Here is a 55,614-nt window from a genome sequence, read left to right on the forward strand (position 1 = left end):
GGCCGGAGGGTTCGGCTCCGCCGGGGGCCGCCCCCTTGCCCGCCCGTTCCGCCCCCGGGGGGCGGCCCCGCCGCCCAAGGGGGCGGGGGCGTAGGCGGCTTCGCCGCGCGAGGGGGCGGGGCATTCAGGGGCGCGGGGAACTGCGCGGCCGGCCACGAACGACCCGCACATTCCACCCACCCAGGCCGGGCTGTCACCCGGGGTCCGGGGCGGAGCCCCGGTTTCGGGAAGGGGCGGGGTGGGGTGAAGCGCCGCGCAGCGGACCACCCTCGGCCCGCCCCCGGGCTAGGGCGCGTGGCGGTCCTTGGAGCCCAGGCCCTCGTCGTCCGAGTCGGTCCACAGCGTGCTGTCGTACGGGGCGTCCGGGATGGTGATCAGGTCCGGGCGCGGCGGGGGCGGTGCCGTGCCGGCCAGCAGGGCCAGGCTCTCCCGCAGGTGTGCCGCGTCGGTCCGGACGCGGCGTATCTCCAGCCCGTCCGCGGCCCCGCCGGCCTCCGCCGCGATCCGCAGGACCGCGCGGTCGAGCCGGTCCAGACATTGTGAGATGTCCGTCAACTCATCGTGCAGGGACATGAATTGCCCTCACTTCCGCGATGCCGTCCACAGCGCCTCTGCGCCTGCGAGTGTCGCGCGTCACATCCCTGTTGTGAAGAGTGCCTACATCGCCGCACGGAGCACGCCACCCCCGCGCGCCCCCTCCGCTTACCCGTTGGGCCGCACGGGTGGGCTTACCCGGATGCCCGACGTGTCGGCGCGACCTCCCGCGCGAGGTCCCTTTCAGTGGGCCAGCAGTACTCACAAGTGTGATCAGCTCAATAAGCCCCCAAATGTGAATTTAACGGCCCATTCCGGTAGGGAAGGGGCCGGGTCAGCCTGGAGGTCCAGCCATGTCCGACGTCCCTTCGCGCGCCCGTCGCGGTGTCGCGCTCGTCGCCACCGGTGTGCTCGCGCTCCCGGTGCTGACGGGATGCGGCGGAGCTGAGGACGAGGAGGCCGCGGGCGTGACGCCCGTCTCGGCGGACCTCGCCGCCACGGACCGCGAGCAGGTCGCCGACGGCGGCACCCTGAACTGGGCCGTCGACTCGGTGCCCGCCACGTTCAACGCCTTCCAGGCGGACGCCGACGCCACCACCGCGCGCGTCGCGGGCGCCGTACTGCCCGCGCTGTTCGTCACCGACGAGCAGGGGCAGCCGCAGCGCAACCCGGACTTCCTGGAGGACGCCTCGATCGTCGAGCGCGAGCCCAAGCAGGTCGTCCTCTACAAGATCAACCAGCAGGCGGTGTGGAGCGACGGCCGGGAGATCGGCGCCGCCGACTTCGTCGCCCAGTGGCGGGCGCTGCGCGGCAAGGATTCCGCGTACTGGACCGCCCGTAACGCAGGCTATGAGCGCATCGAGAAGATCGAGAAGGGCGCCAACGACCTTGAGGTGAAGGTCACTTACGCCAAGCCGTACGCCGACTGGCGCTCGCTGTTCACCCCCCTGTACCCCAAGGAGGTGATGGGCACCCCAAACGCCTTCAACGACGGCGCCCGTACCAAGCTGAAGCAGACCGCAGGACCGTTTCGCCCGATGAAGCTGGACCGCGAGGACCGCTCGATCGTGCTGGAGCGCAACCCGCGCTGGTGGGGCAAGCCCGCCAAGCTGGACAAGCTGGTGCTGCGCGCCGTGCCCCGGGACGGCCGGGCCGCCGCCCTGGCCGAGGGCCGGGTCGACCTCGCCGAGGTGGACCGGGGAGCGGTCGAGCGCATCGCCCGCGCCGCCAAGGACAGCGGCAAGGCGCCGCTCACCCACGGCCCCGGCTCCCGGGTCACCGCCGCCCAGGCGATGCGGTCCTGGGCGCGTGCGCACGGCGCGTTCGACGAGGAGCAGGCCGAGGCCGAGCAGGAGGCCCGTACGAAGGCCCGCGAGCAGGTCCGCAAGTACGCCTCCGAGCAGCGGGCACTGCGCGCCTTCACGGTCCGCAAGTCCCTGGAGCCCGCGTACACCCAGCTCGCCCTGAACGGCGCCTCCGGGCCGCTCTCGGACGAGCGGGTACGCAGAGCCGTCGCCCGCGCGCTGAACCGGCAGGAGCTGGCCGACGCCGTACTCAAGCCGCTGGGTCTGCCCGCCGCCCCGCTCGGCAGCCACCTCGCGCTCGCCGGGCAGCAGGCGTACGCCGACGGCAGCGAGGCGCTCGGCGGCCAGGACGCCAAGGCCGCGCAGACCCTGCTGGCCGAGGCGGGCTGGAAGGCCGGCGGGGTCGGCCGCCCGGACGGCAGCATCGCGGGCAGCCGCTCCGAGGCCGAGCGCAAGAAGCGCGAACAGGCCAGGAAGAAGGAGCAGGAGAGGAAGGCGAAGGAGGACGGGGCCTCGGACGACGGGATGTACATCGTCGGCGACGACAAGCCCGGCGACGCCGACGGCAACGACGCCAAGCCCACCGGCAACGGCACCAACGCCTTCCGCACCGAGAGCGACATCTACATCCTGGCCCCGGCGGTCGGCCCCCGGATCAGCACCCTCGCCGAGGACCGGCGGGCGAAGGTCTACCGGGCGCCCGCGGACGGTGGCGCGGACGCCAAGACCGAGGCCCAGCAGCAGAAGAGGGGCGGCATGGCCGGCGCCTACGCCCCGCGCGGCACCGCGGCCCCCGCCGCGCCCGCCGGCCGCGCCGTCGCGGGCAGCCCGGCCGACGCGGCGAGGGCGGCGCAGGCCAGGGCCACGGCGGAAGCCCGGGCCAAGGCCAGGGCGAAGGCCGCCGAGCTGGCCCGGCTGGTCGGCAAGGACGGCAAGCCGCTGACCCTGCGCTTCGTGCTGCCCGCCGACCCGGCGTCGGCCCCGCTGCGCACGGTCGGCACGCGGATCTCCAGGATGCTGGAGGCCATCGGCGTACGCACCGAGATCACCAAGGTCGAGGACGCCGACTACTTCAAGGACCACATCGCCTCCGGCGACTACGACCTGGCGCTCTACTCCTGGCCCGGCACCGCCTACCCGGCCACCGACGGCCGGCCGATCTTCGCCAAACCGGAGCCCGCCGCCGACGGCTCGCTGCTGGTCGAGCAGAACTACACCCGGGTCGGCACCGACCACATCGACCAGCTCTTCGACCAGGCCGCCGCCGAGCTCGACGAGGAGGCCGCCCGCGAGCTGGTGAAGAAGGCCGACGCCCGGATCTGGGCCGCCGCCGGATCGATTCCGCTCTACCAGCGTCCCGAGCTGGTCGCGGTGAAGCCGACGGTGGTGAACGCGGGCGCCTTCGGGTTCGCCGCACCCCGCTACCAGGACATCGGATTCAAGAAGTCCGTTTCCGCCAAGGATGGTGGCAAGTAACGCCACATAAGGGCTGAGCCGCAGGTCAGAGCCATCTCGGGATCTGAGAAACAGCTCAGAATCAGCTCAATTTCCTTGCCCGCCGGACCTCCGGCGGGCAAGGTCGTGGCTGACTCCTTGACCCGGAGCCCGGCACCGCCCCCACCCCCACGTTCCACCCCGCCGCAGGCCTTGCGAGAACCGGCCGCGGCCCTCCGGCGATCGGCCCGGGAAGCCCGTCCCGCGTCCGCCCCGTACCATGGGGTAAGCCGTGGCGCGTCCGCCCGGTGGGCGTACGAGGAACGAGACGCCGCATCCCACGATCGAGAGAAGCGTTAAGCCACCCATGCCCACGCGCCACGACATCCGTAACGTCGCCATCGTCGCTCACGTCGACCACGGCAAGACCACCCTGGTCGACGCCATGCTCAAGCAGGCCGGCGCCTTCGCCGCGCACGCCGCTGAGTCGCTCGACGACCGCATGATGGACAGCAACGACCTGGAGCGTGAGAAGGGCATCACGATCCTGGCCAAGAACACCGCGGTGAAGTACCACCCGAAGGATGGCGGCGACGTCATCACGATCAACATCATCGACACCCCCGGCCACGCCGACTTCGGTGGTGAGGTCGAGCGCGGCCTGTCGATGGTCGACGCCGTCGTCCTGCTGGTCGACGCGTCCGAGGGCCCGCTCCCGCAGACCCGCTTCGTGCTCCGCAAGGCGCTCGCCGCGAAGATGCCGGTCATCCTCTGCATCAACAAGACCGACCGCCCCGACTCCCGGATCGCCGAGGTCGTCGACGAGACGTACGACCTGTTCCTGGACCTGGACGCGGACGAGGACCAGATCGAGTTCCCGATCGTCTACGCCTGCGCGCGTGACGGCGTGGCCTCGCTGACTAAGCCGGAGGACGGCACCGTCCCGGCCGACAGCGAGAACCTGGAGCCGTTCTTCTCCACCATCCTGGAGCACGTCCCGGCCCCCGAGTACGACGAGTCCGCCCCCCTTCAGGCGCACGTCACCAACCTCGACGCCGACAACTTCCTCGGCCGTATCGCGCTCTGCCGCGTCGAGCAGGGCGAGCTGCGCAAGGGCCAGACCGTGGCCTGGATCAAGCGCGACGGTTCGATCTCCAACGTCCGCATCACCGAGCTGATGATGACCGAGGCCCTCACCCGCAAGCCCGCCGAGAAGGCGGGCCCGGGCGACATCTGCGCCATCGCCGGTATCCCGGACATCATGATCGGCGAGACCCTGGCCGACACCGAGAACCCGGTCGCGCTCCCGCTGATCACGGTCGACGAGCCCGCGATCTCGATGACCATCGGTGCCAACACCTCGCCGCTGGTCGGCAAGGGCGGCAAGGGCCACAAGGTCACCGCGCGCCAGATCAAGGACCGCCTCGACCGCGAGCTGGTCGGTAACGTCTCGCTGCGCGTGCTGGACACCGAGCGCCCCGACGCCTGGGAGGTGCAGGGCCGCGGTGAGCTGGCGCTGGCCATCCTGGTCGAGCAGATGCGCCGTGAGGGCTTCGAGCTGACCGTCGGCAAGCCCGAGGTGGTCACCAAGGAGATCGACGGCAAGAAGCACGAGCCGATCGAGCGCATGACGATCGACTCGCCCGAGGAGCACCTGGGCGCGATCACGCAGCTCATGGCGACCCGCAAGGGCCGCATGGAGACCATGACGAACCACGGCTCCGGCTGGGTCCGCATGGAGTGGATCGTCCCGTCCCGCGGCCTCATCGGCTTCCGTACGGAGTTCCTGACGCAGACCCGCGGCACCGGCATCGCGCACTCGATCTTCGAGGGCCACGAGCCGTGGTTCGGCGACCTGCGCACCCGTCACAACGGTTCGCTCGTCGCGGACCGCGCGGGCTCGGTCACGCCGTTCGCGATGGTCAACCTCCAGGAGCGCGGTGTCATCTTCACCGAGGCCGGCACCGAGGTGTACGAGGGCATGATCATCGGTGAGAACTCGCGCGCCGACGACATGGACGTGAACATCACCAAGGAGAAGAAGCTCACCAACATGCGTGCGGCTTCCGCGGACACCACGGAGAACGTGGTCCCGGCCCGCAAGCTCTCCCTGGAGCAGTCCCTGGAGTTCTGCCGCGAGGACGAGTGCATCGAGGTGACCCCGGAGACCGTGCGCATCCGCAAGGTCGTCCTGGACGCCAAGGAGCGCGGCCGTTCCGCGTCGCGCGCCAAGCGCTAGTCACCGGCCGCACAACGGCTCCGCAGGGCACGCCTGTTGACCGAAGGCCCGGCACCCCGCATGATCGCGGGGTGCCGGGCCTTCGGCGTACGCCGTGACGATGTCCGGCCAAGATCGAACTGCCTCTCCGACGACTCGCGGTCAAGTTGTTTTCGTGACCCGAGTGTCCGGATATCGATCAACACTCTCCGGAAGTTGCGTTAACAGTCCGTTTCGGGTGTGTCTGTCTGGGCTCATTTTGTCCGGATTTCGGTCATCGAGAGGCAAGTGATGTTGTCAAAACGAGACCCTTTAAGTGTGGTTTACGGTCCGGGCGTACTTAATAGTTGGCTCCATTGAGCTCGGGTCAATGGGTCACGCGCTGTGGGGAGCGCCGACTCACGAGCACACTGGGGCACCAGAAATTTCTCGCCGTCAGGGGTGTCGGCGAGTGCACCTGTGCCCCCTCTTGCAGTTAACAAGTGGACTCATGAGGAGGAACCCATGCGCGGTGCCAAGAGCGCCAAGTGGGTCGCCATAGCAAGTGTCGTCGCCCTCGCGACGACGGCATGTGGCGGCGGCAAGGACAGCGGCAACGACAACGCCAACCGGACGGTCGACCCCAAGGGCATCGTCAGCTACGCCAATGGTGAGCCGCAGAACCCTCTGCAGCCGGCGAACACCATGGAGGCGTACGGCAGCGTCGTCATCAACTCCCTCTTCACGGGTCTTGTCAGCTACGACAAGCAGGGCAACATCGTCTACGAGAACGCCGAGTCGGTCACGCCCGACGCGTCGAACAAGGTGTGGACGGTCAAGCTCAGGAAGGGCTGGAAGTTCCACAACGACGAGGCCGTCACCGCCAAGTCGTACGTGGACGCCTGGAACTGGGCCGCCAACCCGGCCAACGGCCAGCAGAACAGCGCCTGGTACCGGGACATCGTCGGCTACGAGGCCGTCCACCCGGAGAAGGGCAAGGGCACCGGCACGACGATGTCCGGCCTGAAGGTCGTCGACGACAGCACCTTCACCATCACGCTGACCAACGGCATCCCGTACTACGCGTACAAGCTCGTCTACGCGCCGTTCTACCCGATGCCCTCGGCCGCGCTGAAGGACCCGAAGACGTACGGCGAGAAGCCGGTCGGCAACGGTCCCTACAAGTTCACCTCGTGGCAGCGCAAGAAGTCGATCAAGGTCGCTTCGTGGGACGGCTACCAGGGCGCCAGCAAGCCGAAGAACGGCGGCATCGACTTCAAGGCGTACTCCACGCCGACCGCCGCGTACAACGACCTGCGCTCGGACAACGTCGACACCATGCCGACGATCCCGGACCAGGAGCTCGCCAACTACAAGCAGGACTTCGGCAAGCGCGCGATCACGTCCGAGTACTCCGCGATCAACACGATCAACCCGGCGTACTACACGGACCAGTGGAAGAACGTCAACATCAAGGTCATCCAGGGCCTTTCGATGGCGATCGACCGCGCGACCATCGCGAAGACGACCTTCTACGGCAACCGTCAGCCGGCCACCGGCTGGGTCGCCAAGGGCGTCAAGGGCTACCAGGAGAACGCGTGCGGCGAGTACTGCACGTTCAACCCTGAGAAGGCCAAGAAGCTGATCGCCGAGGGCGGCGGCGTCCCGGGCAAGAAGATCAGCATCCAGTACAACGCCGACCAGCCCCACAAGGGCTGGGTCACGGCCGTCTGCAACGACATCGTCAAGAACACCGGCGTGGCGTGCGTGGGCGACCCGGTGACGGACTTCCAGGCCGACACCGAGATCCGTGACCAGAAGAAGGTCAAGTCGCTCTACCGCTCCGGCTGGGTGCTCGACTACCCGTTCAACGGCAACTTCCTCGCCGACCTGTACGGCACGGGCGTCGACGGCAACAAGGGCGGCTTCTCGGACAAGAAGTTCGACGAGCTGACCAAGAAGGCCGACCAGGCCAAGACGATCGACGAGTCGGCGAAGCTGTACCAGGAGGCTGAGAAGCAGCTCCAGAACACCTTCCCGAGCATCCCGCTCTTCTACAACCAGACGAACTCCGCGCACTCGAACAACGTGAAGGGTATGGAGTTCGACCAGGCCGGCGACCCGATCCTCACCGCGGTCGAAGTTTTCAAGAAGAAGTAGTCGCCGGAGTTCCGTTCCCGAAGCGACGCCCGGCGATCCCGGGCGTCGCTTCGGGCGGCTCCGTAATGGACGGAGGCACCAATGGGGCGCTACGTCGCTAGGCGACTGCTCCAGATGATCCCGGTCTTCCTCGGGACAACCCTGCTTATCTTCCTCATGGTCAACGTGCTCCCCGGTGACCCGGTGGCAGCACTGTGGGGAGACAAGCCGCCGGACCCGGCGCAGGTCGCGCAGATCCGGCACGACCGAGGCCTGGACCTCCCGCTGTGGCAGCAGTACCTGCACTACATCGCGGGTCTGTTCCAGGGGGACTTCGGCAAGACCATCGCGGGCGGCAGGCCCGTGCTCGACGACATCATGCTGGCCTTCCCGGTCACCATCCGGCTCGCCGCGATGGCGTGGGCCTTCGAGCTGGTCGTCGGCATCACCCTCGGTGTGATCGCCGGCATCCGTCGAGGAAAGATCATCGACACCGGCGTGACGCTGTTCACGCTCGTGGTGATCTCCGTCCCGATCTTCGTCGTCGGCCTGGGCTTCCAGCTGTACTTCGGCAACGAGCTGCAGTGGATCACGCCGACCGTGCAGGACTCCACCAGTTTCGTCCAGCTGATGGTCCCGGCCCTCGTGCTGGGTCTGGTCGGTCTGGCGTACGTGGCCCGGCTGACCCGCACCTCGATCGCCGAGAACAAGTCGGCGGACTACATGCGTACGGCCGTCGCCAAGGGTCTGCCCAAGCAGCGGATCATCACCCGGCACCTGCTGCGCAACTCGCTGATCCCCGTGGTCACTTACCTGGGCACCGACATCGGCACCCTGATGGGCGGCGCGGTCATCACCGAGGGAATCTTCAACGTGACGGGCATCGGCGACCTCCTCTACGAGGCCATCGCCCGCCGCGAGGGCACGGTCATCGTGGGTGTCGTCACCGTCCTGGTGCTCGTGTACCTCCTCGCCAGCCTGCTCGTCGACCTGCTTTACGCGGTCCTGGACCCGAGGATCCGGTATGCCTGACATCACCAAGACCGCTCACGAGGACGCGGCCAACGTGTTCGAGGGCACCCCGGTGTCCACGGACGCCGGACCCGCCCCCGAGAAGCCGCGCAGCCTCGGCGCCGACGCCTGGCGCGACCTGCGGCGCAACCCGCTGTTCGTGGTCTCGTCGCTGCTGATCCTGCTGCTGATCGTGGTGTCGGTCGTACCGTCGCTGTTCACCAGCGCGAACCCGAACATCGGCGACCAGGCCAACCACTTCCTGGGCAAGCCCGAACTCGGGCACCTCTTCCAGGCCGACTGGTGGGGCTTCGACCGGACGGGCCGCAGCATCTACGCCCGGACGATCTACGGCACCCGCAACTCCATCCTGGTCGGTGTGGGCGTCACCATCCTGGTCACCATCTTCGGCGGCCTGTTCGGCATGCTGGCCGGCTACTTCGGCGGCTTCTGGGACAGCGTCATCTCCCGGCTGACCGACGTCTTCTTCGGCATCCCGTTCCTGCTCGGCGCGATGGTCGTGCTGAACGCCTTCACCGAGCGCACCGTCTGGGTCGTCATGGGCGCCCTGGCCTTCCTCGGCTGGACGCAGATCGCCCGCGTGATGCGCGGCGCGGTCATCACGACCAAGCACGCCGACTACGTGATGGCGGCCAAGGCTCTGGGCGCCGGCACCAAGCGCATCCTGTTCCGGCACATCCTGCCGAACGCGGTCGCACCGGTGATCGTCGTCGCGACCATCGTCCTGGGCTCGTACATCGTCGCCGAGTCGACGCTGTCCTTCCTGGGTCTGGGTCTGGGCGGCGACTCCATCTCGTGGGGCGGCGACATCTCCGACGCCACCCAGGACATCCGCAACAACCCGCACACCCTGATCTTCCCGGCCGGACTGCTGAGCATCACCGTGCTGGCGTTCATCATGATGGGTGACGCGGTACGCGAAGCCCTCGACCCGAAGCTGCGCTGAGGGAGGCGTACGTGACCATCATGGACAAACCTGCGAACGTGCCCGTCCTCGGCAAGGACGGGGAGAACAACGGCCCCCTGCTCGACGTGCGCGACCTGCACGTGGAGTTCCACACCCGTGACGGTGTCGCCAAGGCCGTCAACGGCGTCAACTACAGCGTGAACGCGGGCGAGACCCTCGCCGTGCTCGGTGAGTCGGGCTCCGGCAAGTCGGTCACCGCCCAGGCGATCATGGGCATCCTCGACATGCCGCCGGGCAAGATCCCGCAGGGCGAGATCTTCTTCCAGGGCCAGGACATGCTCAAGATGTCCAACGAGGAGCGCCGGAAGATCCGCGGCCGCAAGATCGCGATGATCTTCCAGGACGCGCTGTCCTCGCTCAACCCCGTGCTCTCGGTGGGCTACCAGCTCGGCGAGATGTACCGGGTGCACGAGGGGCTCAGCCGCAAGGAAGCCAAGGCCAAGGCCATCGAGCTGATGGACCGGGTCAAGATCCCGGCCGCCAAGGAGCGGGTCAACGACTACCCGCACCAGTTCTCCGGCGGTATGCGCCAGCGCATCATGATCGCGATGGCGCTCGCCCTGGAACCCGAGCTGATCATCGCGGACGAGCCGACCACGGCTCTCGACGTGACCGTCCAGGCACAGGTCATGGACCTGCTCGCGGAGCTCCAGCGCGAGTACAACATGGGTCTGATCCTGATCACCCACGACCTCGGCGTGGTTGCCGACGTCGCGGACAAGATCGCGGTGATGTACGCGGGCCGGATCGTCGAGACCGCCCCGGTCCACGAGATCTACAAGCGCCCCGCGCACCCGTACACCAAGGGCCTCCTCGAATCGATTCCGCGCCTGGACCAGAAGGGCCAGGAGCTGTACGCGATCAAGGGTCTGCCGCCCAACCTGCTGAAGATCCCGACGGGTTGCGCCTTCAACCCGCGCTGCCCGCAGGCGCAGGACATCTGCCGCACCGACGTTCCCGCCCTGGTCCAGGTGACCGAGCGGGACGGCGCCGACCTGGCCGGTCGCGGCAGCGCGTGCCACTTCTGGAAGGAGACGATCCATGGCTGAGCCGACCAGGAGCAGCGAGCCGGTGGACGCCACCCCGAACGTCTCCGAGGTCGAGGTCGTCGAGACCTCGTCCGAGACCCAGGCCGTCGCGGCGCTCGACAAGACCGTCGAGCGCGGCGAGCCGATCCTCCAGGTGCGCAACCTGGTGAAGCACTTCCCGCTCACCCAGGGCGTCCTGATCAAGAAGCAGGTCGGCGCGGTCAAGGCCGTCGACGGCATCTCCTTCGACCTGTACCAGGGCGAGACGCTGGGCATCGTCGGCGAGTCCGGCTGTGGCAAGTCCACGGTCGCCAAGCTGCTGATGACGCTGGAGACGGCGACCGCGGGCGAGGTCTTCTACAAGGGCCAGGACATCACCAAGCTGTCCGGCAAGGCCCTGAAGGCGGTCCGGCGCAACATCCAGATGGTGTTCCAGGACCCGTACACCTCGCTCAACCCCCGTATGACGGTGGGCGACATCATCGGGGAGCCGTTCGAGATCCACCCGGAGGTGGCGCCCAAGGGCGACCGCCGCCGCAAGGTCCAGGAACTGCTGGACGTGGTGGGCCTCAACCCGGAGTACATCAACCGGTACCCGCACCAGTTCTCCGGCGGTCAGCGCCAGCGCATCGGCATCGCCCGCGGCCTCGCGCTCAACCCGGAGATCATCATCTGCGACGAGCCCGTCTCGGCCCTGGACGTCTCCGTCCAGGCGCAGGTCATCAACCTGATGGAGAAGCTCCAGGACGAGTTCAACCTGTCCTACCTCTTCATCGCGCACGACCTGTCCATCGTCCGGCACATCTCCGACCGCGTCGGCGTGATGTACCTGGGCAAGATGGCGGAGATCGGCTCCGACGCGGCGATCTACGAGCACCCGACGCACCCGTACACCCAGGCGCTGCTGTCGGCCGTCCCGGTGCCGGACCCGACCGCCCGCGAGCACCGCGAGCGGATCATCCTCACCGGCGACGTGCCCTCGCCGGCCAACCCGCCGTCGGGCTGCCGCTTCCGCACCCGCTGCTGGAAGGCCGAGGCCAAGTGCGCGGAGGAAGAGCCGCTGCTGGCGATCCCGACCCGGTTCACCGGTTCGGACTCTCCGGCGGCACACGAATCGGCGTGCCACTTCGCCGAGGAGAAGGACGTGGTGGGCGCGGCCTGACCCTCCGCACCCGTGAAGCCCCGCTTTTTCCGGTACCGCCCCTGACCCGACTTCCGGGCCGGGGGCGGTGCCGTTTCCCCTTTCCGCAGCCAGCGACGAGCAGCAGTGACGAAGGAGCAGCAGTGACGACGCACGGGACGGCCGGGACCCTGACCTTCACCGAACTGACCGGCCACGGGCTCCGGCTGCGGGCCTGGACGCCCGAGGACGCCGGGGCGGTGATGCGGGGGATGAACGACCCGGAGTTCCTCCGCTGGGAGTGGACGGCGCGCGGGCCGCTGGACGAGGCGGGCGCGCTGGAGTTCGTACGGGCCAGGGCCCGCGGGTGGGAGCGGGGCGACCTGGCGCAGTTCTGCGTCACGGACGAGGGGAGCGGCGAGGTGCTCGGCTCGGTCGGGCTGCACAAGATCGAGTTCGCCCGCGGCTGTGCCGGCATCGGCTACTGGCTGCTTCCCGAGGCGCGGGGGAGGGGAGTGGTCACGCGCGCGGTGGAGGTGTGCACGCGGTGGGCCTTCACCGGCCTGGGCCTGCACCGGATCGAGCTGGGCCACGCGGTGAGCAACGAGCCCTCCTGCCGGGTGGCCGAACGCTCGGCCTACGCCTTCGAGGGCATCGCCCGCGGCGGCCTGCCCGCCCTGGCCCCGGGCACCTTCCACGACATGCACGTCCACGCCCGACTGGCCACGGACGAGGCGCCCTTCTAGGCGCGGCGGCCGCAGGCACCGGATCGGGGCGCCGCCACGCGGGTGGTGGTCCCGCGGGAATGGACGCGGTGGAGATGCGGGGTCGGAACGTATGGGGTGATATGGGTCCCTAAGTCATCTTTGGGACTCTAGGAGGCACTCCATGCGCGGAGCCAGGCACGCCAAGTGGGCCGCGACCGCGGCAGCCGTCGCTCTCGCCGCGACCGCCTGTGGTGGCGGAGGCAGCGGAAGCGGTGAGACAGGCGTGCTCAGTGCGTCCTGGGGCGACCCCCAGAACCCGCTGGAGCCCGCCAACACCAACGAGGTGCAGGGCGGCAAGGTCCTGGAGATGCTCTTCCGGGGCCTCAAGCGCTACAACCCGAAGACCGGTGCGGCAGAGGACATGCTCGCCGAGAAGATCGAGACCACCGACTCGCAGAACTTCACCGTCACCGTCAAGGGCGGCTGGAAGTTCAGCAACGGCGAGGCCGTCACCGCCAAGTCCTTCGTGGATGCCTGGAACTACGGCGCACACCTGAAGAACAAGCAGAAGAACGCCCCCTTCTTCGGCTACATCGAGGGCTACGACAAGGTCCACCCCGAGAACGGCGAGGCCACCGCGGCCACCCTCTCCGGGCTCAAGGTCGTCAACGACAGGACCTTCACGGTCAAGCTCACCCAGAAGTTCTCCACCTGGCCCGAGACGCTCGGCTACGCCGCGTTCGCCCCGCTGCCGAAGGTCTTCTTCGACGACCACGCCTCGTTCCTCAAGACGCCGGTCGGCAACGGCCCGTACACCGTCAAGACGTACGACAAGGGCTCGGTGATGAGCCTGCGCAAGTGGGCCGACTACCCCGGCGACGACAAGGCGCAGAACGAGGGCGTGGACCTGAAGGTCTACACCGACTACGGCACGGCGTACACCGACCTGACGGCCGGAAACCTCGACCTGCTGGACGACGTCCCCGCCGCCCAGCTCAAGAACGTCAAGAACGACCTGGGCGACCGGTACCTCAACACCCCGGCCGGCATCATCCAGACCCTCGCCTTCCCGTTCTACGACAAGGACTGGAACAAGCCGGGCTCGGAGAAGGTCCGCAAGGGCCTGTCCATGGCCATCAACCGGGCGCAGATCACGGACACGATCTTCCAGAAGACCCGTACCCCCGCCACCGACTGGACCTCGCCCGTGCTCGGCGAGGCGGGCGGCTACAAGGCCGGACTGTGCGGCGAGGCCTGCGAGTACAACGCGGCCGAGGCCAAGAAGCTGGTCGCCGAGGGCGGCGGCATCCCCGGCGGCCAGATGACCATCTCGTACAACGCGGACACCGGCTCCCACAAGGACTGGGTGGACGCCGTCTGCAACAGCATCAACAACGCGCTGGGCAACAACAAGGCCTGCGTCGGCAACCCCATCGGCACCTTCGCCGACTTCCGCAGCCAGGCCAGCCAGCAGAAGTTCACCGGACCCTTCCGGGCCGGCTGGCAGATGGACTACCCGCTGATCCAGAACTTCCTGGAGCCGCTGTACGCCACGGGCGCCTCGTCCAACGACGGCAAGTGGTCCGACAAGGACTTCGACCGCCTGCTGAGGGAGGCCAACGCGGAGACCGACACCACGAAGGCCACCGCGAAGTTCCAGGAGGCCGAGAAGGTCGTCGCCGACCAGATGGCCGCCATCCCGCTCTGGTACCAGAACGGCTCCGCCGCCTACTCCGAGCGGACCACGAACGTGGCGCTGAACCCGTTCAGCATCCCCGTCTACAACGCGATCAAGGTCAGCTGACGCCCGCAGGGGACCAGCCCTCCTGCAACGACGACCACGGGAGCCCTTCATGGGACGTTATGTGATCCGGCGTCTGCTCCAGATGATCCCGGTCTTCTTCGGTGCCACGCTGCTGATCTTCCTGATGGTCAACGTGATGGGCGACCCCATCGCGGGGCTGTGCGGCGACCGCAAGTGCGACCCGGCGACCGCCGCACAGCTCAAGGCCGACTTCGGCCTCGATCAGCCCGTGTGGCAGCAGTACCTGACCTACATGGGCAACCTGTTCACCGGTGACTTCGGCCGGGCCTTCAACGGCCAGGAGGTCACCGAGCTGATGGGGACCGCCTTCCCGGTCACCGCCCGCCTCACCATCGTGGCGATCGTCTTCGAGATCGTCATCGGCCTCAGCCTCGGCGTCCTCACGGGGCTCCGCCGGGGCAAGCCGATCGACACCGGCGTCCTGCTGCTGACCCTCGTCGTCATCTCCATCCCCACCTTCGTCACCGGTCTGCTGCTCCAGCTGCTGCTCGGCGTGAAGTGGGGCCTGATCAAACCGGCCGTCTCACCGGCCGCGACGTTCGACGAACTCCTCATCCCCGGCCTGGTGCTGGCGTCGGTCTCCCTCGCCTACGTCACCCGGCTGACCCGTACCTCCGTCGCCGAGAACGCCCGCGCCGACTACGTCCGTACCGCCGTGGCCAAGGGCCTGCCCCGCCGCCGGATCATCTCCCGGCACCTGCTGCGCAACTCCCTCATCCCGGTGGTCACCTTCATCGGCACCGACATCGGCGCCCTGATGGGCGGCGCGATCGTCACCGAGCGGATCTTCAACATCCACGGCGTCGGCTACCAGCTCTACCAGGGCATCGTCCGGCAGAGCTCGCAGACCGTCGTCGGCTTCGTGACCGTCCTGGTGCTGGTCTTCCTGGTGGCGAACCTGATCGTCGACCTCTTGTACGCCGTTCTCGACCCGAGGATCCGGTATGCCTGAGCCCAAGACTCCACAGAATCCGCAGGGCCAGAACCCGCACGACGAGGGCGCGATCTCCGCACTCGGCGGCTCCGGCGGGGCGATGGACCTCGCGGTCGCCGAGGGCGCCTCCCTGGAGAAGCCCCCCGGACACGGGCAGAGCGGCGGCGACAAGGCCCGCAGCCTGTGGTCGGACGCCTGGCACGACCTGCGCCGCAACCCCGTCTTCCTCGTCTCCGGCCTGATCATCCTCTTCCTGTTGTTCATCTCGCTGTGGCCCTCGGCCATCGCCTCCGGCGACCCGCTGGCCTGCGACCTCTCCAAGGCCCAGCAGGGCTCCCAGCCCGGACACCCCTTCGGCTTCAACGGCCAGGGCTGCGACGTCTACACCCGTACGGTCTACGGCGCCCGCGCCTCCGTCACCGTCGGCGTCTGCGCCACCGTCGGGGTCGCCCTGCTCGGCAGCCTGCTCGGCGGGCTCGCCGGATTCTTCGGCGGCTGGTTCGACTCGCTGCTCTCCCGGATCACCGACGTGTTCTTCGCGATCCCCGTCGTCCTCGGCGGTCTGGTCTTCCTCTCCGTGGTCCCCGGCACCACCGTCTGGCCGGTGATCACCTTCATCGTCCTGCTGGGCTGGCCGCAGATCGCCCGTATCGCCCGGGGCTCGGTCATCACCGCCAAACAGAACGACTACGTCCAGGCCGCCCGGGCACTGGGCGCGGGCAACTCCCGCATGCTGCTGCGCCACATCACCCCCAACGCGATCGCCCCGGTCATCGTCGTCGCGACCATCGCGCTCGGCACCTACATCGCCCTGGAGGCCACGCTCTCCTACCTCGGCGTCGGCCTGAAGGCCCCGACCGTCTCCTGGGGCATCGACATCTCCTCCGCGTCGGCGTACGTCCGCAACGCGCCCCACATGCTGCTCTGGCCGGCCGGCGCGCTGGCCGTCACGGTCCTCGCGTTCATCATGCTCGGCGACGCGGTGCGCGACGCCCTCGACCCCAAGCTGCGATAGAGGGTGCTGCTGCCATGCTGCTCGAAGTACGCGATCTGCACGTGGAGTTCAAGACCCGCGACGGCGTCTCAAGGGCCGTCAACGGGGTCAACTACAGCGTCGACGAGGGCGAGACGCTCGCCGTCCTCGGCGAGTCCGGATCCGGCAAGTCGGTCACCGCACAGGCCGTCATGGGCATCCTCGACATGCCGCCCGGACGCATCCCCAAGGGCGAGATCCTCTTCGAGGGCCAGGACGTACTGAAGCTCAAGGAGGACCAGCGCAGGAAGATCCGCGGCGCCGGAATGGCCATGATCTTCCAGGACGCGCTGTCCTCCCTGAACCCGGTCCTCTCGGTCGGCGAACAGCTCGGCGAGATGTTCACCGTGCACCGGGGGATGTCCAGGAAGGACGCGAAGGCCAAGGCCGTCGAGCTGATGGACCGGGTGCGCATCCCGGCCGCGAAGGAACGCGTCGGCCAGTACCCGCACCAGTTCTCCGGCGGCATGCGCCAGCGCATCATGATCGCGATGGCGCTCGCCCTGGAACCCAGGCTGATCATCGCCGACGAGCCGACCACCGCCCTCGACGTGACCGTCCAGGCACAGGTCATGGACCTGCTCGCCGAGCTCCAGCGCGAGCTCAACATGGGGCTCATCCTCATCACCCACGACCTCGGCGTGGTTGCCGACGTCGCGGACAAGATCGCGGTGATGTACGCGGGCCGGATCGTCGAGACCGCCCCGGTCCACGAGATCTACAAGAACCCCGCCCACCCCTACACCAAGGGCCTCCTCGAATCGATCCCGCGCCTGGACCAGAAGGGCCAGGAGCTGTACGCGATCAAGGGCCTGCCGCCCAACCTGATGCACATCCCGCCGGGCTGCGCCTTCAACCCGCGCTGCCCGCAGGCCAGGGACGTCTGCCGCACCGATGTGCCCCCGCTGTTCGACGTGGCCGAGGACCGCCAGAGCGCCTGCCACTTCTGGAAGGAGACGCTCGATGGCTGACACCGCTGACCTCATGGAGTCCGGGCCGGGGACGACGACCGGCGAAGCCATCCTGGAAGTACGGGACCTGGTCAAGCACTATCCCCTCACCCAGGGCATCATCCGCAAGAAGCAGGTCGGCGCGGTCAAGGCCGTCGACGGCGTCTCCTTCGACCTCTGCGCGGGCGAGACGCTCGGCATCGTCGGCGAGTCCGGCTGCGGCAAGTCGACCGTCGCCAAGATGCTCGTCCAGCTGGAACAGCCCACCGAGGGCGCCATCCGCTACAAGGGCGAGGACATCACCAAGCTCTCCGGCCGGGCCCTGAAAGCGGTCCGGCGCAACATCCAGATGGTGTTCCAGGACCCGTACACCTCGCTCAACCCCCGTATGACGGTCGGCGACATCATCGGGGAGCCGTACGAGATCCACCCCGAGGTCGCCCCCAAGGGGGACCGGCGGCGCAAGGTGCAGGACCTGCTGGACGTGGTCGGGCTCAACCCCGAGTACATCAACCGCTACCCGCACCAGTTCTCCGGCGGCCAGCGCCAGCGCATCGGGATCGCCCGCGGCCTCGCGCTCAACCCCGAGATCATCGTGGCCGACGAGCCGGTGTCGGCACTGGACGTGTCCGTACAGGCGCAGGTGATCAACCTGCTGGACAAGCTCCAGAAGGAGTTCTCGCTGAGCTACGTCTTCATCGCGCACGACCTCTCGATCGTCCGGCACATCTCCGACCGGGTCGGCGTGATGTACCTGGGGCGGATCGTCGAGATCGGCACCGACGAGGAGATCTACGAGCACCCGACGCACCCGTACACCCAGGCACTGCTGTCCGCGGTGCCCGTGCCGGATCCCCGGGCGCGGGAGCACCGGGACAGGATCATCCTGGCCGGGGACGTGCCCTCGCCCGCCAACCCGCCCTCCGGATGCCGGTTCCGCACCCGGTGCTGGAAGGCGCAGGAGCGGTGCGCGCAGGAGGTGCCGCTGCTGGCGGTGCCGGCGGTGTTCCAGGGCGTGGGGACGGCGGCGGAGCACGACTCGGCGTGCCACTTCGCGGAGGAACGCACGACGGTCGTGCCGTAGACCGCCGGCCGTTCGTTTTTGCTTCCGCGACCGTGCACACGCCCGCCTCTTGTTCAACTCCCTTACCAGGGTGGACCATTCACCCATGGGACCGACGGGGCAGCCTCAGTCACTCGCGCGCGGTGCACGGTTCACGGGGAGCGGGGTGACTCTCCTCCTCGCCCTCCTCACGGCCCTGTGGATCGGCCGCGACCTCCGCCTCGTGGAGGACCCCGACCGGCTGTGGTGGGCCTGGGCGGGCAGCGGCCCGGACCGCTTCCTCACCGCGACCACGCTCCACGACCTGATCCTGCTCGCGGTGTACGTCGTCGTCGCCCTCGCGGTGCTCCGCTCGCGGGTCGCCGCACCCGCCCTGGCGGTGACCGGACTGGTCACCCTCGCCGTCCGCGCGCCCGCCCTGTGGGTCGAAGGATTCGCGGAGGTGTATCCGCACGGACTGCGCATGCGGGCCATGGTCTCGACCTTCGTGGCGCTCGGACTGGCCGCCGCGCTGCTGATCGTGGTCGCCGCCGGACGCCGTCCCGTACGCACCCCCGGCACCGGACCCACTCGGCCGGGGCGGGGCGCGGGCATCACCGCGTTCCTGCTCCTGGGGGCCGCCGGGGTGATCACGGCGGCCTGGGAGGTGTACGCCTTCACCCGTACCCCCGGCGACTTCTCCCTGTACGCCGAGCGCTTCACCGGCGGCGGCGGAGCCCTCCCGCTGCTCGGCATGCCCGCGGGGTGGGCGGCCCTCGTCGTCACCGTCCTCGCGCTGACCGGTGCGGTCGGCGCGCTCGCGGGCGCGGTGCACTCGCGGCCGTGCGCCCTGGTGACGGCGGCGCTGGTGGGCGTGGGCGGGGCGGCCGGGGTGTCGGCCGCGGTCCGCACCGACCTGTTCGCGCACTTCGACGGCCTCGGCCTCGTCGAACAGCTGACCGTGGGCTGGTGGGTGCTGGCGGTGCTCGTCGGGGGAGTGGTGGCCCTGGTGATGGGCAGGCGGGGCGAGCCGGTCGGTGAGGGCCCCAGGCTGGCGCCCAATGTCTACGACGGCTACGGATACGGGCCCGTGAGCGGCGCGGGCGGCACGGGGGGCGCGGGCGGCGGCTTCGGTCCGCCCCCGCCGTCCTCGCGCCCCCCGGGCTGGTAGACGCCCCGCACCCACCGCGAGCGGGCCCAACTCCACCCCGCTCAGGGGCGATTTCCGGCCACGATCCCCAACTGCCCGCCCCTTGTGCGCCCCTCGTGCTGCCGTGCACCGATCAATGCGTGGAAGCGGATAGTTATGATCCGTAGCGCTAGGTGGGTATAGGCCTGCTGGCACCTGTTGTGCTGCCCGTGTTCCGACCGTAGTTAAGTGGAGGTGAACCGCCATGGCACTCTCGATCTCGGCGGTGGTGCTGCTGGCGATCATCGTCTTCCTGCTGGTCCGGAAATCCGGACTCAAAGCCGGACACGCGGTGGTCTGCATGCTGCTCGGCTTCTATCTCGCCAGCTCGTCCATCGCCCCCACCATCAAGGACGTCACCACGAACGTCGCGGGGGTCCTGGGCGGCTTCCACTTCTGACCTCCGCTTCTGACCTCCCCTGCCGGCCTTCCGCTTCCGACCGCGGGCCCGGCACCTCGTACGCTGTTCCCATGACCGAGCTCCCCACCCGTCGTCTGCTCCTGGTGCACGCGCACCCCGACGACGAGTCGATCAACAACGGCGCCACCATGGCCAAGTACGCGGCCGAGGGAGCGCAGGTCACCCTGGTGACCTGCACCCTGGGCGAGGAGGGCGAGATCATTCCGCCCGAGCTGGCCCACCTCGCCGCCGACCGGGACGACGCGCTCGGCCCGTACCGGGCCGTCGAGCTGGCCGACGCGATGAAGGAGCTGGGGGTCACCGACCACCGCTTCCTCGGCGGGCCCGGCCACTTCCGCGACTCCGGCATGATGGGCGCCCCGCAGAACCACCGCGAGGGCGCCTTCTGGCACGCCGAGGTCGACTCCGCGGCCCCCTACCTCGTCGAGGTGATCCGGGAGGTGCGGCCCCAGGTCCTGATCACGTACGACCCGGACGGCGGCTACGGCCACCCCGACCACATCCAGGCGCACCGCGTCGCCATGCGCGCGGCCGAACTCGCGGCCGAACCCACCTACCGGCCGGATTTCGGCGTTCCGTATGCGGTCGAGAAGGTGTACTGGAACCGGGTCGCCCGCCCCGTCGCCGAGGCCGCCTTCGCCCGGCTGCGCGAAGAGGACCCCGGCTTCCCCGGCATCGCGCCGATCGACGAGGTCCCCGGCGTGGTCGACGAGGAGCACCTCACCACCGAGATCGACGGTTCGGCGTACGGCGCCGCGAAGGCCGCCGCGATGCGCGCGCACGCCACGCAGATCACCGTCCACGAACCGTGGTTCCTGCTCTCCAACGCGCTCGCCCAGCCGCTCTTCACCACCGAGTACTACGAGCGGGTGCACCCGCCCCGTACGGAGGAAGAGGACGGGGCCGCCCGGGAGACCGACCTCTTCGCGCAGGTCACGGGGGCGCGGTCATGACCGTGGAGATCAACTGGAAGCGCGCTCCCCTCTATGTCGCGCTGTTCGTCGTGGGAGTCGTCACCGGGATCGCGGGCGCGCTCGTCTCCGGCGCCCTGGTCCCCCTCGGGCTGCTCCTCGCCCTGCTCGCCGCCGGCGGCCTCTTCTACGGAGGGACGTACGCGCTGGGCACCCGAACCGGGGCGCTGGCGCCCGGCATCGGCTGGACCGCCGCCGTGCTCCTGGGCACCACGGGCCGCACGGAGGGCGACAGCCTCATCGGCGGCGGTACCGTCGCGAGCGTCTTCCTCCTCGGCGGCATCGCACTGGCTGTGATCTGTGCCACCATGCCGCAGTTGCCGCAACCAGGCTCCTCCGCCGCCCGACTTGGGAAGTGACGTACCACTTCCTTCTGTGATTTCCGCCGGGATTCCGCCCGTGGATCCCGACCGCCGACCGCTTCGCCCCGGCCGTGCGGGCAGTGCCCGTTCCACGGCCGCGGGGGTGCGTGTCGGCGGCGGCCAGTATGGTGGTGCGCGCCGCCGAGCCGCCCGCAGCACATGGTCAAGAGAATCGGGCGGTGGAGCCAACCGGGAGAACCTGCCTTGAGTCGTGAAACTGACAGTTCGTCCTCCGGCGCGCAGGGGCGCGGTGGAACCGCGTACCCCTCCGGGTCGACCCCGTACGGGTCCAGCCCGTACCCCTCGCTGCACCCGGAAGGACCGGGCGGCCTCGACGCGGCCGCGCACGACGAGCCTTCGGACGTGCCCGAGTCGGACGAGCCCAGGACCGAGACGACGCTGACGACGCGGATCCGGATCAACATCCCCGGGTCGCGTCCCATCCCGCCGGTCGTCATGCGCAAGCCGATGGCGGACGCCGAAGCCGATGCTGACGGGTCGTCGGGCGGGGCGTCGAACGAGACCACCGGGGAGACGGCCTGGCCGCCCTCGGAGCCGCTGTCCGCCGCGCCGTCGTCCGCCGCTTCCGGGTCCTACGGTTCCGGCTCCGAGTCCGCCCCGGGTGCGGCCGACGCTCCGACGACCGCGTCCGGGCAGCCGCCGCTGCCGACGCGGGTACAGGGCGCGACCGTGCGGGACAAGGGTGCCGACGGGGCCGGTGGTGCGGGTTCCGCATCGGGTTCCGGTTCTGGCTCCGGATCCGGCTCGGGCTCCGGCGACGAGAAGCCGACCAGTGACTGGTTCGCACCCCGCAAGTCCCCCGTGACGCCGCAGCCTTCGCCCGCCACGCCCGCCGGTGCGCCGGATGCGGGCAGCCAGGGCGGCGGACAGCGCGACGGGCTGCCGTACTTCACGGACGGCAAGGGCGCCGGGGCCGGGGCCGGAGCCGGGGCCGGAGCTGCGGGTTCCGGCGGCCCCTCCGGGCCGACGACCGGTCCGGTCAGCGGGATCAGCGCGCTGGAGACCCGGACACCGCGTCCGGCCGCTCCGTCCGGTCCCGGCGCCGGTCCGGGCTCGGGCCCGAGTGCCGGACCTGCTTCCGGTTCTCCTTCCGGTCCGGGTTCCGCTTCGAGTCCGTGGCCGGACGCCAAGTCCCCCCGGGCGGGCGGGCAGCCGGGCCGGGGCTGGCAGGCTGCTCCGTCTCCGTCCGCGTCTCCGTCTCCGTACGGTACGAACCCCCCGATGAGCGGGACGAACGGCGACGGCGGCATCACCGACGACACCGCCGTCCTCACCCCGCAGACCGACCCGCGCGACGACCTGCCGCAGACCGGTGCGCCGGGCCCCGGCCCCATGGTGCCGCCCGGGTACGTCTCCGGCGACACCCTCACCAGCGGTGTTCCGGTGGTCCAGCCGGAGGGGCCGCGCGCCTCCTTCCCGAGCGGACCCAACCTCACTCCCCGGCTGCCCGACCCGCCGGGCGCCGCCGACCTCGGGCCCGGCGCCCCCGGCGGCCCCGTACGCAACGAGGCAGCTGCGCCGCCGCCCGCGCCGAAGCCCGCCGCGCCCGCCAAGAAGGGCCGCTCCAAGCTGGTCCTGCTGGTGGCCGGGGTGGTCGTCATCGCCGGTGGCGTCTACGGCGCGGGACTGCTGCTCAACCACTCCGACGTACCGAAGGGGACCACGGTCCTCGGCGTCGACATCGGCGGCGGCACCCGCGACGAGGCGGTCGTCAAGCTGGACGCGGCCCTCGGCAAGCGCGCCGGACTGCCGCTCCAGCTGACCGTCGACGGCCGCAAGACCGAACTCGCCCCAGGCAACGCGGGCCTCTCCCTGGACAGCCAGGAGACCGTGCGCGGCGCGGCGGGCAGCGACTACAACCCGGTCTCCGTGGTCGGCTCGCTGTTCGGCGGCGAGCGCGTCGCGGAGCCGGTGATCCCGGTCGACGAGGAGAAGCTCAGCGTCGCGCTGACCTCCCTCGCGGGTACGTCGGGCACCGCGTCCGAAGGGACCATCACCTTCACCCCGGGCAAGGCCACCGCCGTACCGGGCAAGCCGGGCAAGACACTTGACGTCAAGGCGTCGATGCAGAAGGTGCGCGACGCCTACCGCACCCAGGTGCAGAGCGGCAAGACGGTCCCCGTCGAACTGCCGGTCGTCGCCAAGGAACCGACGATCACGCAGGCCGAACTCGACCGCGTCATGAAGAAGTTCGCCGAGCCCGCCATGTCCGACCTCATCACGATCAAGGCCGGCGGCCAGAAGATCGACTTCGGCCCCGCGAAGTCGCTGCCGAAGATCCTTTCAGTGAAGCCCATCAACGGGAAGCTGATCGAGGTCTACGACCTGGCGGCCATGAAGGAGCTCTGCGGCAGCACCTTCGACAACGTCATGATCACCAAGGCGGACGGCAAGAAGCACCCCGTCGCCATGGAGGACATCCGCAACGCGATGCGGATCGCCCTGGTCGGCAAGACCCGGGCGGAGCGCACGCAGACGATCGACCTCGACCCCTCGTAACGGCCCCCGAAAGCCCCCGGAAGCCCCCGTTCCCCGAGAGGGAGCGGGGGCTTCGGCGTGCTCCGTCACCCCTGTGACCATGACATCTGTCATGGCGAAGACCGGACGGCCGACCCTGCCGCGCGAGCGCGCCGCTCGCGAAGCTGGAGGCATGAAAACGACAGCGGTCCACTTCGACGGGGTGAACAAGAGCTACGGCAAGGTACGGGCCGTCGCCGACCTCTCCCTCGATCTCCACCCCGGCGAGACCGTCGCCCTCCTCGGCCCCAACGGCGCCGGCAAGTCCAGCACCCTCGACCTGCTGCTCGGCCTCAAGCAGCCCGACTCCGGCACGGTCTCGCTCTTCGGCGGCCCGCCCCGGCAGGCCATCGAGACCGGCAAGGTCGGCGCGATGCTGCAGAGCGGCGGACTGATGGAGGAGGTCCGGGTGCGCGAACTGGTCGCCCTGGCCTGCGCGTTGCACCCCCGCCCGTACGCCGTCGCCGACGTGCTGGCCCGCGCGGGCGTCACTGCCATCGCCGACCGGATGGTCGACAAGCTCTCCGGCGGCCAGGAACAGCGCGTCCGCTTCGCACTCGCCACCGCGGGCGCCTCGGACCTGATCGTCCTCGACGAGCCCACCACCGGAATGGACGTCTCCGCCCGGCACGCCTTCTGGGCGACGATGAAGGAGGAGGCCGACCAGGGCCGCACGGTGCTGTTCGCCACCCACTACCTGGAAGAGGCCGACGCCGTCGCCGACCGGGTCCTGGTACTGCACAGGGGCCGCCTGCTCGCCGACGGGACCGCCGCCGAGATCAAGGCCAGGGCGGGCGCCCGCCGGGTCACCTTCGACCTGGCGGCCGGTCAGGACCACGGCCCGGTCGACGAAGCGGTCCTGCGCGACCTGCCCGCCCTGGCCCGCCTCGACGTCTCGGGACGCACCGTCCGCATCCAGTCCCACGACGCCGACGCCACCGTCCACGCCGTCTACGCCCGTGGCCTCTACCCCCAGAACCTCGAAGTCTCCGGCCTCGGCCTGGAGCAGGCATTCGTCGCGATCACCGAGGCCGAGGAGGCCGCAGCAGCATGAAGGCGCTCATCTCCCTGGAAATCCGCAGGTCCCTGCGGAACAAGAAGTTCCTGTTCTTCTCGGTGATCTACCCCTCCGCCCTCTTCCTGATGATCGCGGGCCCGCAGGGCAACGGAAAGGTCCCGCACACCGACCTGAGCATGGGAGCGTTCTACGTCGTCGCCATGGCCTCCTTCGGCGCGCTGACCACCGTCCTGATGGGCAACAGCGAGCGCATCGCCAAGGAGCGCGAGAAGGGCTGGACCCGCCAGCTGCGGCTCACCGCACTGCCCGGCCGGGGCTACGTCCTCGCGAAGATCGCGGGCGCGGGAGTCGTCACGCTGCCCTCCATCGTGGTGGTCTTCGTCGTCGGCTCCTTCACCAAGGACGTACACCTCCGGACCTGGCAGTGGCTCGCCCTCACCGCGGTGATCTGGCTCGGCAGCCTGTGCTTCGCGGCGCTGGGCGTGGCCCTCGGCTACCTGTTCACCGGCGACGCGGTCCGCCCGATCACCATGATCATCTACTTCGGCCTGTCGATCCTGGGCGGCCTGTGGATGCCCGCCACGATCTACCCGCAGTGGCTCCAGAACGTATCCGAGTGGCTGCCCACACACGCGTACGCCGGTCTGGGCCAGTCCGTGGTGCTGGGCAACGCTCCCGGCGCCCAGGACGTGGCGACCCTCGCCGGATACTTTGTGCTGTTCGCCGCGGGAGCGGCCTGGCTGTACCGGAAGGACACCCTGAAGGCGTGAAGAACACCCACCCGATCTCCGGCCCGGCCGGTGGCACCCCCACCGGGCCGGGCTCCGGCACGCTCCCGCGCGGCACCGACAGCGTCCCCTTCGACGCCGAGGGCGAGCAGGCCTTCGTGTCGATCGGCGTCCGCCCCACCAACCGCCGCCAGATCCTGAACAAGCTGCTCTTCGTCAGCATCTGGCTGGTCTTCATGAGCGCCCCGGTACGGGACCTGCTGGCCGGCCGCCACACCGCCCCCGCCCTGGTGGCGGGCACGTTGGGCCTGCTCGCCTTCATCGGCGTCTACCTCGTCCTGATCTTCCGCTACAACAGCAGCAGCCCGCTGGCCCGCCCCGCCACCGTGGCCGTGCTGTCCACGCTCGGCGTACTCGCCGCCGTCCTGTCGCTGACCCTGGGCCCGCCCTGGCTGGTGCTGTTCGTGTACGTCGCCGTGTCGGCGGGCGTCTCCCTGCCGTTCGCCCTCGCCCGCTGGACCGTGCCCGCCGCCACCGCGGTGATGTGCGCGCTCGGCCTGTACGAGGGCGTGACGGCGGACGCCCTCACCGGCAACGCCCTCGCGGCCCTCCTCGCCGGGTTCACCATGACCGGCGTACGCCACCTCATCCGCACCACCATCGAACTGCGCGAGGCCCGCGCCACCGTCGCCCAGCTCGCCGCCAACGAGGAACGCCTGCGCCTCGCCCGCGACCTGCACGACCTGCTCGGCCACTCCCTCTCCCTGGTCACCCTCAAGAGCGAACTGGCAGGCCGGATGCTGCCCGACCACCCGGAACAGGCCGCCCAGCAGGTCGCCGACATCGAGAAGGTCAGCCGACAGGCCCTGGTCGACGTACGGGAGGCGGTGTCCGGCTACCGCCGCGCCACCCTCGCGAGCGAAGTCGCCGGTGCCCGGACGGCGTTGCTGGCGGCGGGCGTGGCGGTGTCGGCACCGACCGAGCCGGCGGACCTCCTCACCGGCGTACCGCCCGAACGGGAGGAGGCGCTCGCCTGGGCGCTGCGGGAGGCGGTGACCAATGTCGTACGGCACAGTGGCGCGCGGAACTGCACGGTGCGGCTGCGGACGGCCCAGACCCTGGAAGGACCGTTCCTGGAACTCACCGTCGAGGACGACGGCAAGGGTGCCCCGGGCGGCAGCCGGCGCCCCGGCAACGGCCTGACGGGAATGGCCGAACGCCTCGCCGCCGTGGGCGGCACGCTCGCCACCTCCGCCGCCTCCGCCCCCTCCTCCGCTTCCCCCGGCCACACCCTGACGGCCAGGGTCCCTCTAGGATCCGCCTCATGACCAGCAGCAATACGATCCGGGTCCTGCTCGCCGAGGACCAGTCGATGGTCCGCGAGGCGCTGGCCGCACTGCTCGGCCTGGAACCGGACATCGAGGTGGTCGCCCAGGTGGCGCGGGGCGACGAGGTGCTGGCGGCGGCGCGGGAGGCGGCGGTGGACGTCGCGCTGCTGGACATCGAGATGCCGGGGATGACGGGCATCGAGGCGGCGGCGCAACTGACGGCGCGGCTGCCGGAGGTGAAGGTGGTGGTCCTCACGACCTTCGGCCGGCCCGGTTACCTCCGTGCGGCGATGGAGGCGGGCGCCGGGGCGTTCCTGGTCAAGGACGCCCCCGCGGCCCAGCTCGCCGCCGCCGTCCGCAAGGTGCTCGCGGGAGAGCGGGTCATCGACCCCACGCTCGCGGCGGCGGCCCTGGCCGGGGGCGCGAACCCCCTCACGGACCGCGAACGGGACGTCCTGCGCGCGGCGGAGGACGGCTCGACCAACGCGGAGATCGCCACCGCCCTCCGGCTCTCGCAGGGCACGGTCCGCAACTACCTCTCCACCGCCATCCAGAAACTCGCCACCCGCAACCGGGCGGAAGCGGTCCGCGCGGCCCGGGAAAAGGGCTGGCTGTAGCGGAGCCCTCGAAAGGGCCGCCCCTGCCCCTCAGTTGAGCCGCGCCCGCGCCCCCCTGGCCCTGCCCCGGATCGCCTCCGCCGCCCCCGGTTCCACCGCCTCCACCACGTCCGCGTACGCCTCCAGATCCTGGGCCCCGCCCAGGAAGTCCCCGCGCTGCACGAGCAACTGCGCCCGCTCGTAGCGCAGTCGGGCCGGGTGGGCGGGCAGCAGCAGGGAGAGTTCGACGGCCCACAGCTGGACGTCGGTCCGTTCGGGGCGGGCGGCGGCCCAGGCGCGGATGTTGTTGAGGACCCGGAGCACGATCTCCAGGGGGTCCGCGGCCCGCAGCATCGCCGGATCCAGCGGCTCGCCCGTCGCGCCCGCCACCAGAAGCTCGGTGTCCGCCCCGGTCAGCAGCCGGCCGCCGTCGAAGGGGTCGGCCAGTACGTGCTGGCCGGGGCCGCCGTCCGGCTTGCCGAAGCCCACCACGAAGTGGCCCGGCAGGGCCACCCCGTAGACGGGGGCCCCGGCCCGCCTGGCCACCTCCATCCACACCACGGACAGCAGGATCGGCAGCCCCCGGCGGCGCCGCAGCACCTCGGGGAGGAGCGAGGACTCCAGCCGGCGGTAGTCACCGGGGGTGCCCTCGAAACCGCAGCCCGCGCCCAGCAGTTCCCGCAGCGCCGTCGCCCACGACCTCGGTCCGGCCGGGCGGAACGGCAACAGCCCGGCCAGCCGGTCGAGTTCGATCTGCGCCTCGTCGACCCCCGACTGCCCCAGCCCGGGGTCGGCCACCGCACCGATCAGCAGGCACAGCGTCGCGAGGTCGGGCTGCCCGGCCCGCGCCTCCTCGGCGAACCGGCCACGCCAGTCCGGAAGTTCCGCATCCAGTTCCGCATCCATCGGAATGTCGTCGTCGGCCATGTCCGCCTCGTACCCGCTCTACGCGGATCGGTAGTGGTGGTAGCGGTGATGGGTCGTGAAACCCATCCCGTCGTAGAGCGCATGCGCCCCGTGGTTGTCCGACTCCACCTGGAGCCACGCGGCCGAGGCGCCCTCGTCGAGCGCCCGGCGCGCCAGTACGGCCATGACGGCCTTCGCCAGCCCCTGCCGCCGGTGCTCCGGATCGACCTCCACGGCGGAGAACCCGGCCCATCGCCCGTCCACCACACACCGCCCGATGGCGAGCGGCGCCGCACCGCCCCGCGCCACCGTCGCGAACCACACGGAGGGCCCACTGCCCAGCACCTGCCCGACGTGCGCCCCCGGCTCCGAGAACCGCTGGTACCGCGACATCCACGCGTCGTCCGGCACCCGGGAGAGGACCACCTCCACGGCACCGGCGTCCAGGTCCCCGACCGGAGCCAGCGCACCGGTCCGTACCTCCGCCGAGACCTCAAGGACCCAGCCGCGCGAGTCCAGTTCGGCCCCCAGCACCTCCTGCGTCCCCGCCGCCCCGGTGGCCACCTGGACGTACGCCGGAAGACCCCGCTCCGCGTACCACTTCCGTACGTACGCCAGCGCCTCGTCCAGCGGCCGCCCCGGATCCCCCAGCGGCAGCACCGAATTGGCCCGCCGGGTGAAGCCCACCCGTCTCCCGGCCACCGCCCCTCCCGGACGCGCTTCGCGCGGCACCTCCTGGACTGCCGCCCGCAGCGTCCACTCACCGAGCCGCTCGCTCTCGACCGGCTGCCAGGCGCGCGCCTGCACGCCCGCCAGCTCCGCGAAATCCGCCGCCGGGCCGCGCCGTCTCGCCGGTGCCGCGGGCACCACCTTCCCCGCGACCAGCGACCTTTCGTCGACCCGCACCGTCTCGCCACTCCTTCGTGTGATCGAGAGCACACCGGCGGTCCACGAAGTGAGAACGCCGACCACGTCCGTGAACCGCGAACCCGCAGCAGAGTCCCCGGTCAAGCGCCGGACTGATACCCGTTTGCCCACGTCCTCCGGCGTCACGCGTACCTCAAGTTGTCCGCCGGCAGTGAATTCCACAGCTCTCTCCACCCCTCCTGTTCGGATCGTGTCCGGGAACGGAGATACTAGGTGCGGGCATCGCACGACGCCGCGCTCCCGCGCGCCCGTGGACGGAGCCGGAGAGCTCGGCCCGCCGCGCCCTATCGAGGAGGAACGACAGCGTGACCTACGTCATCGCGCAGCCTTGTGTCGACGTCAAGGACAAGGCGTGCATCGAGGAGTGCCCGGTCGACTGCATCTACGAGGGCTCCCGGTCCTTGTACATCCACCCGGACGAATGCGTCGACTGTGGTGCCTGTGAGCCGGTCTGCCCGGTCGAGGCCATCTTCTACGAGGACGACACCCCCGAGGAGTGGAAGGACTACTACAAGGCGAACGTCGAGTTCTTCGACGAGCTCGGTTCGCCCGGTGGTGCCTCCAAGCTGGGCCTGATCGAGCGCGACCACGCCTTCATCGCCGCGCTGCCGCCGCAGAACCAGTAGGCGTCCGCGCGCTCCAGAGCGTCGCCCCGGTCCCGTACGGCCTTCTGTGCCGTACGGGACCGAGGCGTTTGTCGGCACCGAAGGGTGCCGCCCGATCCGTCCTCGTACGTACGAGAAAGTGAAAGCCGTGTCCTCAGTCACCGACCGCCTTCCCACCTTCCCCTGGGACAAGCTGGAGCCCTACAAGAAGACGGCCGCGGCCCACCCCGACGGCATCGTCGACCTGTCCGTCGGCACCCCCGTGGACCCGGTCCCCGAGCTGATCCAGAAGGCCCTCGTCGCGGCGGCGGACTCGCCGGGCTATCCGACGGTCTGGGGCACGGTCGAACTGCGTGACGCGCTGGTGGGCTGGGTGCGCGGGCGGCTCGGCGCGAAGGAGGCGGAGCACGTCAACGTGCTGCCGGTGGTCGGCTCCAAGGAGCTGGTGGCCTGGCTGCCGACCCAGCTCGGGCTCGGCGAGGGCGACCAGGTCGCCTTCCCCCGGCTCGCCTACCCGACGTACGACGTGGGCGCCCGCCTGGCCCGCGCCGAGTCGGTGGTCTACGACGACCCGATCGCCGACCTGGACCCCGCCCGCCTCAAGCTGCTCTGGCTCAACTCGCCCTCCAACCCGACCGGCAAGGTCATCGGCAAGGACGAGCTGACCCGGATCGTGGCCTGGGCGCGCGAGCACGGCGTGCTGCTGGTCGCCGACGAGTGCTACCTGGAGCTGGGCTGGGAGGCCGACCCGGTCTCCGTGCTGCACGAGGACGTCTGCGGCGGCTCGTTCGACGGGATCATCGCGGTCCACTCGCTCTCCAAGCGCTCCAACCTGGCGGGCTACCGGGCGGCGTTCATCGCCGGTGACGCGGCCGTGCTCGGCGATCTGCTCCAGTTGCGCAAGCACGGCGGCATGATGACCGCGGCCCCGGTGCAGGCGGCCACCGCCGTCGCGCTCGGCGACGACACGCACGTGGCCGAGCAGCGCGCCAGGTACGCGGCCCGCCGCACCGCCCTGCGCACCGCGCTCGAAGCCCACGGCTTCCGCATCGAGCACAGCGAGGCCAGCCTCTACCTGTGGGTCACCCGGGGCGAGAACTGCTGGCAGACCGTCGCGCACCTGGCCGGCCTGGGCATCCTGGTCGCGCCCGGCGACTTCTACGGGGAGGCCGGCGAGCAGTTCGTACGGGTAGCCCTGACGGCCACCGACGAGCGGGTCGCCGCGGCGGTCGCACGGCTGGCCTGACCTCGGCGAAGTGCCCTGCGCACGCGAAGGGGCCCCGGGAGTTCGCGCTCCCGGGGCCCCTCCGCGCTGTGTGCGGGTCGTACGGACTAGCCGAGCGGCAGGCCCTTGACCGGCAGGGTGTCGGCGCCGGGCAGGCCACCGGTGGGCAGACCGCCCGTGGGCAGACCACCGGTGGGCAGGCCGCCCTCGGTCGCGGTCTTGGCGGTCTCGCCGAGCACGTCGCCGGTGCTGCCCGCGACGTCACCGGCGGCCTTCTGGGCGGCGGGGGTGGCGGTCTTGCCGGCCTTGCCGACGGTCTTGCCGGCGGCCGGGACGGCCTTCTTCACGGCCGCGCTGCCGGTGTCGCCCGCCACGTTCGAGGCCTTCTGCGACGCACCGTCGACGGTGTCGCCGAGACCGGCGCCGTCCAGCGCGGTCAGGCCGCCGAGGTTCGGGGCGGCGGGGAGGTCGACCGCGCTGGCGGAGCCGGCGGCACCGACCACGGACACGGCGCCTGCGGCGCCGAGCAGGGCGGCGCGGGCGATCCGACGAGCCAGGGGGAGAGACATGGTGCTCCTTAGCGGGAGAAGACGTGGTGGCGTCCGGTGCGGACGTTGTCTGTCCGGCGATCGGACGCCATGACAACCGCTGGGAGGGCGGGGGAGGTTGCGGTGCGGGAAGGTAAAGAGTTTGCAAGGCGGGGCCTCGTCCACCATGGATATAAACGGGCAAACGAGTCGCGCCGGAGGGCGGCGCGACGGGGGTTCTTCCCTTGATTCCCAAGGGAATCGGGTGACCGGTGCACGGCTGGCCCGTGGTGGCACCGGCCGGGCGGTTCCGGGGCGGCCGACTGCCCCCTTCGAGTGAAGGGGCGGACGGGTGATCGCTCGGTGATCGACCGGTGACCCGCGAGTGATCTGCCCGTTATCGGCCAGTTGTCCGGTGGGAGAGGCGCAGGTGGGACGGGCCGGGCGTCAGCCGGCGGTGCTGATCCGGACCTCGCCGGCACCCGCCGGGCTCTTGCCCGCCGCGCCGGGCAGCCGCTGCCAGCCCTGCTTCGCCCGCTGGGAGTTCCACTCGCGGCCCGCGTACGTGATGCGGGTGATGCTGAGCTCGGCGGAGTGGGCCATCGCCCAGTGCGCCAGCTCCCAGCCGCGCGGCTCGCCGGGGCCGTACGCGCCGTCGGTGCTGCGTACCCCGGTCACCGGTACGACGACGACCCGGGCGCTCGCGGGGGAGCCCGCGGTGCCGGACGGCTGCGCGGGGACGACGCCCGCGCCGAACGCCGCGGTCAGTTCCTTCCGTACCTTCGCCGGATCGCCGGGTTCGCCGTCCGTACCGCCGTTGCGGGCGTCACACGAAAGAGACGCGGGCGTACGGCCGGTCAACGCCGAGGCCAGCAGTGCCGCGTCCGGCTCGTGCTTCGCGTACGCCTGCGGGAAACCGCTCTTCTGCACCCGCTGCGCGGCCACCGTCAGCGGCAGCCGCGAGTAGCCGGGCACCTCGGTGAGGTGCTGGTAGAAGCGGGAAGCCGAGTACGCGGGGTCGAGGATCTGCTCGCCGGTGCCCCAGCCCTGCGAGGGCCGCTGTTGGAAGAGGCCGAGCGAATCGCGGTCGCCGTGCCGGATGTTGCGCAGCGCCGACTCCTGGAGGGCGGTCGCCAGGGCGATGGTCACCGCGCGCTCCGGCATGCCCCGCTGGGTACCGACGTGGGAGATCACCGCGGCGTTGACGGCCTGCTCGGCGGTCAGCTCGTACCGGGCGCCACTGGCCCGCGTACCGTCGCCGCCGAGCACCACACAGCGGGTGTCGGCGGGTTTGCCGCCCAGGTACTGCGCCGCCACGTATCCGGCCAGCGCCAGCAGGACGACGACACCCGCGGCAAGACGGAGGGGGCGGCCACGGAGCGGGGAGTGAGGGGGGAGCTGAGGCACAGGGCCAAGGTACTGGAGGGTGGGAATAGGGTCGGACGCATGCCCGACACCACTGATGACCTCGCTGCCGACCTCACACCCGGCCGCACCCTCGACCTCGGCCTCAACGCCGCCGAGCTCACCGCACAGCTCGTCGACTTCCCGTCCGTGAGCGGCACCGAGAAGCCCCTCGCCGACGCCGTCGAGCAGGCGCTGCGCACGCTCCCGCACCTGACCGTCGACCGCCACGGGAACAACGTCGTCGCCCGTACGCACCTGGGTCTGCCCGAGCGGGTGATCCTCGCCGGACACATCGACACCGTCCCGATCGCCGACAACGTCCCCTCGCGGCTGGACGACGACGGCGTGCTGTGGGGCTGCGGCACCAGCGACATGAAGTCGGGCGTCGCGCTCCAGCTCCGGATGGCCGCCACCGTCACCGCACCCAACCGCGACCTCACCTTCGTCTTCTACGACAACGAAGAGGTCGCCGCCCACCTCAACGGCCTCGGCCACGTCGCCGAGGCCCACCCCGACTGGCTCGCGGGCGACTTCGCGGTGCTCCTCGAACCCTCCTACGGCGAGGTCGAGGGCGGCTGCCAGGGCACCCTGCGCGTCCACCTCCGTACCACCGGCGAACGCGCCCACACCGCGCGCAGCTGGATGGGCTCCAACGCGGCGCACAAGGCGGGCCCGATCCTGGCCAGGCTCGCCGCGTACGAGCCGCGCCGCCCCGTCATCGACGGCCTGGAGTACCACGAGGGCCTCAACGCGGTCCGCATCGAGGCGGGCGTCGCCAACAACGTCATCCCCGACGCCTGCACGGTCACCGTCAACTACCGCTACGCGCCCGACATTTCGGGGGACGAGGCGATCGCCCACGTCCGCGAGGTGTTCGCCGACTGCGACATCGCCGAGTTCGTCATCGACGACCACTCGCCCGCCGCCATGCCCGGCCTCTCCCACCCCTCCGCCGCCGCCTTCATGAAGGCCGTCGGCGGTACGGCGAAGCCCAAGTTCGGCTGGACGGACGTGGCCCGCTTCAGCGCCGTCGGCGTACCGGCGGTGAACTACGGCCCCGGCGACCCGCTGCTCGCCCACAAGCGCGACGAGCGCGTCGAGGTGGCCAGGATCCATCACGCCGAGGAACGACTCCACGCCTGGCTGTCGGCCTGAATTTCATCATTCGTCACATCAGGGGACCTAATCTGACCGGACAACGCACGGCAGCGGAGGGAGTACGGCATGACGCATCCTGAAGAGGGACGGACGCCCGAGGAGCAGAGGCTCGGTCCGGTCGTGCGCCGCCGGGACCAGATCCAGCCCGGCACCACCGACCAGCGCCTGCTGGACACCGAGGGCAGCGACACCGAGTGGGTGCACACCGACCCGTGGCGGGTCATGCGCATCCAGTCCGAATTCGTGGAGGGCTTCGGCGCACTGGCCGAACTCCCCAGCGCGATCAGCGTGTTCGGCTCGGCCAGGACCCCGGCGGGCACCCCCGAGTACGAGTCGGGCGTACGGATCGGCCGCGCGCTCGTCGAGGCGGGCTTCGCGGTGATCACGGGCGGCGGCCCCGGCGCGATGGAGGCCGCCAACAAGGGCGCCAGGGAGGCCAACGGAGTCTCCGTCGGCCTCGGCATCGAGCTCCCCTTCGAGCAGGGGCTCAACCCGCACGTCGACATCGGGGTGAACTTCCGCTACTTCTTCGTCAGAAAGACAATGTTCGTCAAGTACGCCCAGGGGTTCGTGGTCCTCCCCGGCGGCCTCGGCACCCTCGACGAGCTCTTCGAAGCACTGACCCTGGTGCAGACCCGCAAGGTCACCCGCTTCCCGATCGTCCTGTTCGGCACGGAGTACTGGGGCGGCCTGGTCGACTGGCTGCGGGACACGGTCATCGCCCAGGGCAAGGCGTCGGAGAGGGACCTGCTGCTCTTCCACGTCACGGACGACGTGGACGAGGCGGTCGCCCTGGTCAGCAAGGAGACCTCCAAGTAGCGGCGCGGCTACGCCAGACCCCGGCGGGCCACCGCCGGGGCCCGGTGGCCCGCGATGGACGCCACCATGTCCAGCACCTGCCGGGTCTCCGCCACCTCGTGCACCCGGTACACCTGGGCGCCCAGCCAGGCGGACACGGCGGTGGTGGCCAGCGTCCCGATGACCCGTTCCTTGACCGGACGGTCCAGGGTCTCGCCGACGAAGTCCTTGTTCGACAGGGACACCAGCACCGGCCACCCCGTCGCGGCCATCTCGCCGAGCCGCCGGGTGGCCTCCAGGCTGTGCCGGGTGTTCTTCCCGAAGTCGTGCCCCGGGTCGATCATGATCGCGTCCCGCCGCACGCCCAGTTTCGCGGCCCGTTCGGCCAGCCTCACCGTCACGTCGAGGATGTCCGCCATGACGTCCTCGTACGTCACCCGGTGCGGCCTGGTACGCGGCTCGGCCCCGCCCGCGTGCGTGCACACCAGGCCCACGTCGTAGCGCGCCGCGACCTCGGCCAGCTTCGGATCCACCCCGCCCCAGGCGTCGTTGAGGACGTCAGCGCCGGCCTCGCAGACGGCCTCGCCGACCTCGTGCCGCCAGGTGTCGACGCTGATGACCACGTCCGGATGGCGCCGCCGCACCTCGGCGACGAAGCCGACCGTGCGGCGCGCCTCCTCCTCGGCGGTCACCTCCTCGCCGGGGCCCGCCTTGACCCCGCCGATGTCGATGATGGCGGCGCCCTCGGAGACCGCCTGCTCCACCCGGGCCAGTGCGGGCTCGTCGCGGAAGGTGGCTCCTTGGTCGTAGAAGGAGTCCGGGGTGCGGTTCACGATCGCCATGATCACCGGCTCGTGCGTCTCGAAAACACGCCGTCCCAGCCGCAGCATCCGAACATTCCTCCTCGTCAACGGGCACCTGCCGGACCTCCGGCGGGCGTCTGCGACCTTAACCGTCGTACCCGCATGGCACGATCGGGGCCGGAAGGTTTCGTGTTCGGTTTCGGTGTGGCCCGGGGAGACGCTCGTGTTCTGGTTCTTGCTCTTGGCGATGGTGGTGGTCGTCGCCGCGGTGACACTCGCCGTCGTCGGTGGCGGCGGTGAGGGTCCGCTCCCGGAGGCGGCCCCCGACCACCTGGTCGATCCGCTGCCGCTGACCCGCCCGATCGGCCGCGCCGACATCGAGGCGCTGCGGCTGCCGCTGGCGCCGCGGGGCTACCGGATGGCCGACGTGGACGACGTACTGGGCCGCGTCGGCGCCGAACTCGCGGAGCGCGACTCCCGCATCGCCGAACTGGAAGCGGCTCTCGCGGGCACCCAGGCAGGCTCGGTCGGCGGCCGGGACCTCTTCACCAAACCGAGCCAGTCAGAGCCCGCCGACCGGGCACGGGCCACGGACCCCCGGGCCCCGGAAGCGGCACCGGAAGTCCGGGCTCCGGAGCCCGACGACCGGACCGCGTCCGCCGCCGAGTCCAGCGCCGCCCAGCCCCACGCCCCCGAGTCCCGGCGGCAGTCCGAGGTCGTTTCGCCCGAGGAGCCCAAGTCGTGAGTGCACCCGTCGGATCCACCGCCCCCGGTCCCGACGGCGCACTGCGCTGTCCCTGGGGACTGTCCACCGAGGACTACACGGCGTACCACGACACGGAGTGGGGCCGTCCGGTCCACGGTGACGACGCGCTCTACGAACGCCTCTGCCTGGAGGCGTTCCAGTCCGGTCTGTCGTGGCTGACGATCCTGCGCCGCCGGGAGGGCTTCCGTACCGCCTTCGCCGGATTCCGGATCGCCGAAGTGGCGAAGTTCACGGACGACGACGCGGCCCGCCTGCTCGCCGACCCCGGCATCATCCGCAACCGCGCCAAGATCGAGGCGACCCTCGCCAACGCCCGGGTGCTCGCCGACTGGCCCGAGGGCGAACTCGACCGGCTGATCTGGTCGTACGCCCCCGAGAGCGCGGGCCGCCCGGCGCCCCGCACCCTCGCGGACGTGCCCGCCGTCACCCCGGAGTCGACGGCCCTGGCCAAGGACCTCAAGAAGCGGGGCATCCGTTTCGTCGGCCCGACCACGGCGTACGCCCTGATGCAGGCCTGCGGCCTGGTCGACGACCACCTGGCCGACTGCGTCGCCCGGGGCGGCGGCACGAAGAAGAAGTGAGCAGGGTCAGCGGCCGAGGTACCTCGGCCGCTGCTTGGCGATGAACGCCTGCACCGCGATCGCGTGGTCCTCCGAAGCGCCCGCCAGGGTCTGCAGTTCGTCCTCCTTCTCCAGCGCCTCGCCCAGCGAGTGATCGGCCCCGTACGCCAGCGACGCCTTCAGCGCGGCGTACGCGACGGTCGGGCCCTCCGCCAGGGCGCGGGCCACCGCCGTCGCCTCGGCGGGGAGCGCGGCGGCCGCAACGACCCGGTTGGCGATGCCCAGGTCGAGGGCGTCCTGAGCGGAGATCGAGCGCGGGAAGAACAGCAGGTCGGCGGCCCGGCCGTGCCCGATGAGGCGCGGCAGCGTCCAGGACACGCCCGAGTCGGCGGTCAGTGCGACCCCGGCGAAGGACGTGTTGAAGGAGGCGGTGTCGGCGACGATCCGGTAGTCGGCGGCGAGTGCGAAGCCGAAGCCCGCGCCGGCCGCGACCCCGTTGATCCCGGCGACGACCGGCTTGGGCATCTCGGTCAGCGCCCGTACGACCGGGTTGTAGTGCTCCTGCACCGTGCTCATCGTCTGCCCGGTGCCCGCGGCCCGGTCGGCGGCCAGCGAGGTGACGTGTTCCTTGAGGTCCTGGCCGACGCAGAAGGCCTTGCCGGTGGCCGTCAGCAGCACCGCCCGTACGGCCGTGTCGGTGGCCGCCGCCTGCACCGCTTCGCGGAGGGCGACCTTGGCCTCGGTGTTCAACGCGTTCATGGCGTCGGGACGATTGATCGTGATCGTCGCGAGCCCGTCGGTCACCTCGTAGAGCACGGTGTCGGCCATCGTCGTTCCCCTCAGCACATCCGGAAAAGGCATGCCGGTGGGCATGCACAGGCCAGCATGGCGGAGATCTCGAACGCTGGACATGTGACCTGCGTCAAACAATCCGACCCCTGTGGCGGGTGCGAAGCGGCGAAGTATCGCAGCTGGATCGCCGAATTGGGCGGTTTTGTGGCTGCGCGTTGCACAAGCGATGCCCACCGATGTTGGTCATTGGGTCCAACGATGCGGGATAATGGCCTGGAAGCAGTGTGTTCGATGCCGGTGACACCTGGGTTGTCGGTTGCGTGAGCTGGTTTCAGGAAGGGGAACGAGCATGGCGGCCATGAAGCCGCGGACGGGCGACGGCCCGCTCGAGGTGACCAAGGAGGGGCGGGGCATCGTCATGCGCGTTCCGCTCGAAGGCGGCGGTCGACTTGTCGTCGAGCTGACTCCGGACGAGGCCGATGCACTCGGCGACGCCCTGAAGAAGGTCGTCGGCTGACGCCTGAAGGCGGATAGCGCTCTTAACTCTCCACTGCCCCGGCCACGCGCGAGCGTGAACCGGGGCAGTGGCGTTTCTGCGTTCGTACGGTGACGAGGACGCGCGCTCCCGGTCCCGTGAGGGGTGCCGGGGCCCCACGGGCCCCTCAGCCGCGCCGCACCGCGCACAGCAGCCCGTCGCCCACCGGCAGCAGCGAGGAGACCAGCTCCGTCGACTCCCGCACGGTCCGCAGCAGTTCGCGCAGCCGCAGCACCTCGGCGGGCTGGGAGGCCGAATCGACCGTGCGGCCGTCCGCGAAGACGCCCTCGAAGCAGACCAGCCCACCAGGTCGCAGCAGACGCAACGATTCAGCGAGATAGTCCAGCGATTCGAGCCGGTCGCCGTCGCAGAAGACGAGGTCGTACCCGCCGTCCGCGAGACGCGGCAGGACGTCCAGGGCACGGCCGGGGATGAAGCGGGCCCGGTTCCCGGCGAAGCCGGCCGAGCGGAACGCCTGCTTGGCGAAGCCCTGCCGCTCCGGCTCCAGGTCGACGGTGGTCAGTACGCCGTCGGGCCGCATGCCGTGCAGCAGGTAGATGCCGGACACGCCCGTGCCCGTACCGATCTCGGCGACCGCCTTGGCGTCCGCCGTCCCGGCCAGCAGCCGCAGCGCGGCGCCGGTGCCCGGGGACACCGAGGGCACGCCCGCGTCCCGGGCCCGGTCACGGGCCCAGTGCAGAGTGTCGTCCTCGGCGACAAAGGCGTCGGCGAACGCCCAGCTCGTCTGCCGGTTGGCGGTAATGACCCTCTCCTGTCCCCGTAGTTGGCGCAACGGTGACTGTATCCGCTGGAGTCGGGAACTCGCAGATGGGACCGGTCGTTATGAGGTGCAGGGGGGACCGATGGATCACGGGCACCGGGGCCGGCGACGGACCCAAAATTCACGCAAAGACTCTTATCCGGAGCTAACGGGCGAGGTGGTTATGGTAGGGGCTCCACTGGACACCACCAGAGCCGACAGGGGAGGTGCGGCTGCGGCCGGTGACCGGAGGGGAGTGCTCAGGCGTCTCCTCAGGTCTGCGGGCGAGCCGAAATCCGTGACCGACACCGCTGACCGTTCCGCCTCCACCACGGCGACCTTCGCAGAGTTCTCTGACGCCGACGAGGCGTGGACCCCTCCCACCTGGGAGGAGATCGTCAGCACGCACAGCACCCGCGTCTACCGCCTGGCGTACCGCCTCACCGGCAACCAGCACGACGCCGAGGACCTGACGCAGGAAGTGTTCGTACGGGTCTTCCGCTCGCTGTCGACGTACACGCCCGGCACCTTCGAGGGCTGGCTGCACCGGATCACGACCAACCTCTTCCTGGACATGGTGCGCCGCAAGCAGCGCATCCGCTTCGACTCGCTCGGTGACGACGCGGCCGAGCGGCTGCCCAGCCGCGACCCGTCGCCCCAGCAGGCCTTCCAGGACACCCACTTCGACGCGGACGTGCAGCAGGCGCTGGACACCCTCGCGCCCGAGTTCCGTGCCGCGGTCGTGCTCTGCGACATCGAGGGCCTTTCCTACGAGGAGATCGCCGCCACCCTGGGCGTCAAGCTGGGCACGGTGCGCAGCCGCATCCACCGCGGCCGCTCGCACCTGCGCAAGGCGCTCAAGCACCGTTCCCCCGAGGCCCGCGCCGAGCAGCGCGCCATGGCCTCCGTGGGCACGGCGACGGGAGGCGTCTTCCCGGCGGCGGTCGGAGAGGGCGGACTCGGGTGAGCGGGTCACGCCCCACCCCGGCGGAACAGCACCTCGGGGACCGTCTCGCTGCCCTCGTGGACGGCGAGTTGAACCACGACTCGCGCGAGCGGGTCCTGGCCCACCTCGCGACCTGTGCCAAGTGCAAGGCCGAGGCCGACGCCCAGCGCAGGCTGAAGGACGTCTTCGCGCACAGCGCACCCCCTGGCCCCTCCGAGGGATTCCTGGCCCGCCTCCAGGGCCTTCCCGGCGGCTCGGGCGACCTGGACGACGAGGACCGGGGAGGTCCGTTCGGGCGGGGAAGACCGGGGGACGCCACCCTCGGCGTCTTCGCCGCGGACGACGGACTGAGGTTCGGCGGCCGGATCGAGTACGAGGCACCGAGCGCCCACCGGGGGATGTTCCCCGGCGGTTCCGGTGACCGGGGCTTCCGCATCCACGAGGTCGGCCGCCCGGAGGGCGAGCGTTCCGGACCGCGCAGGCAGCGCAGGTTCGCCTTCGCCGCGGCGAGCGCCGTGTCGATGGCGGCGATCGCGCTCGGCGGCGCCCTCCCCCTGGACGCCACGTCCGGGCCCACCGCCAGGGGCGAGCGCACCGGCGGGGTCTCCCCGGCCAGGGCCACCACCCCGGTGAGCGGCACCGACAGCAGCCGTCGGCAGGGCGGCGCCACCAGCGTCGGCGGCGGGGTCAGCAGTACGGGCAGCCCTTCGGGCACGGGCGGGGAGACGACGCTGCTGTCCACGACCGCGGGGGCCACCACGGGCACGCCCACGGGTACGCCCACGGCGCCGCCGACCGCGTACGGCAGTGGGCTGAAGATCTTCCCGATCGCCCTGCCGCAGGGCCAGGCACCGCAACAGGCCGGCGGGGCCCGGCACTTCCAGGCGTATCTGCGCGGCGGTTCCGCCGCTCCCGCGTTGATACGCCCGGCGCCGGCAGTGCCGCCGGTGGCGGCGTCGCCGGCGCCCAGTCACCTGGCTGTACCCGTGGCACCCGGGCTCGCCGTTTCCCCCGGCCGCTGACCCGCCCTCTGCGCACGCAATCGCAAACCTGGTTGAATCCAGGGAAGGGGTGCCCGCCACGGGCGCGGAGAGAAGGTTCCGTACGGATGTCCGGGCGGACCGAGGGCAGTTGCGGGGAGAGCATGGACGAGGGCAAGCCCGCCGGACCACGGGCGAAGTGGTGGAGCCGTCCCGCTTCCGGGACGGCCCGTGCCACGACCGGCCCGGCACCGGAGTTCGACGCCCCGGGCGATGAGCCCGTGGCTTCCGGGAGCGGGGGAGCGGGCGGGGAGCGAGCCGAGTCAGCCGCGCCGCAGCGCCCCAAGCCCCTGCACGACCCCGATCCGTACGGCACCCCGCCCTACGGCGGGCCCGGCCCGTGGGCACCGGCACCGCCGGTGCAGCGGCCGACCCCGGCCCAGGGCACCCCGGTACCGCCGCAGGCGCCGCCGCCCCCGCACCCGCAGCCGCCGCCCCCCGGCCACAGCGCGCCGCAGCCGCCGCACTCCGCGCAGCAGCAGTACCCGCCCTCGCAGTGGCTGAGCTACGACCCGTGGAGCGCCGCGCCGCAGCAGCCGCTGGTGTACGCGGGCCCGCCCGCCAAGAAGCGGGGGCGCGGCGGGCTGGTCGTCGGGGCGGTGCTGATCGCGCTGCTCGCGGGCGGCATCGGCGGCGGCGTCGGCGCGTACATCGAGCGGAACAACGGGTTCAGCGGTGGTGCGGTCAAGCTGCCGCAGTCCGACAAGGCACCGCGCGACCGCGCCCCCGAAACCGTCGCGGGCATCGCGGCCAGCGCCCTGCCCAGCGTCGTCACCTTCCATGTGAGCGGCAGCAGCGGCAAGGGCACCGGCACCGGATTCGTCCTCGACAACCAGGGCCACATCCTCACCAACAACCACGTCGTCGAACCGGCCGGCACCTCGGGCGTCATCTCCATCACCTTCAGCAGCGGGGAGAGTGCGAAGGCCAAGCTGGTCGGCAAGGACAGCGGCTACGACCTCGCCGTCGTCAAGGTCGTCGGCGTCTCCGGCCTCAAGCCACTGCCGCTCGGCAACTCCGACAACGTCCGGGTCGGCGACCCCGTCGTGGCGATCGGCGCCCCCTTCGACCTCCAGAACACGGTGACCGCGGGCATCATCAGCGCCAAGCAGCGCCCGATCACCGCAGGCGGCGAGAAGGGCGACGGCAGCGACATCAGCTACGTCGACGCACTGCAGACCGACGCCCCGATCAACCCGGGCAACTCCGGCGGCCCGCTGGTCGACGGCCAGGCCAGGGTCATCGGCATCAACAGCGCCATCCGGGGCCCCGACAGCGGCTCCGGCCTCGAAGGCGGCCAGGGCGGCAGCATCGGTCTGGGCTTCGCGATCCCGATCAACCAGGCCAAGCGGGTCGCCGAGGAGATCATCAACACCGGCAGGGCCACCCACCCGGTGATCGGCGTCTCGCTCGACATGAAGTACGCGGGCGACGGCGCGCAGGTCGGCACCAAGGGCGCGGACAACACCCCGTCGGTCACCCCCGGCGGTCCCGGCGCGAAGGCAGGCATCAAGCCGGGCGACGTCATCACCAGGATCGACGGCGAGCGGGTGCACAGCGGCGAGGAGCTGATCGTCAAGATCCGCTCGCGCAAACCGGGCGAACTGCTCCGGCTGACGGTCCGGCGCGACAACCAGGAACGCGAGGTGTCCCTCGAACTGGGCTCGGCCGGGGACTCCTGACCGGGCGCCGACGGGCCGGGCGTACGGTGCGGGACACCGGCCGTACGCCCAACGGTCCCGTGGACGGCAGACGAGTGTCACCTGAAGGTACCGTCCGGACAGCTGGGCCGGGTACCGTGGAACGAGCCCGGAGAATCCAAGGAGCTGCAAGGTGTTCACAGACATAGGCGGACTTGAGCTGCTGACGCTCGCGGTCCTCGCCGTGCTCATCTTCGGCCCGGACAAGCTGCCGAAGCTGATCCAGGACACCACGCGCTTCATCCGGAAGATCCGTGAGTTCTCGGACAGCGCGAAGCAGGACATCCGCACCGAGCTGGGCCCGGAGTTCAAGGACTTCGAGTTCGAGGACCTCAACCCCAAGACCTTCGTCCGCAAGCAGCTGGCGGAGCACGGCGGGGACGACCTCGGCCTCAAGGAGATCCGCGAGAGCTTCGACCTGCGCGGCGAACTCGCCGAGGTCACCGACGTGGTGAACGGCCGGTCCCCGTCGGCCGCCCGTACGCCCTCGGACACCCCGGACTCCGCAGGCACCCGCGCCGACCTCACCAAGAGCGACGCCCCCGCCGGCGGCGCCGACCTGGTGAAGAAGCCCGACGCCCCGGTGGCGAACCTCCGCAAGGACGACCGCCCGGCGTTCGACCCCGACGCGACCTGACCCGACGCGACCCGACCCGAGGCGACCTGGCCCGAGGCGTCCGCGACACCCCCTCCCGTGGCCGGTTCACCCCGGTCCGTCCCGGAAACACGTGCGTCAACATCCGGCCCTGCCCTCCGTGCGGGACCGGGGTGGCTATCCTCCATCTGTCCGGCATGCAGGACGCCCGAGGGGGGCGGGCCGCTCCGGACCCTGACGATCAGAGGAGGCGGCCGGGCAGATGGAGACCACGAGTCGGGTAGGGGCGCAGGGAAGTTCCGGGGCGCCCGGTGGGTCCACCGCGGAAGGGGTGCCGGCAGCCCGGCGTACGGTCGACGGCTATCTGCGCGCCCCGTTCCCCTGGTACGGCCTGGACGAGGCCTTCACCGGGCCGCGCTGGCTGATGCAGGTCACCTCCGCCGCGGACGGCACCGTGCAGCACGGTGCCGTGGGCCACGGCGACGAGCCGTCGATACGGGCCGCCGGTGACGACGGGCCCGACAAGGAGCGCTTCGCGGTGGTGGTCACCGTCGCCGCCAATCCGGTGCGCCGCAGCGGCGACGGCACCGGCACGCTGGAGGCCACCTCGGTGTCCTCCGCCGCCTGGCTCGCCGGTTCCGGGCTGCTGTCGCAGACCTGGCCCGCACAGCTCGACCACTCGATGCGGGACAACTGGCTCGACCAGCAGATCGAGGTCTCCTTCGAGCTGGCCGACGACCTGGAAGGACCGGACTGGTCGGCGCTCTCGCTGCCGGTCGACGGGGTCCCGACGTCGTTCCACTACCGCGAGTCGGAGTACGGCTGGGTGCTCGCCGGATCCACCGGCGAGGGCGTCCACCTGGGCGCGTACGGGCGCGGCATGAGCGCGTACGGCCTGGGCTTCTCGGTGGTCAAGGACATCACGGCGTACGCCCAGGACGTCTAGCGCGTCCGGAGCACGCCAAGGGGGCGCCCTCCGGTGGGAGGGCGCCCCCTCGGCGCGGCGTGAGAAGCGTCAGAACTTGTTGCGCGGGGTGATCCCCAGCGACATCCCGGACAGCCCGCGCGCCCGGCCGCCCAGCTTGCCCGCGATGGCCCGCAGCGCGGCACCGGCGGGGGACTCGGGGTCGGTCAGCACGACCGGGCGGCCGTCGTCGCCGCCCTCGCGCAGCCGTACGTCGATGGGGATGGAGCCCAGCACCGGCACGGTCGCGCCGGTCGTCTTCGTCAGGCCCTCGGCGACCCGCTCGCCACCGCCCGTACCGAACACGTCGACGATCTCGTCGCAGTGCGGGCACGGCATCCCGGACATGTTCTCGACGACGCCGACGATCTTCTGGTGGGTCTGCACGGCGATGGAGCCGGCCCGCTCGGCGACCTCGGCGGCGGCCTGCTGAGGGGTCGTCACCACCAGGATCTCGGCGTTCGGCACGAGCTGGGCGACCGAGATCGCGATGTCACCGGTGCCCGGCGGCAGGTCGAGCAGCAGGACGTCCAGGTCGCCCCAGAACACGTCCGCCAGGAACTGCTGGAGCGCGCGGTGCAGCATCGGGCCGCGCCACACCACCGGCGCGTTGCCCGGGGTGAACATGCCGATGGAGATGACCTTCACGCCGTTCGCCGACGGCGGCATGATCATGTCCTCGACCTGGGTGGGACGGCCCTCGACGCCCAGCATGCGCGGCACGCTGTGGCCGTAGATGTCCGCGTCGACCACACCGACCTTGAGGCCGTCGGCCGCCATCGCGGCGGCCAGGTTGACCGTCACCGAGGACTTGCCGACGCCGCCCTTGCCGGAGGCGACCGCGTACACCCGGGTCAGCGATCCCGGCTGGGCGAAGGGCACCTCGCGCTCGGCGGTGCCGCCGCGCAGGGCGCTCGCGAGGTCCTTGCGCTGCTCGTCGCTCATCACGTCCAGCTCGACGGTGACGCTGGTGACGCCCTCGACGCGCTCGACGGCCTCGCGCACGTTGCTGGTGATGGTCTCCCGCATCGGGCAGCCGGAGACGGTCAGATAGACCGCGACGGCAACCGCACCGTCCGCCCCGACATCGACCGATTTGACCATGCCGAGCTCAGTGATCGGTCGGTGGATCTCGGGGTCGTTCACCGTCGCCAGTGCCTCAAGCACCGCGTCTTCCGTAGCCATGCTTCCGATACTACGGCGGTACGGGACGCCCCCGGAAAGGGCCGTCAACGGTCGCCTTCGTCACTCCGGTCCGTCGGCTCGGGCGGGAATACGGCCCGCCGCTCCTCCAACTCCTTGACCAGGTCCTGGAGTTCGGAACGGATCCAGTCCCGGGTGGCGACCTCGCCGAGGCCCATCCGCAGCGCCGCCACCTCGCGTGTGAGGTATTCGGTGTCGGCGATGGAACGCTCGTTCTGCTTGCGGTCCTGCTCGTGCGTGACCCGGTCCCGGTCGTCCTGCCGGTTCTGCGCCAGCAGGATCAGCGGAGCGGCGTACGAAGCCTGGAGCGACAGCGCCAAGGTCAGGAAGATGAACGGGAATTCGTCGAACCGCAGATCCTTGGGCGCGAAGATGTTCCACAGCACCCACACGATGATCACCGCGGTCATCCAGACGATGAACCGCCCGGTCCCCAGGAAGCGCGCGATCTTCTCCGAGACCCGGCCGAAAGCCTCCGGGTCCCACTCGGGCAGCAGGCGCTTGCGCGGCGCCTTCGGCTGATCCAGACGCACACGTGAGGCGCGCGGCACCGCACTCGCGCCGGTCGTGGGCCGCGCGCGCTCCCTGCCCTCACCACCCCGTTCAGCGGCCACCGACAACACCCCCCGGATGGAACTCCGTCTCCCGCCAGTCGTCCGGCAGGAGGTGGTCGAGCACGTCGTCGACGGTCACGGCGCCGAGCAGCGCCCCGCCCTCGTCGACGACCGCCGCCGAAACCATGTTGTACGCGGCGAGATAGCTGGTCACCGCGGGCAGCGGGGTGTCCGGCGAGAGCGGCGGGAGGTCGGACTCCACCACCGAGCTCACCAGCGTCCCCGGCGGCTCCCGCAGCAGCCGCTGGAAGTGCACCGTCCCCAGGTACTTGCCGGTCGGCGTCTCGTCCGGCGGCCGGCACACGTACACCTGCGCCGCCAGCGCGGGGGAGAGGTCCTGCTGCCGCACCCGGGCCAGCGCGTCCGCCACCGTCGCGTCGGGCCGCAGCACGATCGGCTCCGTCGTCATCAGACCGCCCGCCGTCCGCTCCTCGTAACTCAGCAGCCGTCGTACGTCCGCCGCGTCGTCCGGCCGCATCAGGGTCAGCAGCCGCTCCTTGTCCTCCTCCGGCAGCTCGGACAGCAGGTCGGCGGCGTCGTCGGGGTCCATCGCCTCCAGGACGTCCGCCGCCCGCTCCTCCTTGAGCTTGCCGAGGATCTCGATCGAGTCGTCCTCGGGCAGCTCTTCGAGTACGTCGGCCAGCCGGTCGTCGTCCAGGGCGGAGGCCACTTCGGCGCGGCGCTTGGGGGTCAGGTGGTGCAGGGCGTTCGCGAGGTCGGTGGGGCGCAGCTGCTCGTACGCGGCGATCAGGTTCTCCGCGCCCTGCCCGTGCTCCTCCAGCGAGAACCCGGTGACCGCCGACCATTCGACCGTCAGGGTCTCCCCCCTGCGGCGCAGCGCACCGCCCTTCCCCTTGCGTACGAAGACCTTGTCGATCTCCCAGTCGCGGCGGGCCGGGAGCTGCGCGATGGCCACGTCCAGGACGGTGACCTCCTCGTCGCCGTCCACCAGCCGCACCCGCCGGTCGAGCAGCTCGCCGAGCACCAGGCGCTCGGTGGGGCGCTGCTCGAAGCGCCGCATGTTGACCACACCGGTGGTGATGACCTGGCCGGACTCCACACCGGTCACCCGGGTCATCGGCAGGAAGATCCGCCGCCTGCTCACCACCTCCACGACCAGGCCGAGCAGCCGAGGGGGCCGGCGCCCCACCCGCAGCATGGCCACCAGGTCGCGCACCCGTCCCACCTGATCGCCGTTGGGGTCGAAAACGGGGACCCCCGCGAGGTGCGACACGAAGACCCGTGGTGCGCCTGCCGCCATCCCGACTCCTCCTGTGCTGACTCGTGCTGTGCTGCCCGGTGAGGGCCCGTGAGGGCTCTCGCCGGCCGCTGGAATTCAGCGGCCGCTCAATTGTCTGCAAATAGGCCGGATACCGGCTTCAGGCTAGCCCGTGGCGATCAACGACGCTCCGGCGGGCGTCCGTACGGCTCTCTGTCCGAGGGCGTGGACGACCCGGGTACGCTGCCCTCTGCCAACCGGACGCACCCCACGCCCCGGACCCCCCGCAGGAGAGGCAGTGCCGACCGTGACCGCTTTCCCCCCGGCCGCCCGGGCACGCAGGGCCGTACTCGTCGGCGCGGTCTGCGCAGGTCTCGCGGCCGGTCTCACGGGCTGTGGCGAGGACCCGGACGAGGGGACAAACGGGGTCGGCAGACTTACCGCCAAGGAGATCGAGAACAAGGCGCGGGCCACCGCCAAGGCCTCGGCCGCCGTCCGGCTCACCGGCACCTTCGTCAGCCGGGGCGGCACGTACAAACTGAACATGCGCCTGAAGAACACCGGCGGGGCCGGCTCCGTCACCACCAAGGACTCCACCTTCGAGCTGCTGCGCATCGACGACCAGCTGTTCATGAAGGCCGGCGCGGACTTCTGGCGGGCCGACGCCACCAAGCCCGGCGCCACCTTCGAGAAGGAGGACGCCGAGGCCGCCGACAAACTGGAGGGACGTTACGTCAAGGTCCCCCAGGGCGACCCGGCGTACGACCAGTTCCGGGGCTTCACCGACAAGCAGGTCCTGCTCGACGGGCTGCTCGGCCTCAACGGCGAACTCGGCAAGGGCGACCGCGAGAAGATCGCCGGAATGCGCACCATCAAGGTCGTCGGCGGCGCCGAGGGCGAGGGCGGCGCACTCGACGTCTCCCTGGAGAAGAAGCCCTACCCGCTGCGGCTCGCCCGCGCGGGCGGGGCCGGAGTGGTCCAGCTGACGGACTGGGACAAGGACTTCCCGCTGTCCGCACCGCCCAAGGAGATGACCGTCGACTACGGCGGCAAACTCCCGCGCACCAGCGACTAGCAGGTCCGTCACCGCCACCTCGCGACTACCTCTTCTTCCGGCCCCCGCGCTTCAGGAGCAGCTTGGGCAGGCCCGCCGGTGCGGGCTGCCGGGTGGTGGCCGCCGTCGGCAGCGGTACGGCCGCCAGGGAGCCGTCGGGCAGCGCGCCGGGCGGGCCCTGCGGGGTCAGCCGCAGCACCCGGCACTCGCGGGCCCAGCGCTCCGTCATCCGCTCGGCGTCGGGGGCGTTCAGCCGTTTGCCCTTGAGCTCGGCGACGGCCGCGTCCCACTCCTCGGTGCCCGCGGTCAGCTCCCGTACGACGGCCGTCCAGGTGACCAGCCGGCCGCCCTTGTCCTTGCTCCGTACGGTGACCTCGGCGACGGACCCGTCGGCGAGGCCGGGGAACGGCTGCTCGCCCGGACCGTCACCGAGCAGATGGGCCGCGCCGTCCAGCCAGACGTGCCAGAGGGCGCGGGCGGGGCCGGTGCCCCGGACCCAGACGAGGCCGGACTTCTTGGTGGCCTCCTCGATGAGGGTCCGGTCGAGGAGAGGAGTCTGCGACATGGGGCAAGAGTAGGGGGTGGGCGGCGAAGCCCTCCCTCTGCCGGGAGGCCGTCACAGCCAGCCGTTGCGCTTCAGCAGGCGGTGGATGGTCACACAGACCACCACGATGCCGCCGATGACCATGCCGTACCCGTACTTCCAGTGCGTCTCGGGCATGTAGTCGAAGTTCATGCCGTACACACCGCAGATCATCGTGGGGACGGCGATGATCGCCGCCCACGAGGTGATCTTGCGCATGTCCTCGTTCTGGGTGACGGTCGCCTGCGCGAGGTTGGCCTGGAGGATGGAGTTGAGGAGCTCGTCGAAGCCGACGACCTGCTCGTGGACCCGGGCCAGGTGGTCCGCCACGTCGCGGAAGTACTTCTGGATGTCGGGGTCGACCAGCCGCATCGGGCGCTCGGAGAGCTGCTGCATCGGGCGCAGCAGCGGGGCCACCGCCCGCTTGAACTCCAGCACCTCGCGCTTGAGCTGGTAGATCCGGCCCGCGTCCGCGCCGCGCGAACTGCCCTTCGAGGGGGCGGAGAACACATCGATCTCGACCTCGTCGATGTCGTCCTGGACGGCGGAGGCGACCGCGATGTACCCGTCGACGACGTGGTCGGCGATGGAGTGCAGGACGGCGGACGGGCCCTTGGCGAGCAGCTCCGGGTCGTCCTGGAGGCGGTGGCGCAGCGCGCGCAGCGAGCCCTTGCCGCCGTGCCGGACGGTGATCACGAAGTCCGGCCCGGTGAAGCACATGACCTCGCCGGTCTCCACGACCTCGCTGGTGGCGGTCAGCTCGGCGTGCTCGACGTAGTGGATCGTCTTGAAGACGGTGAACAGGGTGTCGTCGTAGCGCTCCAGCTTCGGCCGCTGGTGCGCGTGCACCGCGTCCTCCACGGCGAGCGGGTGCAGTCCGAACTCGGCGGCGATACCGGCGAATTCGGCCTCGGTCGGCTCGTGCAGACCGATCCAGGCGAAGCCGCCGGACTCCCGTACGCGGATCATCGCCTCGTGCGGGGTGGTGCACTCCTTCATCCGGCGGCCGTCGCGGTAGACCGCGCAGTCGACGACCGCGCTGGAGGCGGAGTGGTCGCGGGTGGCGTCGTAGTTGGTGTAGACGGTGGGGCTCTTGCGCAGCGAGGGACGTACGACTGCGCGCAGGTCACGGATCATCGACATGGCGGGCTCCTTCGCAAAGAAGCCGTCTGCGTGGCGTGGCACTGCCCGGAATGGAGACGTACGGAGCCACAGCGCTGTGGCGGGGCGCACGTCGGCAAAGCGGGCGGCACCGCGAGGACGCGGTGACGGCGTTCGCTCAGACACGGATCAGGCAAATCAGGTGAGGTTGAAGTGCTCTTCCGTCGTGCGAGACGCAACGGGAACCGAAGGGCCACCGAGCGGTTCCGGTGTGGTTTCGGTGCTCCGAGGGCCGGGTACGAGGCCTCAGACCGCGAGATGCGGAAGTGGTGCGGAAGAGCGGTTGGTACTACCGGGTCGACTTCGATCCACCGCAGCCCCACCTCCTCCGGCCGGTCCCCCTTGGGGGACGACGTGTCGTCAGGGGCTCGAAAAAGTAGCGCCGTCGCCCCACGCTGAAGCGTTGCTCCGGACTGCCCCGACCAGCGGCCCAGGTTACCAGCCGCCTTCGGTGTCAACCCCCGTCAAGCCCCACCTTTGCCCGTTCCATACGCGGCCTATGCTCGCGGACCATGGGAGATGTTCTTGCGCTGGTAGAAGCCCGACTGCGGACGACTCTGGGCGAACCGGACGCGCGCGCCGCGGTCACGTTCCTCGGTACCGACCGCGTCGAGGTGCTGCGATTCCTGGACGGCGACATCGTCAGGTACGCGACCCTCGGCATGTCCGCGAACCCGATGACCGACCCCACGGCGGCGCTCGCCGACCCGGTGAAGGGGCCGCGCGCCGAGCTGGTCCTGTCGGTACGGGCGGGGCTCGCGGACACCGACAAGGTGCTGCGGCCGCTGGCCGTACTGGCCGCGTCTCCGCAGGTGGAGGGGCTGGTCGTGGCTCCCGGCGCCTCGCTGGACGTGGGGGAGCCGCTGTGGCCGGGGGCGCCCTTCGGCTCGGTGCTGGTGGCGGAGGGCGGGGGCCTGGTCGAGGACCTGGAACTGGACGCCCCGATGGACCCGGTGCGCTTCCTGCCGCTGCTGCCGATGACGGCCAACGAGGCGGCGTGGAAGCGGGTGAAGGGGGCGCAGGAACTCCAGGAGCGCTGGCTCGCCCACGGCACGGACCTCCGCGACCCGCTGCGCGCGGGCGTCCCGCTGGACTGAGAACCGGTCCGGGAAACGGGCCGGGAACGACCCCGGGAATTGGGCCGGATATCGCCCCTGTGGCCGCCGCCCCTCTGCACGGGGCGGCGGCCACAGTACGTCGTTGGTCCCGTCAGCTGCGGAGGGCGGACCAGGTGTTCACGCCCACCTTGCCGTCGACGGCGAGTCCTCCGTACCACTCCTGGAACTGGCGTACCGCGCCCTCGGTGTTGGCGCCGAACTTCCCGTCCACGCCCTGCGGTCCCACCCCGAAGCCCCACGAGATCAGCAGGCACTGCACCTCGCGGACCCGGTCACCGGTGTTGCCCCGGACGGTGAGTTGCGTGCCGTAGTAGTACCCGCAGTCGCGGGCGACCGACGGCGCGGCGGCCGAAGGCGCGGCGGCCGGCGCCGAAGCCTCCGCCGTACTCACGGCGAGTCCCGCGGTCAGTACCGCGGCGGCCAGTGCGCTGAACAGCTTCCTGCGCTGGAACATGGTCTTCCCCTTCATGCCTTCGGACCGGCAGGAGTCCGGTGTCCTGCCGGTACGAAGGTGGGGTCCGGCCCGTCCCCCTGTCGAGATCCCCGCCGTCGCCCACCGCGACGGGAAACGGGCAACACCCGGGAAACACCCGCCCCCGGCCGGTCGGTTGGCTCAGTCGGCTCAGTCGGCTCAGTCGGCTCAGTTGGCGAAGACCGTGACGCCGTCCTCGGTGGCGTGCACCGGCCGGAGCTCCTGCGCCTCGTGGGTGAGGGCCTTGCGGCGTACGAGGACGACCACCGCGCCGAGCACCGCCGTGACGGCCGCGACCACGAACGGGATGTGGATGTCGCTCCACTCCTCGATCTTCGGCGCCAGGAACGGGGCGGCGGCCGCCGCGAACCAGCGGACGAAGTTGTAGCCCGCGCTCGCCACCGGCCTCGGCGCGTCCGAGACGCCGAGCGCCAGCTCCGTGTAGACGGTGTTGTTCACGCCGATGAAGGCGCCGGAGACGATCGTGCAGACGATGGCCGCGGTGTGGTTTCCGTACCCGAGGACCAGCAGGTCGGCGGCGAGGAGGACCAGTGAGCCGCCCAGCACCTTCAGCGAGCCGAAGCGTTCCTGCATGCGCGGGGCGACCAGCACGGAGAAGACGGCGAGCAGCAGACCCCAGGCGAAGAAGACCGCGCCCGACTTGTACGGGGTCATGTCCAGCACGAACGGCGTGAAGGCCAGCACGGTGAAGAACGCGTAGTTGTAGAAGAAGGACGAGGCGGCGACGGAGGCCAGGCCGCCGTGGCCGAGCGCCCTGACCGGGTCGAGCAGGGACGTCTTCCTCGCGGGCCTGGGCTGTTCCCTCAGGAACACGGTGATGCACAGGAAGCCGATCGCCATCAGCGCGGCCGTGCCGAAGAACGGGTAGCGCCAGCTGGCGTTGCCGAGCGCCGCCCCGAGCAGCGGACCGCACGCCATGCCGAGGCCGAGCGCCGACTCGTACAGCAGGATCGCGGCGGCGCTGCCCCCGGCCGCCGCACCGACGATCACGGCGAGCGCGGTCGAGACGAAGAGGGCGTTGCCCAGTCCCCAGCCGGCCCGGAAGCCGACCAGCTCGCCGACGGAGGAGGAGGTCCCGGAGAGCGCGGCGAAGACGATCACCAGGGCGAGGCCGAGCAGCAGCGTCTTCTTGCCGCCGATCCGGCTGGAGACGAAGCCGGTGACGAGCATCGCGACCGCGGTGATCAGGAAGTACGAGGTGAAGAGGAGGGAGACCTGGCTCGGGGTGGCGCTCAGGCCCTTGGCTATGGAGGGCAGGATCGGGTCGACGAGACCGATGCCCATGAACGCGACGACGGACGCGCCGGCCGTCGCCCAGACCGCCTTCGGCTGGCGCAGGATGCTGCCCGCGCCCTCGTCGAAGGGGTCGGCTCCCTCGCCCCCCGGCTTGCTCTCTGTCTCGGTCCCGCCCTGCTGCATGGCGTCTCCTGTTCTCCGCTGTTCTCCGCCAGATCGTTGCGATATACAAACAATAAGTTAGGTCGGCTAATGAATGCAAGCTACATCTAGTTTTGGCCGGTGGAAGGGCTGGGGAGAGTTCCTGGGAGCGCCGGAAAGCGGCGCGCGCCGGACGGGTGATCGTCCTTGACGCGGCGTCGACCGGGGAGGACTGTTGGGCGCTATGAGGGGCGAACCCAGTTGCCCGAAGTGCGGAGGCCGGGTCAGGGCGCCCGGTCTCTTTGCCGATACCTGGCAGTGCTCCGCGCACGGGGCCGTACACCCGCTCCAACCGGTGCTGCCGCCCAGCGTCGAGGCACTGGCGGTCGCGGTGAACCGCGCCCGGGTGCCGATCTGGATGCCGTGGCCGCTGCCGGTGGGCTGGCTGTTCAGCGGCGTGGCGTACGCGGGCGACGACCGCAGCGGCGGCCGGGCCACCGCCGTCGCGTGCTCGGGCCCGGGCCCGCTCGGCGGCTTCGGTGAACTGCTGCTCGTCGCCGAGGAACTGGGCGTCGGCCTCGGTGCGCGCTACGCGGGCATCGACGGCCCCGACCCCGGCGCCCACATCGCCATGGAGAAACCCCCGGTCACCAAGGTCCTCGCGGCCGGCCGCCCCACCCCCCTGTGGCACGTCTCCGGTACGCCGGCGGACCGCGCGGTCTTCGCGGGCGAGGCGCGCGGGCTGTGGCTCTGGGCGATCGTCTGGCCGGAACAGTCGGGCCTGCTGATGTACGACGAACTCGTCCTGACCGACCTGCGCGACGCGGGCGCGGAGGTCGAACTGCTGCCGTGCGGGGCGCTCTCGCCGCGGATCCTGGCGTAGCGCAGGCCGGGAGCGCCGCTTGACCTGGGGATGTTCGAATCCCCGTTACTCTTGACGCGTCCCTTCCGTCCGCCCTGCCCCTGGAGTAAGCGTCGTGCGCATCGACCTGCACACCCACTCCACGGCATCCGACGGCACCGACACCCCCGCCGAGCTGGTGCGCAACGCCGCCGCGGCCGGGCTCGACGTCGTCGCGCTCACCGACCACGACTCGGTGCGCGGCCACGCGGAAGCGATCGACGCGCTGCCCGAGGGCCTCACCCTCGTCACCGGCGCCGAGCTCTCCTGCCGCCTGGACGGTACGGGCATGCACATGCTGGCGTACCTCTTCGACCCCGACGAGCCCGAGTTCGCCCGCGAGCGCGAGCTGGTCCGCGACGACCGGGTGCCGCGCGCACAGGGCATGGTCGCCAAGCTCCAGGCCCTCGGCGTGCCGGTCACCTGGGAGCAGGTGGCCCGGATCGCCGGCGACGCCTCCCTGGGCCGTCCGCACATCGCCGAGGCCCTCGTCGAGCTGGGCGTCGTGGAGACCGTCTCCGACGCCTTCACCTCCCAGTGGCTGGCCAACGACGGCCGGGCGTACGTCGACAAGCACGAGACGGACCCCTTCACCGCGATCCGCCTGGTCAAGGCCGCGGGCGGGGTCACCGTCTTCGCGCACCCCGGCGCCGCCAAGCGCGGCGACACCGTACCCCTGGCCTCGATAGCCGAGCTGGCGGCGGCCGGCCTCGACGGCATCGAGGTCGACCACATGGACCACGACGAGTCCGACCGCGCCCGGCTGCGGGCCTTCGCCGCCGAACACGGGCTGCTCGTCACCGGCTCCAGCGATTACCACGGCAGCCGCAAGACCGTAAGGCTCGGGGAGTACACCACGCACCCCGACGTGTACGGCGAGATCACGCGGCGTGCGACCGGCGCCTTCCCGGTGCCCGGCGCGGGTGGACGCCCGCGCGCCTGAGCCCTCCCGGGCCCACGGCGCACCTCCCGGCGCCGGACCGCACGACCTCCGGCGCCCCTGCGGCCCGACGACCGCCCCACCGGCGTCGGTACGGGCCGACAACCCTCATGTTCCGTACCCGAATCGTGCCCGTGCGCCCGCCGCGCACCGGCACGGTCCCCTCCTGCAAGGCCTCACTGTGTTCGACTTCGCTGTCTTCGGATCCCTCTTTCTCACGCTTTTCGTGATTATGGACCCCCCTGGGATCACCCCGATCTTCCTCGGCCTGACCTCCGGCCGGCCCGCCAAGGTGCAGCGCCGGATGGCCTGGCAGGCGGTGGCCGTCGCCTTCGGCGTGATCGCCGTCTTCGGCGTCGTCGGCCAGCAGATCCTCGACTATCTGCACATCTCCACCCCCGCCCTGATGATCGCGGGCGGGCTCCTCCTGCTGCTCATCGCGCTCGACCTGCTCACCGGCAAGAACGAGGAGCCGACCCAGACGAAGGACGTCAACGTCGCCCTCGTACCGCTGGGCATGCCGCTGCTCGCCGGGCCCGG

Annotated in this window: 54 protein-coding genes (1 of these 54 only partly in view); 39 read left to right on the top strand and 15 right to left on the bottom strand. The window is 70.8% G+C overall.

Annotated elements, in window-relative coordinates:
• Window positions 1–285: 285 nt before the first annotated feature.
• Window positions 286–573, bottom strand: a complete 288-nt coding sequence (locus tag ACZ5PB_RS31605; RefSeq protein WP_468695891.1) for a hypothetical protein — start codon at window positions 571–573, stop codon at window positions 286–288.
• Window positions 574–887: 314 nt separating this feature from the next.
• On the opposite strand from ACZ5PB_RS31605, the gene ACZ5PB_RS31610 reads away from it, so the two are divergent.
• The 22 genes from ACZ5PB_RS31610 to ACZ5PB_RS31715 all read left to right on the top strand — a co-directional run bounded on the left by ACZ5PB_RS31610 (window position 888) and on the right by ACZ5PB_RS31715 (window position 27,418).
• Window positions 888–3,314, top strand: coding sequence for an ABC transporter family substrate-binding protein (locus ACZ5PB_RS31610; protein WP_468695894.1), 2,427 nt, complete (start codon window positions 888–890; stop codon window positions 3,312–3,314).
• Window positions 3,315–3,639: 325 nt separating this feature from the next.
• Window positions 3,640–5,511 (top strand): translational GTPase TypA, encoded by a 1,872-nt coding sequence (gene typA, locus ACZ5PB_RS31615; RefSeq protein ID WP_468695896.1) that lies wholly within the window; start codon window positions 3,640–3,642, stop codon window positions 5,509–5,511.
• A gap of 483 nt (window positions 5,512–5,994) precedes the next feature.
• Window positions 5,995–7,629 (top strand): peptide ABC transporter substrate-binding protein, encoded by a 1,635-nt coding sequence (locus ACZ5PB_RS31620; RefSeq protein WP_468695897.1) that lies wholly within the window; start codon window positions 5,995–5,997, stop codon window positions 7,627–7,629.
• Between the two features lie 81 nt (window positions 7,630–7,710).
• Complete coding sequence (locus tag ACZ5PB_RS31625; protein WP_468695899.1) at window positions 7,711–8,640, top strand: ABC transporter permease; 930 nt, start codon at window positions 7,711–7,713, stop codon at window positions 8,638–8,640.
• A complete protein-coding gene (locus ACZ5PB_RS31630) occupies window positions 8,633–9,586 on the top strand; it encodes an ABC transporter permease (RefSeq protein WP_468695901.1) in 954 nt (317 codons plus the stop codon). Before ACZ5PB_RS31625 ends, ACZ5PB_RS31630 begins: the two co-directional genes overlap by 8 nt.
• Window positions 9,587–9,606: 20 nt before the next feature.
• Window positions 9,607–10,656: an ABC transporter ATP-binding protein gene (locus ACZ5PB_RS31635; RefSeq protein ID WP_468696165.1), complete on the top strand. Its 1,050-nt coding sequence runs from the start codon at window positions 9,607–9,609 to the stop codon at window positions 10,654–10,656.
• On the top strand, window positions 10,649–11,797 hold the full coding sequence (locus tag ACZ5PB_RS31640) for an ABC transporter ATP-binding protein (RefSeq protein WP_468695902.1): 1,149 nt from the start codon (window positions 10,649–10,651) through the stop codon (window positions 11,795–11,797). The genes ACZ5PB_RS31635 and ACZ5PB_RS31640 overlap by 8 nt, the downstream gene beginning before the upstream one ends.
• A gap of 122 nt (window positions 11,798–11,919) precedes the next feature.
• Window positions 11,920–12,501 carry a GNAT family N-acetyltransferase gene (locus ACZ5PB_RS31645; RefSeq protein ID WP_468695903.1) on the top strand — a complete coding sequence of 194 codons (582 nt, stop codon included), beginning with the start codon at window positions 11,920–11,922 and terminating at the stop codon, window positions 12,499–12,501.
• Between the two features lie 142 nt (window positions 12,502–12,643).
• Window positions 12,644–14,266, top strand: a complete 1,623-nt coding sequence (locus ACZ5PB_RS31650) for a peptide ABC transporter substrate-binding protein (protein WP_468695905.1) — start codon at window positions 12,644–12,646, stop codon at window positions 14,264–14,266.
• Window positions 14,267–14,315: 49 nt separating this feature from the next.
• Window positions 14,316–15,239, top strand: coding sequence for an ABC transporter permease (locus ACZ5PB_RS31655; protein WP_468695907.1), 924 nt, complete (start codon window positions 14,316–14,318; stop codon window positions 15,237–15,239).
• Entirely contained in the window at window positions 15,232–16,236 is a 1,005-nt protein-coding gene (locus ACZ5PB_RS31660) for an ABC transporter permease (RefSeq protein ID WP_468695908.1), read from the top strand. The genes ACZ5PB_RS31655 and ACZ5PB_RS31660 overlap by 8 nt, the downstream gene beginning before the upstream one ends.
• A gap of 14 nt (window positions 16,237–16,250) precedes the next feature.
• Entirely contained in the window at window positions 16,251–17,225 is a 975-nt protein-coding gene (locus ACZ5PB_RS31665) for an ABC transporter ATP-binding protein (protein WP_468695909.1), read from the top strand.
• Window positions 17,218–18,288 (top strand): ABC transporter ATP-binding protein, encoded by a 1,071-nt coding sequence (locus ACZ5PB_RS31670; RefSeq protein WP_468695910.1) that lies wholly within the window; start codon window positions 17,218–17,220, stop codon window positions 18,286–18,288. The genes ACZ5PB_RS31665 and ACZ5PB_RS31670 overlap by 8 nt, the downstream gene beginning before the upstream one ends.
• 145 nt (window positions 18,289–18,433) lie before the next feature.
• Window positions 18,434–19,417 carry a hypothetical protein gene (locus ACZ5PB_RS31675; RefSeq protein WP_468695912.1) on the top strand — a complete coding sequence of 328 codons (984 nt, stop codon included), beginning with the start codon at window positions 18,434–18,436 and terminating at the stop codon, window positions 19,415–19,417.
• Between the two features lie 223 nt (window positions 19,418–19,640).
• Window positions 19,641–19,835: a hypothetical protein gene (locus ACZ5PB_RS31680; protein ID WP_384346292.1), complete on the top strand. Its 195-nt coding sequence runs from the start codon at window positions 19,641–19,643 to the stop codon at window positions 19,833–19,835.
• Window positions 19,836–19,906: 71 nt separating this feature from the next.
• Window positions 19,907–20,809: an N-acetyl-1-D-myo-inositol-2-amino-2-deoxy-alpha-D-glucopyranoside deacetylase gene (mshB, locus tag ACZ5PB_RS31685; RefSeq protein WP_468695914.1), complete on the top strand. Its 903-nt coding sequence runs from the start codon at window positions 19,907–19,909 to the stop codon at window positions 20,807–20,809.
• Entirely contained in the window at window positions 20,806–21,186 is a 381-nt protein-coding gene (locus ACZ5PB_RS31690) for a DUF6113 family protein (protein ID WP_468695915.1), read from the top strand. The genes mshB and ACZ5PB_RS31690 overlap by 4 nt, the downstream gene beginning before the upstream one ends.
• A 207-nt stretch (window positions 21,187–21,393) precedes the next feature.
• Window positions 21,394–23,709, top strand: a complete 2,316-nt coding sequence (locus ACZ5PB_RS31695) for a peptidoglycan binding domain-containing protein (protein ID WP_468695917.1) — start codon at window positions 21,394–21,396, stop codon at window positions 23,707–23,709.
• A 151-nt stretch (window positions 23,710–23,860) separates the two neighbouring features.
• Window positions 23,861–24,781, top strand: coding sequence for an ABC transporter ATP-binding protein (locus ACZ5PB_RS31700; protein ID WP_468695918.1), 921 nt, complete (start codon window positions 23,861–23,863; stop codon window positions 24,779–24,781).
• The gene (locus ACZ5PB_RS31705) at window positions 24,778–25,515 is read left to right on the top strand and encodes an ABC transporter permease (RefSeq protein WP_468695920.1); all 738 of its coding nucleotides are present in this window, start codon (window positions 24,778–24,780) and stop codon (window positions 25,513–25,515) included. The genes ACZ5PB_RS31700 and ACZ5PB_RS31705 overlap by 4 nt, the downstream gene beginning before the upstream one ends.
• A gap of 116 nt (window positions 25,516–25,631) precedes the next feature.
• Entirely contained in the window at window positions 25,632–26,801 is a 1,170-nt protein-coding gene (locus tag ACZ5PB_RS31710) for a sensor histidine kinase (RefSeq protein WP_468696166.1), read from the top strand.
• Window positions 26,798–27,418 (top strand): response regulator, encoded by a 621-nt coding sequence (locus ACZ5PB_RS31715; RefSeq protein WP_468695921.1) that lies wholly within the window; start codon window positions 26,798–26,800, stop codon window positions 27,416–27,418. Before ACZ5PB_RS31710 ends, ACZ5PB_RS31715 begins: the two co-directional genes overlap by 4 nt.
• 30 nt (window positions 27,419–27,448) lie before the next feature.
• Here the strand turns inward: ACZ5PB_RS31715 and ACZ5PB_RS31720 are convergent, their stop codons facing one another.
• Window positions 27,449–28,324 (bottom strand): transglutaminase family protein, encoded by an 876-nt coding sequence (locus ACZ5PB_RS31720; protein ID WP_468695922.1) that lies wholly within the window; start codon window positions 28,322–28,324, stop codon window positions 27,449–27,451.
• Window positions 28,325–28,342: 18 nt separating this feature from the next.
• Complete coding sequence (locus tag ACZ5PB_RS31725; RefSeq protein ID WP_468695923.1) at window positions 28,343–29,392, bottom strand: GNAT family N-acetyltransferase; 1,050 nt, start codon at window positions 29,390–29,392, stop codon at window positions 28,343–28,345.
• 143 nt (window positions 29,393–29,535) lie between these two features.
• On the opposite strand from ACZ5PB_RS31725, the gene fdxA reads away from it, so the two are divergent.
• Window positions 29,536–29,856, top strand: a complete 321-nt coding sequence (gene fdxA, locus ACZ5PB_RS31730) for a ferredoxin (protein ID WP_030573070.1) — start codon at window positions 29,536–29,538, stop codon at window positions 29,854–29,856.
• A 127-nt stretch (window positions 29,857–29,983) separates the two neighbouring features.
• Window positions 29,984–31,081, top strand: coding sequence for a succinyldiaminopimelate transaminase (gene dapC / locus ACZ5PB_RS31735; RefSeq protein WP_468695925.1), 1,098 nt, complete (start codon window positions 29,984–29,986; stop codon window positions 31,079–31,081).
• A gap of 86 nt (window positions 31,082–31,167) precedes the next feature.
• Here the strand turns inward: dapC and ACZ5PB_RS31740 are convergent, their stop codons facing one another.
• Together ACZ5PB_RS31740 and ACZ5PB_RS31745 are read right to left on the bottom strand one after the other, a co-directional pair.
• Entirely contained in the window at window positions 31,168–31,629 is a 462-nt protein-coding gene (locus tag ACZ5PB_RS31740; protein WP_468695926.1) for an ATP-binding protein, read from the bottom strand.
• A 405-nt stretch (window positions 31,630–32,034) separates the two neighbouring features.
• Entirely contained in the window at window positions 32,035–32,994 is a 960-nt protein-coding gene (locus ACZ5PB_RS31745; RefSeq protein WP_468695927.1) for a VldE C-terminal domain-containing protein, read from the bottom strand.
• Window positions 32,995–33,033: 39 nt separating this feature from the next.
• Here ACZ5PB_RS31745 and dapE point away from each other — a divergent pair, with 39 nt between their 5' ends.
• Window positions 33,034–34,149, top strand: coding sequence for a succinyl-diaminopimelate desuccinylase (dapE, locus tag ACZ5PB_RS31750; RefSeq protein ID WP_468695928.1), 1,116 nt, complete (start codon window positions 33,034–33,036; stop codon window positions 34,147–34,149).
• Between the two features lie 69 nt (window positions 34,150–34,218).
• Window positions 34,219–34,971 (top strand): LOG family protein, encoded by a 753-nt coding sequence (locus ACZ5PB_RS31755; protein ID WP_468695929.1) that lies wholly within the window; start codon window positions 34,219–34,221, stop codon window positions 34,969–34,971.
• 8 nt (window positions 34,972–34,979) lie between these two features.
• On the opposite strand, the gene folP is transcribed toward ACZ5PB_RS31755, so the two are convergent.
• Window positions 34,980–35,840 (bottom strand): dihydropteroate synthase, encoded by an 861-nt coding sequence (gene folP / locus ACZ5PB_RS31760; protein WP_468695932.1) that lies wholly within the window; start codon window positions 35,838–35,840, stop codon window positions 34,980–34,982.
• A 136-nt stretch (window positions 35,841–35,976) separates the two neighbouring features.
• Between folP and ACZ5PB_RS31765 the strand changes: the two genes are divergently transcribed.
• Both ACZ5PB_RS31765 and ACZ5PB_RS31770 read left to right on the top strand, forming a co-directional pair.
• The gene (locus ACZ5PB_RS31765) at window positions 35,977–36,498 is read left to right on the top strand and encodes a DivIVA domain-containing protein (RefSeq protein WP_468695933.1); all 522 of its coding nucleotides are present in this window, start codon (window positions 35,977–35,979) and stop codon (window positions 36,496–36,498) included.
• Window positions 36,495–37,100 (top strand): DNA-3-methyladenine glycosylase I, encoded by a 606-nt coding sequence (locus ACZ5PB_RS31770; RefSeq protein WP_468695934.1) that lies wholly within the window; start codon window positions 36,495–36,497, stop codon window positions 37,098–37,100. The genes ACZ5PB_RS31765 and ACZ5PB_RS31770 overlap by 4 nt, the downstream gene beginning before the upstream one ends.
• A 6-nt stretch (window positions 37,101–37,106) precedes the next feature.
• Here ACZ5PB_RS31770 and chcB read toward each other — a convergent pair whose 3' ends face one another.
• On the bottom strand, window positions 37,107–37,907 hold the full coding sequence (chcB, locus tag ACZ5PB_RS31775; protein ID WP_468695935.1) for a 2-cyclohexenylcarbonyl CoA isomerase: 801 nt from the start codon (window positions 37,905–37,907) through the stop codon (window positions 37,107–37,109).
• Between the two features lie 313 nt (window positions 37,908–38,220).
• Between chcB and ACZ5PB_RS31780 the strand changes: the two genes are divergently transcribed.
• Window positions 38,221–38,388, top strand: coding sequence for a DUF3117 domain-containing protein (locus ACZ5PB_RS31780; protein ID WP_003966491.1), 168 nt, complete (start codon window positions 38,221–38,223; stop codon window positions 38,386–38,388).
• A 145-nt stretch (window positions 38,389–38,533) separates the two neighbouring features.
• On the opposite strand, the gene ACZ5PB_RS31785 is transcribed toward ACZ5PB_RS31780, so the two are convergent.
• Window positions 38,534–39,199, bottom strand: a complete 666-nt coding sequence (locus ACZ5PB_RS31785) for an O-methyltransferase (RefSeq protein WP_468695936.1) — start codon at window positions 39,197–39,199, stop codon at window positions 38,534–38,536.
• Between the two features lie 151 nt (window positions 39,200–39,350).
• Here ACZ5PB_RS31785 and sigE point away from each other — a divergent pair, with 151 nt between their 5' ends.
• The 5 genes from sigE (at window position 39,351) to ACZ5PB_RS31810 (ending at window position 44,393) form a co-directional block, all read left to right on the top strand.
• Window positions 39,351–40,133, top strand: a complete 783-nt coding sequence (gene sigE / locus ACZ5PB_RS31790) for an RNA polymerase sigma factor SigE (RefSeq protein ID WP_468695937.1) — start codon at window positions 39,351–39,353, stop codon at window positions 40,131–40,133.
• Entirely contained in the window at window positions 40,130–41,134 is a 1,005-nt protein-coding gene (locus ACZ5PB_RS31795) for an anti-sigma factor family protein (RefSeq protein WP_468695938.1), read from the top strand. Before sigE ends, ACZ5PB_RS31795 begins: the two co-directional genes overlap by 4 nt.
• Window positions 41,135–41,256: 122 nt before the next feature.
• On the top strand, window positions 41,257–42,834 hold the full coding sequence (locus ACZ5PB_RS31800; protein ID WP_468696167.1) for a S1C family serine protease: 1,578 nt from the start codon (window positions 41,257–41,259) through the stop codon (window positions 42,832–42,834).
• Window positions 42,835–42,985: 151 nt separating this feature from the next.
• Window positions 42,986–43,489 carry a sec-independent translocase gene (locus ACZ5PB_RS31805; RefSeq protein WP_468695939.1) on the top strand — a complete coding sequence of 168 codons (504 nt, stop codon included), beginning with the start codon at window positions 42,986–42,988 and terminating at the stop codon, window positions 43,487–43,489.
• 220 nt (window positions 43,490–43,709) lie between these two features.
• Entirely contained in the window at window positions 43,710–44,393 is a 684-nt protein-coding gene (locus ACZ5PB_RS31810; RefSeq protein ID WP_468695940.1) for a hypothetical protein, read from the top strand.
• A gap of 69 nt (window positions 44,394–44,462) precedes the next feature.
• Here ACZ5PB_RS31810 and ACZ5PB_RS31815 read toward each other — a convergent pair whose 3' ends face one another.
• Genes ACZ5PB_RS31815 through ACZ5PB_RS31825 form a run of 3 tightly spaced genes read right to left on the bottom strand, consistent with a single transcriptional unit; the run spans window position 44,463 to window position 47,489 of the window.
• Window positions 44,463–45,596 carry an Mrp/NBP35 family ATP-binding protein gene (locus tag ACZ5PB_RS31815; RefSeq protein ID WP_468695941.1) on the bottom strand — a complete coding sequence of 378 codons (1,134 nt, stop codon included), beginning with the start codon at window positions 45,594–45,596 and terminating at the stop codon, window positions 44,463–44,465.
• A 44-nt stretch (window positions 45,597–45,640) separates the two neighbouring features.
• On the bottom strand, window positions 45,641–46,228 hold the full coding sequence (locus ACZ5PB_RS31820) for a DUF1003 domain-containing protein (protein ID WP_468695942.1): 588 nt from the start codon (window positions 46,226–46,228) through the stop codon (window positions 45,641–45,643).
• Window positions 46,218–47,489 (bottom strand): magnesium transporter MgtE N-terminal domain-containing protein, encoded by a 1,272-nt coding sequence (locus ACZ5PB_RS31825; protein ID WP_468695943.1) that lies wholly within the window; start codon window positions 47,487–47,489, stop codon window positions 46,218–46,220. Before ACZ5PB_RS31825 ends, ACZ5PB_RS31820 begins: the two co-directional genes overlap by 11 nt.
• A 265-nt stretch (window positions 47,490–47,754) precedes the next feature.
• Here ACZ5PB_RS31825 and ACZ5PB_RS31830 point away from each other — a divergent pair, with 265 nt between their 5' ends.
• Entirely contained in the window at window positions 47,755–48,522 is a 768-nt protein-coding gene (locus ACZ5PB_RS31830) for a hypothetical protein (RefSeq protein ID WP_468695944.1), read from the top strand.
• A gap of 25 nt (window positions 48,523–48,547) precedes the next feature.
• Here ACZ5PB_RS31830 and ACZ5PB_RS31835 read toward each other — a convergent pair whose 3' ends face one another.
• Both ACZ5PB_RS31835 and ACZ5PB_RS31840 read right to left on the bottom strand, forming a co-directional pair.
• Complete coding sequence (locus ACZ5PB_RS31835; RefSeq protein ID WP_468695945.1) at window positions 48,548–49,066, bottom strand: hypothetical protein; 519 nt, start codon at window positions 49,064–49,066, stop codon at window positions 48,548–48,550.
• Between the two features lie 51 nt (window positions 49,067–49,117).
• Complete coding sequence (locus ACZ5PB_RS31840) at window positions 49,118–50,227, bottom strand: magnesium and cobalt transport protein CorA (RefSeq protein ID WP_468695946.1); 1,110 nt, start codon at window positions 50,225–50,227, stop codon at window positions 49,118–49,120.
• 530 nt (window positions 50,228–50,757) lie between these two features.
• Between ACZ5PB_RS31840 and ACZ5PB_RS31845 the strand changes: the two genes are divergently transcribed.
• Window positions 50,758–51,342, top strand: coding sequence for a suppressor of fused domain protein (locus ACZ5PB_RS31845; protein ID WP_468695948.1), 585 nt, complete (start codon window positions 50,758–50,760; stop codon window positions 51,340–51,342).
• A gap of 112 nt (window positions 51,343–51,454) precedes the next feature.
• On the opposite strand, the gene ACZ5PB_RS31850 is transcribed toward ACZ5PB_RS31845, so the two are convergent.
• Both ACZ5PB_RS31850 and ACZ5PB_RS31855 read right to left on the bottom strand, forming a co-directional pair.
• Window positions 51,455–51,817 (bottom strand): peptidoglycan-binding domain-containing protein, encoded by a 363-nt coding sequence (locus ACZ5PB_RS31850; RefSeq protein WP_468695950.1) that lies wholly within the window; start codon window positions 51,815–51,817, stop codon window positions 51,455–51,457.
• Between the two features lie 186 nt (window positions 51,818–52,003).
• Window positions 52,004–53,275, bottom strand: a complete 1,272-nt coding sequence (locus ACZ5PB_RS31855) for an MFS transporter (RefSeq protein WP_468695952.1) — start codon at window positions 53,273–53,275, stop codon at window positions 52,004–52,006.
• 202 nt (window positions 53,276–53,477) lie between these two features.
• On the opposite strand from ACZ5PB_RS31855, the gene ACZ5PB_RS31860 reads away from it, so the two are divergent.
• From ACZ5PB_RS31860 to ACZ5PB_RS31870, 3 genes are all read left to right on the top strand, one after another.
• Window positions 53,478–54,116, top strand: a complete 639-nt coding sequence (locus ACZ5PB_RS31860) for a DUF6758 family protein (RefSeq protein ID WP_468695953.1) — start codon at window positions 53,478–53,480, stop codon at window positions 54,114–54,116.
• Window positions 54,117–54,210: 94 nt separating this feature from the next.
• The gene (locus ACZ5PB_RS31865; protein ID WP_468695955.1) at window positions 54,211–55,077 is read left to right on the top strand and encodes a PHP domain-containing protein; all 867 of its coding nucleotides are present in this window, start codon (window positions 54,211–54,213) and stop codon (window positions 55,075–55,077) included.
• 178 nt (window positions 55,078–55,255) lie between these two features.
• On the top strand, window positions 55,256–55,614 hold the 5' portion of the coding sequence (locus ACZ5PB_RS31870) for a MarC family protein (RefSeq protein ID WP_468695956.1). Its footprint extends 247 nt past the window's final position; 359 of the gene's 606 nt are visible here — the first part of the coding sequence; it begins with the start codon at window positions 55,256–55,258; the stop codon falls past the right edge of the window.

The organism is Streptomyces sp. NPDC032721 (assembly GCF_055579625.1).

What these genes read in the sequence shown, in the direction of transcription:
- ACZ5PB_RS31605 (WP_468695891.1), bottom strand. Translation starts at nt 573, where the DNA reads ATGTCCCTGCACGATGAGTTGACGGACATCTCACAATGTCTGGACCGG.
- ACZ5PB_RS31610 (WP_468695894.1), top strand. Translation starts at nt 888, where the DNA reads ATGTCCGACGTCCCTTCGCGCGCCCGTCGCGGTGTCGCGCTCGTCGCC.
- typA (WP_468695896.1), top strand. Translation starts at nt 3,640, where the DNA reads ATGCCCACGCGCCACGACATCCGTAACGTCGCCATCGTCGCTCACGTC.
- ACZ5PB_RS31620 (WP_468695897.1), top strand. Translation starts at nt 5,995, where the DNA reads ATGCGCGGTGCCAAGAGCGCCAAGTGGGTCGCCATAGCAAGTGTCGTC.
- ACZ5PB_RS31625 (WP_468695899.1), top strand. Translation starts at nt 7,711, where the DNA reads ATGGGGCGCTACGTCGCTAGGCGACTGCTCCAGATGATCCCGGTCTTC.
- ACZ5PB_RS31630 (WP_468695901.1), top strand. Translation starts at nt 8,633, where the DNA reads ATGCCTGACATCACCAAGACCGCTCACGAGGACGCGGCCAACGTGTTC.
- ACZ5PB_RS31635 (WP_468696165.1), top strand. Translation starts at nt 9,607, where the DNA reads ATGGACAAACCTGCGAACGTGCCCGTCCTCGGCAAGGACGGGGAGAAC.
- ACZ5PB_RS31640 (WP_468695902.1), top strand. Translation starts at nt 10,649, where the DNA reads ATGGCTGAGCCGACCAGGAGCAGCGAGCCGGTGGACGCCACCCCGAAC.
- ACZ5PB_RS31650 (WP_468695905.1), top strand. Translation starts at nt 12,644, where the DNA reads ATGCGCGGAGCCAGGCACGCCAAGTGGGCCGCGACCGCGGCAGCCGTC.
- ACZ5PB_RS31655 (WP_468695907.1), top strand. Translation starts at nt 14,316, where the DNA reads ATGGGACGTTATGTGATCCGGCGTCTGCTCCAGATGATCCCGGTCTTC.
- ACZ5PB_RS31660 (WP_468695908.1), top strand. Translation starts at nt 15,232, where the DNA reads ATGCCTGAGCCCAAGACTCCACAGAATCCGCAGGGCCAGAACCCGCAC.
- ACZ5PB_RS31665 (WP_468695909.1), top strand. Translation starts at nt 16,251, where the DNA reads ATGCTGCTCGAAGTACGCGATCTGCACGTGGAGTTCAAGACCCGCGAC.
- ACZ5PB_RS31670 (WP_468695910.1), top strand. Translation starts at nt 17,218, where the DNA reads ATGGCTGACACCGCTGACCTCATGGAGTCCGGGCCGGGGACGACGACC.
- ACZ5PB_RS31680 (WP_384346292.1), top strand. Translation starts at nt 19,641, where the DNA reads ATGGCACTCTCGATCTCGGCGGTGGTGCTGCTGGCGATCATCGTCTTC.
- mshB (WP_468695914.1), top strand. Translation starts at nt 19,907, where the DNA reads ATGACCGAGCTCCCCACCCGTCGTCTGCTCCTGGTGCACGCGCACCCC.
- ACZ5PB_RS31690 (WP_468695915.1), top strand. Translation starts at nt 20,806, where the DNA reads ATGACCGTGGAGATCAACTGGAAGCGCGCTCCCCTCTATGTCGCGCTG.
- ACZ5PB_RS31700 (WP_468695918.1), top strand. Translation starts at nt 23,861, where the DNA reads ATGAAAACGACAGCGGTCCACTTCGACGGGGTGAACAAGAGCTACGGC.
- ACZ5PB_RS31705 (WP_468695920.1), top strand. Translation starts at nt 24,778, where the DNA reads ATGAAGGCGCTCATCTCCCTGGAAATCCGCAGGTCCCTGCGGAACAAG.
- ACZ5PB_RS31715 (WP_468695921.1), top strand. Translation starts at nt 26,798, where the DNA reads ATGACCAGCAGCAATACGATCCGGGTCCTGCTCGCCGAGGACCAGTCG.
- ACZ5PB_RS31720 (WP_468695922.1), bottom strand. Translation starts at nt 28,324, where the DNA reads ATGGCCGACGACGACATTCCGATGGATGCGGAACTGGATGCGGAACTT.
- ACZ5PB_RS31740 (WP_468695926.1), bottom strand. Translation starts at nt 31,629, where the DNA reads ATGTCTCTCCCCCTGGCTCGTCGGATCGCCCGCGCCGCCCTGCTCGGC.
- dapE (WP_468695928.1), top strand. Translation starts at nt 33,034, where the DNA reads ATGCCCGACACCACTGATGACCTCGCTGCCGACCTCACACCCGGCCGC.
- ACZ5PB_RS31755 (WP_468695929.1), top strand. Translation starts at nt 34,219, where the DNA reads ATGACGCATCCTGAAGAGGGACGGACGCCCGAGGAGCAGAGGCTCGGT.
- folP (WP_468695932.1), bottom strand. Translation starts at nt 35,840, where the DNA reads ATGCTGCGGCTGGGACGGCGTGTTTTCGAGACGCACGAGCCGGTGATC.
- chcB (WP_468695935.1), bottom strand. Translation starts at nt 37,907, where the DNA reads ATGGCCGACACCGTGCTCTACGAGGTGACCGACGGGCTCGCGACGATC.
- ACZ5PB_RS31780 (WP_003966491.1), top strand. Translation starts at nt 38,221, where the DNA reads ATGGCGGCCATGAAGCCGCGGACGGGCGACGGCCCGCTCGAGGTGACC.
- sigE (WP_468695937.1), top strand. Translation starts at nt 39,351, where the DNA reads ATGGTAGGGGCTCCACTGGACACCACCAGAGCCGACAGGGGAGGTGCG.
- ACZ5PB_RS31800 (WP_468696167.1), top strand. Translation starts at nt 41,257, where the DNA reads ATGGACGAGGGCAAGCCCGCCGGACCACGGGCGAAGTGGTGGAGCCGT.
- ACZ5PB_RS31810 (WP_468695940.1), top strand. Translation starts at nt 43,710, where the DNA reads ATGGAGACCACGAGTCGGGTAGGGGCGCAGGGAAGTTCCGGGGCGCCC.
- ACZ5PB_RS31815 (WP_468695941.1), bottom strand. Translation starts at nt 45,596, where the DNA reads ATGGCTACGGAAGACGCGGTGCTTGAGGCACTGGCGACGGTGAACGAC.
- ACZ5PB_RS31825 (WP_468695943.1), bottom strand. Translation starts at nt 47,489, where the DNA reads ATGGCGGCAGGCGCACCACGGGTCTTCGTGTCGCACCTCGCGGGGGTC.
- ACZ5PB_RS31835 (WP_468695945.1), bottom strand. Translation starts at nt 49,066, where the DNA reads ATGTCGCAGACTCCTCTCCTCGACCGGACCCTCATCGAGGAGGCCACC.
- ACZ5PB_RS31840 (WP_468695946.1), bottom strand. Translation starts at nt 50,227, where the DNA reads ATGTCGATGATCCGTGACCTGCGCGCAGTCGTACGTCCCTCGCTGCGC.
- ACZ5PB_RS31845 (WP_468695948.1), top strand. Translation starts at nt 50,758, where the DNA reads ATGGGAGATGTTCTTGCGCTGGTAGAAGCCCGACTGCGGACGACTCTG.
- ACZ5PB_RS31850 (WP_468695950.1), bottom strand. Translation starts at nt 51,817, where the DNA reads ATGTTCCAGCGCAGGAAGCTGTTCAGCGCACTGGCCGCCGCGGTACTG.
- ACZ5PB_RS31855 (WP_468695952.1), bottom strand. Translation starts at nt 53,275, where the DNA reads ATGCAGCAGGGCGGGACCGAGACAGAGAGCAAGCCGGGGGGCGAGGGA.
- ACZ5PB_RS31860 (WP_468695953.1), top strand. Translation starts at nt 53,478, where the DNA reads ATGAGGGGCGAACCCAGTTGCCCGAAGTGCGGAGGCCGGGTCAGGGCG.